Origin of the sequence: Chryseobacterium urinae, assembly GCF_030518295.1 — a bacterium.
Classification (GTDB): domain Bacteria; phylum Bacteroidota; class Bacteroidia; order Flavobacteriales; family Weeksellaceae; genus Chryseobacterium; species Chryseobacterium mucoviscidosis.
Window position 1 is genome coordinate 1 of the sequence record NZ_JAULSJ010000006.1, and the last position, 57,671, is coordinate 57,671.

Below are 57,671 nucleotides of genomic sequence, written 5' to 3' on the forward strand. Positions count from 1 at the left end.
TAAACAACTTCACAATTAAAGAACACAACATTTTGATAAATTTTAAGCTCATTTTTTGATCTTTTCATTTTAAATAAAAATTCATACAGATTCATCTTTTATTTTTGATTTCAATCAAACTTAAATATAAACTTAACGAGATTTTAACCAATCTCCGTTTAATTTTTTATAACAAAATAGCTTTTCAGTACTTATATTGATTTTTTGGTAATCCAAAATCATCAGCTTTAATTAAGGTTATACGATTAAACAATTTTCAACAAATCACACCAATCATTGAACAATAAAGTGTTTTAAAACTTTTTTCAAACAAATTTCACAACAAAAAGATTTAATTTAAATATTTATATATATTTGCGTGTAATCGATTACACATTGTTAAATTTATTTTAAAACTATTAAAACATTATTAATCATGAAAAAGCTCTTATCTTTTTTTATTCTGGCTTTCGGCTCTTTTCTGCTGAATGCACAGGTAACGATTACACAGGCTACAGGATGGCTGGAAACAGCTTACGTAAAATGGAATCCTGTAAGCGGAGCCGATAGCTACAGAGTATATTACACAGGCGGCGGTTTTACCAACAAAATAATTGATAATCAGTTAATCAGAAATTACGGTTCTTACTTTCGTGCAGATATTTTAGGATTAAGTCCCGGAAACTACACCATAAAAGTAGCTCCTGTTACAAATAATGTGGAAGGAACTGCCACAGTTTCAGGTTCGGTTACCGTTCTTCCTCATGACAGAAACGGTTTTGCACACAGCAGCGGAAGAATTCCCGGTGCTTACAATCTGGACGGAACTTTAAAAGCCAATGCCGTTGTTCTTTATATAACTCAAAATAATAAAAATACGGTTTCGCTTAATGTAACGGGAGCTACCGCGAATCCATGTGTTGGTTTGCAGACGATTCTGGATGGTTTTAAAAAGGGATATGACACACGTCCTCTCGCCATCAGATTTATAGGAAACATAACCGATCCCAGTTATCTGCTAAACGGAGATGCGGTTGTAGAAAATAAAAATATCGCTGCAAGTTCAATTACTCTGGAAGGTGTCGGTTCGGATGCCCTGATCAACGGATGGGGAATCAGAATTAAAAATGCCACCAATATTGAAGTCCGAAATCTTGGTTTTATGCTGACTGATGCTGCGGAAGGAGACAATCTGAGTTTACAGCAGGATAACAGTTATATCTGGGCGCACAATTGTGATCTTTTCTACGGAAAACCGGGAGGTGATGCAGATCAGGCAAAAGGAGACGGTGCGCTGGATGCAAAGAAATCTACCTACATTACTTTTTCCTACAACCATTTCTGGGATAACGGAAAGAGCTGTCTTCTGGGTTTAAGCGAAGGAACGACTTCGGGATTGTACATTACTTATCATCACAATTGGTTTGATCATTCAGATTCCAGACATCCGAGAGTGAGGTATTATTCTGCCCATGTTTACAACAATTATTACGATGGAAATTCTAAATACGGAGTGGGTTCTACATTAGGCTCTTCGGTTTTTGTAGAAGGAAATTATTTCAGAAATGCCAAATATCCCATCCTGATTTCCAAGCAGGGAACTGATGTTGCCAATGGTGCAACCGGAACTTTTTCAGGAGAAAACGGAGGCGTTGTAAAAGCTTTTAATAATTTTATGACGGGACAGACTGCTTTCATTCCTTACAATTCTTCCACAGCAGCAAGCCATTTTGATGCTTATGTGGCTTCCTCGAGAAGTGAAGTTTTAGGAACCAACATTAAAGCATTACAGGGAAACGGAACGTACAATAATTTCGATACGGACAATACTTTGTATGTTAACGCTCTGGTTCCGGATGCTCCAGCAACTGCAAAAGATAAAACGACACAATACTCCGGAAGAGTTTCCGGCGGAGATATTAACTGGACTTTCAATAACGCTGTTGATGATACTTCTGATGCCGTAAATACAGGATTGATGGCTTTGCTGCAAAATTATACGTCTTCGCTTGTATCGGTGCAGGGAGAAACTGCCGCTCCGGTAAGCTCACAGACTTTAACGATTGCCTCCAATAATGATCAGACCGTAGCTTCGGGAAGCGCAATAGCTCCGATGATATTTACATGGGGAGGAACAGCATCCGATGCTACGGTAACAGGACTTCCGGCTTCGGGAATCAGCTTTGTTAAAAATACTACGGCAAAAACAATTACTGTTTCCGGAACACCGACTGCGGATCTGGATTTTACGATAACCACAATCGGTTCTTCGGGAACTCCGGTCTCAGGAACAGGCAGTATTTCGATTACGCCAACAGGAACCAATCCGCAGGGAAATGAAATTCACAATTTCACAACATCCAATTTAACGAGTTCGTTCTATACCTTTACGTCTGCAAACATGAATTCTACGGATGGTTCTGCAACCTATAACGGATTAACTTTAACGAAGAGATTAAAGATAGAATCTGCAACGGGAATTACTTATACAACTACTGCTCCGTCCTCGCTTACGCTTGTATTCGATCCTTCTTTTGGAGGAACAATTAAGGTGGATAATGTTTCTTATACCGCTTCTTCAGGAATCGTGAACGTTTCAAATATTCCGGCAGGTTCGCATTCCATCACCAAAGGAAGTGTGGCAAATTTATTCTACATTAAAACAGAATATGCTTCTGCCACTATTTTAGCAACCCAAGAGAATAAAGTATCACAGAGATTAACCATTTATCCGAATCCTGTTGAAAATTCTTTCAGCATATCATCCACAGATGCCGTGGAATGGATCACTATCATTAACAACGGAGGCGAAATCTTAAAGACCATCAGAGGAAATGTAAAAAATGTAGATATCCGCGAACTTAACAGCGGTATTTACTTTGTTCAGATCAAAACCAATAAGGAAATGATTTATCAGAAGATCATTAAAAAATAAATAAAATCAGGTCATTAACATTTTGTTGAGCCGTCTCATTTCTGGGGCGGCTTTTTATTTTGAATGTAAAGGTTTATTTCTGAATTAATTCTGAAATGATGCAAGGCTTAATCTGCATTGAAAAAAACGATTAATTATTGAAGCATCTTAAGTAATTTTATTGATAAAAATGAAAGAAATTCAAGGCTAAAATATTCGGTATCCAAGAAAAAATACTGAATATTGAGTCTTTTGATGTCAAAATTCAGTCTTTTATATTCTTTGTTGAGTGTTTTTGCCTCACTGAAGAGTCTTTTAAGGTGAATTTTGATTCTTTCACTATCAAAAATCAGTCTTTTACACTCAATTTTCAGTATAAAAGACTGGTTTTACACTCAATTAAAAGGTTTTTATCTGTCTTGAAGTTCAATAAAAAAGCAATGAACCATATAATTCATTGCTTTTAAATTTATCTGTAAGGAATCTTTATCCAATTCTTTTCTTCACAAAAATCTCATACCCCAAATAAATTAAAGGAAGCGACATGATTCCCAGATACATTGAATTTTCAATCGCCGCCTGTGGCTGATTGGCAACGGCGTAAATAAGACCGAAAAACGCTCCTCCTAAATGGGCGGCGTGACCGATATTATCGTTGTGATTCGGATTCAGCATCATATAAACAGAATAGCTGAAATACACAAGACCAAATATATATCCCGGAATTCCGATAGGAATGAAAAACATATAGATTTCTAGATGCGGAATCAAGGCAATGGATGCGAACAAAATTCCCGAAACTCCTCCACTTGCTCCAATGGCGGAATACCAAGGCTGTCTTTGATAAACAAATAGCGAAAACATATTTCCCAGTAAAATTGATCCGAAATAAATGATCAGAAAACCTAAATTTCCAAATCCCTGAATAACAACCGGACCGAAAAAATACAGGGTAAGCATATTAAATACCAGATGCATAATATCGGCATGCAGAAACCCTGAAGAAAGCAAACGGATGTATTCTTTCCTGTTAAATATGGCGCCTACGCTGAATTTGTATTTCTCAAAGTTGGCACTTCCCATGGGAGCTGCAAAACTGATAACAGCGGTTATGATAATGATTGCTATTAAAATATTCATTTTTTCAACATTTAATTTTCTGTATTATCGTCATTCTGAAACAGGTTTCCAATGGTTCCGTCTTCATCAAATCCCGCTATTGGTTCGGGATCTTCATATACTTCCGGTTCTTCTTCCACAGGTTCAGGAATGTTGATATTGATGGATTTTACTTTGAATTTGGTAAACTGGTTTCCGATGGCTTTAATTCCCTTCACGGCAATAAATTCATCGATATTCACTTCTTCCGGCTCTCGTTCTTTGCCTTTGTCTTTTGCGAAAATAATTTCGGCAGTGGCTCCGTTGGCAACAATTACATTTTCAATGAACGATTTTGAATGCTCCGAAGGCATAAAAGTCTGTACATTCGGCGTATTTTCGAATAAAAACCGTTTGATGAAATAAATATCTTTTTCACCATCATAATAAATACAGGTTACCGGCTGATTCGGACGCCATTTTTCCAGCACCAGATATTCGTCATCGAAGCGGTTTCCGAGATCAAAGGAAACTAATTTTGCTTCTCCGTTGGTGTTGATGGTTAAGATTTTATCATCCCCTTTGAAGCTTCCCAGTAAAGTTCCTCTTCCGTCTGCATTCAGCCTTCTCACCGTATCATCAAACCAGATTCTTCGCGGTGCTAATGTAGAAACGCCTTCTTCTTTCAGATCCACTTTCTTCACGGAATATTTGGTTACCAGATTTCCTTTGGAATCACGGCCTTTAATCGCCAGTTCTGAGAAATCGATGTCCATTTTATTTTTTCTGATCCTCGGATTGGGTTTCAGAAGAACCGTCACCGTTTCTGCTTCACCGTTTGGATTTGCCGAAAAATAAAGCACTTCCGATCCTTTTTTATCCGAAGCCAGAGGATAATCCGTATTTCGGGTAACACCAGTTACGGAAAAACGTTTCATATAGTAAGGTCCTTCTCTTCCTTCGCGGTAGATCATATTGTAGACCGTCCTTTTATCGTTTTTCTTCCAGATCGCAACATGGAGAATATCTTTTCCGATGAACGTTTTTGCCTCCACTTTTACCACTTTCATGCTTCCGTCTTTTCGAAAGGTAATAATATCATCAATATCCGAACAGTCGAACAGATACTGGTCTTTTTTTAGTGACGTTCCGATAAATCCTTCCTCGAAATTGGCGTAGAACTTTTCGTTGGCAACTGCAACTTTTGTTGCATCAATGGTATCAAAAATTCTAAGTTCAGTTTTTCTCTGTCTGTCTTTACCGTATTTTTTCTGAATATTCAGGTAATAATCAATTGCATACTGAATAAGATTCGCAAGATGATGTTTCACCTGCTCGATCTTACCTTCCAGCGCAGCAATATTTTCTTTAAATTTATCTAAATCGAATCTTGAAATTCTCTTAATTCTGATTTCTGTCAGTTTTAAAATATCTTCTTCCGTTACGGCTCTTAAAAGATGTCCGGTATGAGGTTTCAGCCCTGCATCAATGGTTTTCAGAACATCTTCCCATGTTTTTACCTCTTCAATATCGTGGTAAATTCTGTTTTCGATGAAAATTCTTTCCAATGAAGAAAAATGCCAGCTTTCCTGAAGCTCATGAAGCTCGATCTCCAGTTCTTTTTTAAGCAAAGAAACAGTATGATCGGTGTTCATTTTCAGAATATCAGAAACATTCATGAACATCGGCTTATCGCCGACAATTACACAGGCATTCGGAGAAATGGTGACCTGACAATCGGTGAAAGCGTATAGAGCATCAATGGTTTTATCCGGAGAAACATCGTTGTGAAGATGAATCAGGATTTCAACTTTATCGGAAGTATTGTCTTCAATTTTTTTGATCTTGATCTTTCCTTTTTCATTGGCTTTAATAATGGAATCAATCAGATCGCTTGTGGTTTTAGAATACGGAAGCTCCGTAATAATAAGGGTATGCTTATCGTAAGGTGAAATTTTGGCTCTGGCTCTTACCTTTCCTCCACGGTGTCCGTCGTTGTATTCTGAAACATCCAGATAACCCGCCGTCATAAAATCAGGGAAAAGCTCAAACTTTTTACCTTTCAGATACGCCACAGAAGCATTGATAAGTTCATTAAAATTATGCGGAAGAATTTTGGTTGAAAGTCCAACTCCGATTCCTTCAACGCCCTGTGCTAAAAGCAACGGGAATTTTACGGGAAGATCGATCGGTTCATTATTTCTGCCGTCATACGATTTTGCCCATTCCGTTGTTTTTGGATTGAAAACCACTTCGAGAGCAAAAGGGGTTAATCGGGCTTCGATGTATCTCGCCGCTGCCGCAGAATCTCCAGTGTAGATGTTCCCCCAGTTTCCCTGTGTATCGATCAAAAGTTCTTTCTGACCGATTCCTACCATCGCATCCGTAATGGAAGCATCACCATGAGGGTGATATTTCATGGTGTTTCCAACGATATTGGCAACCTTGTTATAACGTCCGTCTTCCAGCTCCCGCATGGAATGCATGATCCTTCGCTGAACAGGCTTAAATCCGTCATAAACCGATGGAATTGCCCTGTCTAAAATTACATAAGAAGCATAATCCAAGAACCAGTCTTTGTACAGTCCTGAAACTTTTTTTAAGCTTTCGCCTTCATGCGAGTATTCTTCTGTCATTCTTTAATTTATTAACTCTTTTTCTCTTTATTGGCCTTAACGACCTTATTTAAGGAAACTTTTAAATCACTAATTTCTCTTTTGGTAAGATATGAAATTTCATACCTCAAAATGGTAGAACCGCTGTTTTTGCTTGAGATCGTAACATAAAGTCTTTTCATAAAGAAAAGATCTACAACCTCAAATTTTTGCAGTTTGTATTTCGGAAACTCATCACTTAACGGTTTTTGCAGAAAAGGAATAATGTTCCTGTTTCTGAAATGCAGAGCTTCTCCATCACTGTCATATTCAAAGATCTGCCTTCCGTTAAAATAAAAGAGTACTACCAAAATAATTGGAACAAAAATCAATAGTAATTCTTCTCTTCCCAAGATCCTAAACTTATACTCTTCTAAAATATAAGCTCCGATACCTCCGACTAAAAGCATAGCCAATAAAGTACTAATGAAGCTGTATACCGAAGTTTTATTGCGGTTACTAAGTCTCATATTAATATTTGTATTAGTGGATTATTTGTGTTTTTTTAAAATAAAGATTTTAATTAGCTTTCATCTATGATTTCACTCAATATTTCTTTTTTATTAATATCAGGATCTTCAACTACCAGATTTTCAAGGATAAAAGTTTGTCTGTCTGGTGTATTTTTTCCCATGTAGAATTCCAAAAGCTGATCAATCGTTTGGTCTTTTCCTACCACAACAGGTTCCAGACGGATGTCTTTGCCGATAAAATGTTTGAATTCGTCAGGAGAAATTTCTCCCAATCCTTTAAATCGGGTAATCTCCGGATTTTTTCCCAATTCATTTAACGCTTTTACTCTTTCCTGTTCTGTATAGCAATATCGTGTCTCTTTTTTATTTCTTACTCTGAATAAAGGGGTCTGAAGAATATAAAGGTGTCCGTTCTTAATCAGATCCGGGAAGAACTGAAGGAAAAACGTAATCATCAGCAGACGAATGTGCATTCCGTCGACATCGGCATCGGTGGCAATAATTACCTGATTGTACCGAAGATCTTCAAGACTTTCTTCAATGTTCAAAGCTGCCTGAAGAAGGTTAAATTCTTCGTTTTCATACACAACTTTCTTGGTTAAACCATAGCAGTTCAAGGGTTTTCCTTTCAGAGAAAATACTGCCTGTGTTTCCACATCTCTGGATTTTGTGATGGATCCGGATGCAGAATCTCCCTCGGTGATAAAGATTTGGGTTTCTCCCTTTCTTTCGTTCTTCTGATCGTTGTAATGCTGTCTGCAGTCACGAAGTTTTTTATTGTGAAGAGAAACTTTTTTGGCTCTTTCTCTCGCTAATTTCTGAATTCCGGAGAGTTCTTTTCTTTCTCTTTCTGAGATTAGAATCTTTCTCTGGATTGCTTCTGCAACTTCAGGATTTTTGTGTAAGAAATTATCCAACTTACTTTTCAGGAAGTCAATAACAAAAGTCCTTACGGTGGGGCCGTTCGGTCCGATGTCATTCGATCCTAATTTTGTTTTGGTCTGAGACTCGAAAACAGGCTCTTCCACATTAATGGAAACTGCGGCTACAATGGATTTTCTAACGTCGGAAGCATCAAAATTTTTATTAAAAAACTCACGGATTGTTTTTACGTAAGCTTCTCTGAAGGCATTTAAATGGGTTCCTCCCTGTGTTGTATTCTGTCCGTTAACGAATGAAAAGTACGTTTCTGTCTGAGATTTATCAGTGTGCGTAATGGCAACTTCAATATCATTGTCCTTCAGGTGAACAATGGGGTAAAGCGTTTCGTTTTCCAGCTCTTCGTCCAGCAAATCTTTCAAACCGTTTTCTGAGAAGAATGTTTCTCCGTTGAAAAGAATTTTCAAACCGGGATTCAGATAGGCATAATTGCGGAGCATTCTTTCGATATACTCTTTTCTGAATTTGAAGTGAAGGAAAATATCGGCATCCGGAATAAAGGAAATCTCGGTTCCGTTTCTGTCTGAAGAATCTTTTTCTTCAAAATTTTCTGTAATAATACCTCTGGAAAATTCTGCGGCTTTCATCCTCCCGTCTCTGAAAGAACGAACGCGAAAATAATCGGAAAGGGCGTTAACTGCCTTTGTACCCACCCCATTAAGACCTACGGATTTTTTAAAGGCTTTACTGTCGTATTTCCCTCCGGTATTCATTTTAGAAACCGCATCCACTACTTTTCCCAACGGAATTCCGCGTCCAAAATCACGGATCGTAACTTTTCCGTCATCTAATTTTATTTCAATTCTTTTACCGGCTCTCATCCTGAACTCATCAATAGAGTTATCCAGAATTTCTTTCAGTAAAATGTAGATACCATCATCGGCGGAAGAACCGTCTCCCAGCTTCCCGATATACATTCCAGGACGCAGGCGGATATGCTCCTGCCAATCGAGGGTTCTGATATTATCTTCGGAATAGATCGGATTTATTTCTTGTGACATATGTAATTTCAGCAAACATACAAAAGTACGAAATTGAAGAAAATTATCCGAATATTTTGGTTCATTTTTTTGTAAATATTCTTATAGGTATTGCATTATTAATAATGAAATTCTATATTTACATTATTCAATATCAAGTGAAAAACCAGCTTTATTTTATTTTTTTCGTTAAAATTAAAGCTGATTATGTTTCAAATTAACAATCTTAATAACATCAATAAAATATTATCTTATGATTGTCTCTCTATAATTACTTAGTAAAACTGAAACCAAAAACCAAACTCACATGAAAAATAAATTGAACGCCTGTATTATTGACGACTTAGATGAAGGCAAATACGTTTCCCAACTCCTGAAAAAGGAATTTCCTGAATTCGAAACTGATCTTCAGACGAGCTGTATTCTTTTCACTTCGGATTATTTTACAAAACATTCCACGGATATTTTATTCGTTGATATTCAGAATTTTAAAGAAAACGATATTGAAGTATTAGTGCAGTTTAAAGAAAATGATTTCCCGATTATTCTCATCACAGAATCTGAAAAATCTGCTATTCAGGCAATAAAAAGAGGATTTATCCATTACATCTTCAAACCTTTAAAAAATCTGGATTTCGTTCTCACCGTTAATAAAGCACTCGAAAAATTCAGAAAAAACAGAATCTATTCACTTTCAGGTTTCCAAAACAAAATCAATCTTCCTACCCTGCAAGGATTTAAGCGGGTAAATATTGACGAAATCATCCGTTGCGAAGCAGATTCTAATTACACTTCTATTTATCTTTCGGATAAAAGCAAAGTGCTAGTTTCCAAAACATTGTGTGATTTTGAGAAAAATCTTTCCGAATATAATTTTTTCAGAATTCATCACAAACACCTCATTAACCTCGAACATCTTAAAGAATATATCAAAGGAAAAGGCGGACAGGTCGTAATGGCAGACAATTCCGTCCTCGATGTTTCCATTCGCAGGAAAAACGAATTCCTTCATAAAATGGCTTAACGTAAGAAATAATATTATTTTCATCTTACCTGTGATGTTAGATTACAGGAAACATTCTGTTTTTCAATACTATAACAATATCATTCAGACATTTTAAAATAAACCATTCCCATTTTTTGAAAAGAAAAACACATTTACCTGCAAAAAAAACACACTTACTCAAAATCTGTCTGCATTTACTTAGTCACTTTAGTGTGAGATTTTTATATGTGATACTTTTAAGGTCTTAACTACATGTAGAAAATTTAATAGCTAAAAGGTGAAAACCAAAATGTATTCAATGAGTATTAATTCTTAAAGTTTTGTTGGTTTTTGATGTACAAAATCAACTTAGCATCATGGTAAGAATGTATTTTTTAATCTTCTGCTTTCTTTTAGGAAACGTAATACTTTTGGCACAAAATCCTCCCTGTTCAGACTTTAATGATCCTGTAAATCCTTACGGAAACTGGGCTCCCGCTGCTGCACCCAACGGAAATGTAAGTGTAGGTGTAGGTTCTCCGAATCCTCTGGACGGATCGCAGTTTCTTATTATAAAAGACAAGTCGGGAGGATCGTGGTACCAGAACTGGAAAGATTACCAAAAGCTGGGAAACTATTTTTTGGGACAGTGTATTTATTTTGATTTTTATCTGGACAATGACAGTGGTTACGGATTGCCTTATCATCCATACATCACACTTTCTGACGGAACCAACAGCGCTACATTTGTGGCAAGTGTGACAGTAACTCCGGGAAGCGGATGGGTTCATATAAAAGCTCCTATTCAGCTTTCCAGCGGCGGTGTTCTTCCAAGCAATTCGGACGGAGCATGGACGATGAGTCCTGTAAATGCGGCAATTTTTGATAACATCATCATGAATTCCCAGGTTCTTTCCATTACGCCGGATATTACATCTACACAACAGGAAGTGATGTATTTCGATAACATCTGTGTAAAGCCTTGCGAAGGATGCAACGAATGTAATTCTAACTTTAAAATCCAGATAACAACAAGCACATCAGGAAATTACACTACAGCTCAGATATTTCTTGAAAGCACCAATTCTCCAAGTTTGTATAAAGTAGACTGGGGCGACGGAACGACAGGAGATGTACTGACTTCGCACATCTACAACACTCCGGGAAGCTACACGGTTTGTGTTATACAGTTTGAAGGAGATCAACCTAAGTGCAAAACCTGTATTTCTATTTGTATTCCGAAACCTGCGGAAGGAGGAAACGCTAAAAACCCGGGCAATTTGAAATCTCCTTTAAAAGATGTTGCCGAAACAGCAAGAGCTGAATCGGGAACAGCCAGTCAGCCGGAGTACAATCTGGTTCCCAATCCCGCAAAAAACTATGTTGATGTACAGACTAATCTTTCCAAAAGAGGCACTGTAACCGTTAAAATAATGGATACTTCCGGAAAGATTCTGATTAATAATTCCGAAACGGTAGAAAGCGGAAGACAAAGTATTAAAATCAATACCGAAAAACTGATTCAGGGAACTTATATTGTTGAGATACAATCCGAGAACGTAAAATCTTCACAGAAACTGCTCATAACGAGGTAATGCAATTCATATCTTCAAAAAAAGCCATCCGAAATCGGATGGTTTTTCTTTTGAAGTACTTCTTTAAAGACATTTTAAGTATTTCATTCATGCTCAATAAAATATCTTTTTGCGTTTTGTGGTTAATTTAAGCCAATAAATCTCTCCTGATTGTAAAAAATAAATTAAATTCGATACAAGAAAAAAACAATCCTTAATGATACAACTTCCTTTGTCCAAACTTTCCAATGTAGGAACTACGATTTTCAGTCAGATGACGCAGCTTGCCAATGAAAATGAAGCCATCAATCTGTCGCAGGGTTTTCCCGATTTCATGCCGGATTCCGAATTGATGGATCATGTGGATCATTTCATTAAAAAAGGCTTTAATCAGTATGCTCCGATGGGCGGAATGATTGGTTTGAAGGAAGAAATTGCCGGAAAAATAGAAAATTCTCATCAGGCAGTGTATCATCCGGATTCTGAAATTACCGTTACTGCAGGCGGAACTCAGGCTATTTTCACTGCGATTGCGACTTTTGTAAAGAAAGAAGATGAGGTCATTATTTTTGAACCAGCTTACGACTGTTATGAACCTACCGTAGAACTCTTCGGCGGAATTGTGAAACGTTTCGAGATGAAAGCTCCCGATTATGAAATCGACTGGAATGTGGTAAAAAGTTTAGTTTCGGAAAAAACCAAAATGATCATCCTGAATAACCCGAACAATCCTTCCGGAAAGATTTTAAAGGAACATGACATTCAGGAATTAATTAAAATTGTGGAAGGAACTTCGATCCTGATTTTAAGTGATGAAGTGTATGAAAATATTGTTTTTGACGGAAAACAGCATTTAAGCATTTGCAAATATCCCGAACTGAAAAACAGAAGTCTTCTGGTTGCTTCATTCGGAAAACTGTTTCATGTGACCGGCTGGAAAATCGGCTATTGTGCGGCTCCGACATATCTGACGGACGAATTCAGAAAAATACACCAGTTTAATGTTTTCTCCGTGAATACACCGATGCAGCTTGCTTTGGCGGAGTATATGAAAAATCCGGATCATTACAATCAGCTGAATCAGTTCTTTCAGGAAAAAAGAGATTTTTTAAGACAGGGTTTAGCCAATACTTCTTTTGAATTACTGGATTGCGAAGGAACGTATTTTCAGGCTTTAAAATATGATAAGATTTCTGACAAAAATGATCTTGATTTTGCTCACGAACTCACGATTAATCATAAAGTGGCAAGTGTTCCTTTTTCTTCTTTTTATAAAAATAAGCTGAATGAAAATGTAATCCGTTTGTGTTTTGCGAAGAAGCAGGAAACTTTGGAGAGAGCTTTGGAGAATTTGTCTAAACTGTAATTTCGTTGATCATTGATTTAGCAAATAAGAAGACTTAAAAAAGCTAATTTAACTAATTTTAATTTGATTGTCCGTTTATTAACCTAAAGCTTCGACAGGCTCAGCTTGACATCGCTAAAAATCAAGCGTTTAGTATTAGAGGTGCCACACTGAGCTTGTCGAAGTACCTGTTATAAATAATTGATTTTCATATCAGTGCATAGTAATAGGTTGTTTAACGGATATTCAAAATTTTAAATTTAACCACAAAAGATGCAAAAGACTTTATTGAATTTATTTAGAGTATTTCAAAACTCTGCAAAGAGAAAAAATCTTTGATTTTTTAAACTTGTGTGCTCTTTTTTCCATTTAAGTAATAAAATCGCTTAAGTCTTTTGCATCTTTTGTGGTAAAAAATCTAAACACTATAAAAACATACCTCCGGAAGCTTCAATTCTCTGTCCGTTGATCCATCTTGCGTCTTCCGTACATAGGAAAGCCACTATTCCACCGATATCGTCGGGAACACCTGCTCTTCCTAAAGCGGTATTATTGGCAACCATAGTATTGATATTTTTATCATCCCTTGTTCTTCCGCCGCCGAAATCCGTTTCAATAGCACCGGGAGCCACAACATTGGATTTAATTTTTCTTGCACCCAATTCTTTTGCCTGATATTTCGCAAGCATATCAATCGCTGCCTTCATAGAACCATATACGGAAGATCCGGGTAATGCAAACCTTGCCAATCCTGAAGAAACGTTGATGATTCCACCACCTTCGTTCATAAAAGGCAAAAATTTCTGAGTCAGGAAAAATACTCCCTTGAAATGAATATCCACCATATCGTCCAACTGCTCTTCACTAACCTCCGGAATCGGGCAATATAAAGCTGTTCCTGCATTGTTGATGAGATAATCGATGTTTCGGCTGCCTGTATTTTCTTCAAGATGATCTCCGACCGTTTTCACAAAAGCATCAAAACTTTTCACCTCTTTTGTATCCAGTTGATAAGCAATTGCTTTCTGTCCTAAAGACTGAATTTCTTCTACTACTCTATCCGCTTCATCCCTGTTGCTTTTATAAGTTAAAATCACATCAAGACCTTTCTGGGCAATTTTAATAGCAGAATTTCTTCCTAATCCTCTGCTTCCCCCTGTAATCAGAGCAATTTTTCTTCTTGTTTCCATTATTTAATGATTTATTTTAATGAGACAAAGTTCAGATAATTTACGGTTCTGGCGTTTGCTTTATTCAAACTTAAATTTGCAAAATTCAAATCATGACCGGAATTCCAGTGGAGCGAGAGATGTTTTCTTTTTGAAAAAGTTAGAGAAGTGTGCAATCTCTTCAAATCCGAGAGCGTAGGAAATCTCAGAAACATTCCACTTGGTCTGTTTCAGAAGAATTTTTGCTTCCTGAATAACCCTTTCTGCAATAATTTCCGTAGTGGTTTTCCCTGTACTTTCTTTCAGTTTTTTATTTAAATAATTTACGTGAACCGCCAATCGGTCTGCATAATCTTTTGCCGTTTTCAGCTGCAGTCTCTGATCCGACGATTCTATGGGAAACTGCCTTTCCAACAGTTCGATAAATAAAGAAACAACACGCAGTGAAGCGTCATTTGACGTTGATAATTTTGAAGCCGGCTGCAACTTTTGTCCATAATGAATAAGCTCCAGAACATAATTTCGGATAAGATCATACTTAAAAATATAATCGGAATTAATTTCTTTTTTCATCTTATCAAACAGGAGTTCTATTTCGTCTGCCAAAGCATCATCAATTTCAAACAAAGGAACATTTCCCGGCTGAAAGATCGGTAGATCTTCAAGCGTATTGTGTGATTTGTCTTTAATAAAAAAATCTTCTGTAAAAACGCAGAAACTCCCCGACTGGAAAGGATCTTCGGGAATCCAGTGATAAGGAACTTTAGGAGTCGCAAATAAAAGTGCATTCCCTTTTATCTGAATAATTTTATCTGCATATTCCGCTCTGTTTCTGCCTCTTATTAAGCTTATCTTGTAATATTTCCTTCTGTTATAAGGCATTTCGGAGGTTGTTTTGATTTTTTCAATCGTTTTGGCGATATCAAAAACATTGAAATGACCAATTTCTTTATGAAGCCCTTTCGGAAAAATGGTTTCGAGATCCGTTCCGAGTTTCGCGGTCATTTCTCTGTAAAAATCATCCAGCGAAGTGTAAGAAGTATGCTGCATTTTTTCCATACCTAAGAATTTGTAAAATTCAAATGTACGGAATATTCTTTCTGAAATCCACAACAATAATTTTATAAATTTATCAAACCAAAGTGATTTATATTGAAATATTTTATAAATTAGTAATTACCAAATTAAAATTATGTCTTATATGAAAAATCAAAATCTATCAAATGGAAAAAAGCTTAATAATAAGCAGCTAAGATCCATCAAGGGTGGACTACAACAATGTGTTGATCCGGAAACAGGACTTTGTAAAGCTTATGGCAGACGTTGTGCAGAACCTGAATGTTTCGAACTTCCTTAATCCTTTAAAATCATCATTATGAAAAATCAAAAGTTACAAAACGGAAAGAAACTGAATAAAAAACAGTTAAAATCTATTACTGGCGGAAAAGAAATATGCACAGATCCTTTTACCAAAGAATGTCTTAAATATGGTATTGGCTGTGTAGAATTAAAATGCCAACTCATTGATTTATAAACTATTTAAATAAATAAAAACGCTTCGAAGCAATGCTCCGGAGCGTTTTTCAATATAACTAACTTTAATACTTTATTCTTATACGTTGAATCTGAAGTGCATGATATCACCGTCTTTTACGATGTATTCCTTTCCTTCTACAGAAAGTTTTCCGGCTTCTTTTACTTTTACCTCAGAACCGTAGTTTACATAATCATCATACTTGATTACTTCTGCACGGATGAACCCTTTTTCAAAGTCGGTATGAATTACACCTGCAGCCTGCGGAGCCGTCCAGCCTTTTCCGATTGTCCAAGCTCTAACTTCTTTTACTCCTGCTGTGAAATAAGTCTGTAATTTCAATAGATCATAAGCTTTTCTGATCAGTCGGTTCACTCCCGGTTCAGTAAGACCAAGTTCTTCAAGGAAAATTTCTCTTTCTTCAAAAGTTTCCAGTTCATTAATGTCTGCTTCAATCTGAGCGGCTAAAACAACTACTTCTGCGCCTTCATTTTTAGCCATTTCTTCAATTTTACCAATCCATTCGTTACCATGCTTGATGGAATTTTCATCCACGTTACAAACGTAAAGAACCGGCTTATTGGTTAACAGTTGAACATCTCCTATAATTGATTTCGTAAGATCGTCTGTTGCAAATTCTCTTGCATTTTTACCGTCTTCTAAAAATTTTTGAAGACTCTGAAGTGTTTCATAAGCCAGAACATCTTCTTTTTTACCGGATTTGATGAACTTTTTAGCTTTCTCAACTGCTTTTCCTACCGTTTCAAGATCTTTCAGCTGAAGTTCGATATCAATGATTTCTTTATCTCTTAACGGATTTACCGAACCTTCTACGTGAACAATATTTCCGTTATCAAAACATCTTAAAACGTGGATAATTGCTTCACACTCACGAATATTGGCAAGAAACTGGTTTCCTAAACCTTCTCCTTTACTTGCTCCTTTTACAAGTCCTGCAATATCTACGATCTCTACAACGGCAGGCAAAACTCTTTCAGGTTTTACCAATTTTTCCAGCTCAAACAATCTGTGATCCGGTACTGAAACAGTCCCCAAATTCGGTTCGATGGTACAGAAAGGATAGTTTGCCGACTGCGCTTTTGCATTGCTCAGACAGTTAAAAAGAGTTGATTTACCTACATTCGGTAAGCCTACGATTCCACATTTCATAACGAAATTTTTATTTTATTTATAATGCTATGTAACCTTTCGGTTTCATATTGTAAAATTCTATGGTTAAGATTAATATTCAAATTGGAGGTTATTCCGATCTGAACTTTCAGCGTGCAAAGATAGTGATTTTAAAGAGAGTTTCATAATAAAAAAATCTGCCATTTTCTGACAGATTTTTCAATAATTTAATTTCAAAAAAGATTGTTAAGGATTATCTCCCGTCGCTTCCTGCGCCAAAGGAACATCTCCCGGAGTTTCCTGTAAAGTTTTATCTAAGGTAAATAAAGATTCATCAGATGCTCTGTCTCCTCCCGCAATTTTTAATTTATCAATTAAATTCTGTGCCAGTGTTTCCTCTTCAATCTGCTCCTGTACAAACCACTGCATAAAGTTCCACGTTGCCCAGTCCTTTTCTTCAAGTGCCATATCTACAATTTTATAAATGGCAGTGGTGTTATCTACTTCATGTTTGAAAACTCCTTCAAAACAATCGGTAAGCGATTCCGGATCTGCCGGAGGAGCAGGAATTGCATCTACTTTTGGCTTTCCGCCTCTGTTTAATACATATTCCATGAATTTGATGGAGTGATTTCTTTCTTCCTGAGCGTGTCTGTACAGGAAATTCGCAATTCCCTGATATCCTTTATCGTCTGCCCAGATTCCGTATGATAAAAAGGTGTGTGAAGCGTGAATTTCTTTGTTCATCTGGTCGCTTAATGCTTTTTCAATGGAATCGGAAAGTCTTTTGGTATTCATAATAGATATTTTTTGTGATTATGAATCTATGGATACAAAAATGGTTCCGAGAAGTTTTTATTTTTAGCCAAAACATTTAAATACATTTACAAACCACTGAATTACAATATTTTAATCTAATAATTTATAGTTATTCTAAAATATGAAGCTGAAGTTTTCATATAAAAAGAAAACTTCCGATATAAAAACGGAAGTCTTCTCTAAAAAAATTATCTCTGTACTATTGTTTTATAAATGTTTTGGTAAGCGACTTTCCTTTTCCTGTTATTTTTATGAAATAAATCCCAGCCGGAAAATGACCTACATTGAATTTTTCATGGTAAACATCGTCGGAAGAATTGACTTTTCTTGATAATATCAGTGATCCTTTCGCATCAATAATTTCAATCTTCATTTCCTTTTCCTTTGATTTTAATTTTATATTTACCTCCTGATTCGAAGGATTGGGATAAATCATAAAATCATTCGTTATAATCTCCTTTTCTTCAGCAGATAAGCTTCCGTTGGCACATAGCGGAATTCTGTTGACCCCATCAATTCCCCAAGATGGCTGAACAGGAATACAAAGCCAGTTCAATACAGTCGGCAAGTGATCCGTTTCCCGGGTTGTCGATAAATAATTATAAATTTTAAAATTAGTAACCGTGTTCAGATTTCTGGCAGGAGATCCGGTAATCGTAACGGTGTTTACATTCGGACCAGAATCTGCCAGTGTATTTCCCGAAACCTCATCACATTTCCAGTTGGCAACCAATTGAGAATAATAAGGATGCGAAGCCGTAATATCCTGATTTGCCCAATTCACGATAACCTCGTTCGGAAGCGCAGATTTCCACACTCTGATGTCTCTGTAGGAAGCTGCAAGCGTTGGACTGTAGGTATTCGTCCCGTCCTGATTGATCGTAAACGGAAGTCCCGAATCAATATTTCCAATGGTGCTCATTTTTGCAAAAGTTACGGGAACACCATCTTCATACATTGTTACAAGTCCGTCTCTGTCGAAACTTACAGCAATGTGTTTCCATGTATTGAGTTCCATTTTTCCGCCCACAAGATCAATCCTGTTGGTTCCGTCACCAATATTCATTTTAAAAGTCTGTCCGGAATATCCTGAAATTACAAAACCTTTGTTCTTTCCGTTTGCCCAGTTTTTATTACTCATCATTACAGGATCACTGGTGTACGCAACATTGGGTTTCACCCAGAATTCAACTGTAAAATCCTGAGTTGCCCCAAAATTAAATGGAGCCTGATTCGCAGGTTTTGCATACGTTCCTGCAGGAAGATTGAGCTGATTGAACGTTTTAGAAGATTCTGAAATGGTTCTGCTGATTTGCTGAGGAGTAAAATTAGGATTAGAATAGATGGTAAAAATATTCCTTTCCGAAAGATTTCCGCCTCCATGCCCGTTATCTACCGCACCGTGATCCGTAGTTAAAACAACCAGCCAGTCTTCATTACTGTACGTTGATCGGCTTTTCATAGCATTAACAATTTCTCCGATGTACGTGTCGATGGTTTGTATGGCAGAAACATACTGCGGTACAGAAGACGAAAAACCATAAGAATGTCCGGCGTGATCCACATCATCAAAATCAATAAATAAAATGTCCGGATTATCGTTTTGCAGTGCATTTACAGCAGCATTTTTCACTGCAAGATCCGTTGTGAAATTAGTCTTCACATCGGCGTTCTGAACAATGGTATTGTTAACCGGAGCCCAATGAGCCAGAGAAATGGTTCTTAAATTGGGATTATACGCTTCTGCTCTCGTTAAAAAATCAGGGTAATTTGCATAATTCGGACTGGTAAAATTATTGTCCTGCACATTGTGTTTCGTATGCCAGACTCCTGTAAGCATGGTGCTCCAGCCGTTTCCGCTCAAAGTAATTGCGGCACAGAGTCCGTCTAAAGAATAAATTGACTGATCTGCCAGTGCATGAATGTTCGGAGTACCGGAAGACATCATAACATCCGCCCGACAACCGTCGATCCCGATGAAAAGAACTTTCTTCGTCTGAGCTCCGAGAAAACAGCTCATTACGACTGCCATTGAAAATAGTTTTGTTTTCATAATAATAAGTGGGTTTTGAATTTTAAGATTTTACAAACTTTAGGTTGATTGAGTAATTTAAAAAAGGGACGTTTGGAACTTTGGGAACTTTGTCAAAGTTTTAAACTTTGACAAAGTTGATTTCCTGGATTTCAGAAATTAAAAAAGAGGCTGAATTGGAATAAGCGTAATTTGAAAGAATTAGTAAAAAAATCGTTCAGCCTCAGAAATCGTGTTAAAAATATAGTCGGGATTGGATTTTTCAAGTTCAGCCTTGCTTTGCGCTCCGGAAAGAACAGCTACCGTAACTCCGCAGCCTGCATTTTTGCCTTCTTCGATATCAATGACGGAGTCACCTGCTTTTAAAACTTTTTCAGGTTCATGAATATTAAATTTTTTCATAGCCAGAAGAATCATTTCCGGACTTGGCCGGCTTGCTGAAACATCGTCGGCTGTAATTAAAGCATCAAAGTGGGCATTTTCTTTCCAGCCCAGTTTTTCTAAAAGCTGTAGGGCAATTTCGGAAGTATAGCCAGTATTTAAAACAATCTTTTTATCCTGAGTTCTCATCTTTATCAGGAAATTTTCAACGCCGTTAATGGGTTTTACCTCTAAATTCTGATAGGCTGTTTTCAGCTGATCCGAAAATCTTTCAAAAATGGCAACTGCGTCTTCTTCATTTCCGCCTATTTCTTTTAGCAGACTGCTGATCGCTTCCAGTTTTTCCATTCCGGCGCAGCTTAATAACACTTTTTCCAGAGAAACGTTGTATCCGTAATCATTCACGGATTTCATTAACGTTTTATATACCACATTATCTTCATCAATGGTGGTTCCAGCCATATCCAGAACCAGTAATTCTATGTTCTTCATTTAATTTTATGCGTAAATTTTATCTATATTAAATTTTGAAAAGCCTCCGCTTCCCGTCATTCCCTTTCCTCCGATTCCCGTTACAATATGAATGTTGGGAGACGGACTGTACTCGAAAATATCTTTTGTTTTGCACTGGGAATACACTCCAAACCATCTTCTCTGGATCTCGTAAGTCGGAAGATCTATGATTTTCTTTGCTTCACTAATCATGAATTCATCAATTTCCATATTTAGGTCAAATCCTAGATCATCTGCACTTTTCGCATCTGCATATTCATGGGAATCTCCTAAAATAACTGAACCGTCCAAAGCCTGTTTGAATAAAATATGGACTCCGTATTTTTTCTCAAAGGAATTCGGATCTTCCATTGATTTGATTTTTCTGAAAGACGGACATTCTTCAAAGGATTCATACCTTCTGACGGAAAGTCCGGTGAGAATATTTCCCTGAAGCGCATAAATTCCCTGTGGTTTTGTCTGAAGCATCTGCAGTTTGCTTACTTCAAGATCACTTTTGTTAAAAACTTCTGGAAATAAGGTTTTAAATTCATGTCCGCCGCAAATGATTATTTTTGAGGCGTTCAGTGCTGTTCCGGCTGCAGTGATGGCAATACATTCTCCGTCATTTTCATGGGTTTCAACAATGGTCGTGTTGTAGAAAATTTCCAGCTTCAGTTTTTCCTGTAGGAATCGGTGAAATTTTACAATCATTTCAGCAGAATCCACCGATAGTTCCTGAGGAAAAAACAATCCGCCTTTGCAGTAATCTGAACGAAGACCATCAAATTTGCTGATGCATTCGCTTTTTGAAAGAAGAACAGATTCATAATCATTATTTTTATTGATTTCATGCAGCTCATTAATTAGCTGAAGCTCTTCGTCATTGGATGCGATATAGACCGAACCGTTTTTTCTTACCGTTAAATCAGCCTGAAGCTGAAGTTCGTTATACATGGCTAAACTTTCTCTTCCGAAGTTCTGCCATTTGAGATCCATTCCGGAAGGTACGACCTGTCCGAAATTTCTTACTGTTGCTCCTTGAGGAACTGAATTTTTCTCCACTAAAGCTACTTTAAGTCCTTTTTTCAGCGCATGATACGCATGAAAGGTTCCTAAAATGCCTCCTCCTACAACGATTAAATCAAATTTTGTTGTCATTTTTACTATAATTTATATACTTTTCGAAGGATCGAAACTGATGTATGGTTTTTTATTGATTTCATTTTTTCCTGATTTTCTTCTGAATGCGACCAATGCGATGAAGGAAGAAACCAGCACAATGGCTACGATGATGTAGTTCAGCCGGATATAAAAATTCAGCCATGAAGTCTGCGGTGAGCCGAAATTTTTGTAAAGCAGAATCAGAACACTTCCCAGATACCCGAAAGAATCTACGAGATAGATCAGAAATCCTACATTTCCTTTGATATTGAAAGCGGCAATCATCCTGTCGAAATACATTCCGTTGAACGGGATATAGCAGAGGTACATTCCGAAACCTGAAAGAACCATCCATAAAAAAGGCGATATAATAGTGCTTTCAAATAAAAAGGTTGAAAAACCTACGGTTAAAATTCCCCCAAAAAGAAGATAATGATACCAGGCAAAAGCTTTTCTGTTGTTTTTGATCTTCACCATGAACCCTAAGATCAGAAGCACCATAACAGCAATCGGAATTTCCGTTAAGGTAAAGACAGAACTGCTGAATCTGATGTGCAGATTATCCCAGATCTCGCGGTTAAAATTATCTCTGAAATCCCTTAAAACCGTAAGACTTACATACAACAGTGTAATGCATACCATCGGAACCAGAAACTGCTGCATGATTTTTTTTCTTTCTGCTTTATGAAGCGGCTCTCTTTTGTTTTTTAACAGAATGTCTTCTTCCGTAGGTTGCGGAAGTTTTTCCAGCATCAGTCCGAATATGAGCAACGGAATGATGAATAACAATCCTGCCGAAAAGGGCATCCAGAATTCTGAAATACGGAAAGTATCCATTAAAAACTTTCCTGCGGATTTTGTAAATCCTGAAGAAACCACAAAGCTCGAACACAAAAACAAACCGATGATTTCCGTTGTCTTTCTTCCTTCAATATAAGAAAAAACGATTCCCCAGATCATCCCGAGCGGAATCCCGTTAATGAACATACAAAGAATATTGTATGGAGCGGGAATGACGGCAAAACCCAGCAAAGCAATTTCTGCAACTGCAATAAAGATGAATAAATAGAAGATCCTTTTTTCCGGCTTTAATTCTGAAATAAACTTAATTCCAAGAAATTTTGAGATAAAATATCCCATAACCTGCGCAATGATTATCAAAACTTTATAATCGATCCCGAAATAAGAAAGTCCTTCGAAGGAGGCGACTGTAAAGGGTTTCCGGAAACCATACATACAAAAGTACACTCCAAATGCCGCGAAAGCCGCTTTCAGGGTTACTGCTGTTTTTTTATCGACCGCTTTTACCATGGTGATCCGGTTAGAAATTAAGCTTTATTCCCAAGTTGCATCTTACTCCGTAATATTCAACCTGTTCTGGACGGGTTTCGTCTTTTCCGAAATGGTAGATCAGCGGTTTATTCAGAATGTTGTTCACGTCTGCATATAGCATGAGATGTTTGGTGAACTGATAGGAACCTCCGAAATCCAGACTGCTGTATTTGCCGTAGTAGGAATCATTGATATCATCTTCCGCATATTCCACAGCATATTTGCCTTTGTAATTGTACGCCAGTCTTGCGTTGAATCCTTTTTTCTCGAAAAACAACTGAACATTGTATAATTCTTTTGCCTGATAAGGAAGTTTTACTTTCCTTCCGCCTGGTTTTACCATTTCAGAATCCATGAAAGTGGCGTTAAGCTGTGTTCCGAAGTATTGCAGGAAACCGGGTAAAAAATCGAATCTTCTGTTGATGCCCAATTCGATTCCGCTTAGTGAAGCGGCTTTTCCGTTATTTGGTGCGGTGAACTGTACGCCGTTTATTCCGTTGTAGTTTCCGATGAAAGAATCCTGAAAAATAGGATCTGTAATGGATTTATAGAATACTCCCCCGCTCAGAATTCCTACGTTTGAAAAATAGTATTCTCCCATCAGATCAAAATTCAGTGAATAGGTCGGATTCAGATTCGGGTTTCCGCCTTTGAATTCGTTGTCTGCTTCGCTGTATGTTCCTCCCGGAGTTAAATCTCCGAAATTGGGTCTGGAAAATGTTCTCGTAGCGGCAAAACGCAGATTTATTTTATCATTTACAGTGTATTTAACATGCAGCATCGGCAAAACGGCAAGGTATTTTTTTGTGTTTTCAACAGGAATCAGGGCATTATTGATTACATTATATCCTTTTACTTGCGTATTGGTATTTGATAATCTGATCCCTCCTAAAATGGTAATCTTGTCATTCACTTTATACGTTCCCATTCCGTAAGCATCGGCGTGTTTTTCAAAGACATCGAAATTTCTTCCGAGTGCTTTATTGTATTCCAGAGCTTCCGAATCGGCTGTATTGATCTTTAAATTTCCCTGATTCTGAAACCAGAACTGATCCATTCCCGATGTCGACAGAACAGGACCGAACGTATTCCCGATGTGGGTGTTCATTTCGCTTAAATATTGAGTTCCATTCGCCTGAGTGGTGATGTACTGTCCAAAATCTGATAAAAGCGGTGCCGTTCCGTTATTCCAGTTGTAGAAAATATCCGAGAATCTGGCATTCCGTTCTTTATCCCTGTATTTGAAGCCGTATTTTAAGGTTAAACGATCTGAAGCATTGATCTCATGGTTAAAAGCAGCGACAATCTTATCCTTTTCTTCAACAAAGACTTTGTAAAATTCAAGATCGGTAAATCTCATTTTGGAGGCATCCATTTTAAAATTGGGATCGCTGTAAAAGCCAAATAACGCGTCCGGATCTTTGTAGTCCAATTTTCCGCCATCGGCTTTCCAGTAAGCTCTCGGACCTATTCCGTGATTGGCAATATAAGCAGGATCAATTACCACTCCGGATTGAGTGTACTTAATGACAAAATAGGAGTTGTTCTGCTTATCGGGAATGTTTCCGTATTTGAATTTATTGTCATAATACGATAGATCCCAGTCGATCTTCCCTTTGTTTAACTGATGAACTGCGCCTAAAGAAACCGAAGTTAATTCTGTAATCAGACGGTTATGGATGTTCTGCAATTCCACTCTTGCGGTGTTGTTGGCGGAACTGAATTTATCAAAACGGATTCTGTGTTTGTAGTGCGTTTCATCATCAGACAGCGTTCCGTACATTCCTTTGAGATAAAATGTGGTTTTTGGAGACAGCACATATTCAAATGCCGTGTTGAATCCTGTCGTTTTTCTCACTCCGTTGTAATCGCGAAGCTCTAACCTGAAAACACCTTCGTCCCCGCTTCTTCTGGCTTCAAAATTATCGGTAGACCAGTTTCGGATGAAGTGTGCAAAATTGAATAAATACCCGAATTTTTTATCCTTTGTTCTTCCGCCGTAAAGCAAACCGATGTTGTAGACTCCTTTATCAGATTTAGCATTGTAACCGCTTCCCAGCGTTGCTTTGAACTCGGTTTTCATGGGTGGTGTTTTCGTAATGAAATTCACACCGCCTCCGATTCCGTCGGCTTCCATATCGGGAGTGAAAGATTTATTTACATGAACATAAGAGATAAGTTCCGTCGGAAAAAAATCGAAAGCGGTTGCTCTGGATGTAGTTTCCTCTTCCGCTGTGGGAAGTCTGTTTCCGTTGATGGTTGTTGATGCCCAGAATGGCGGCAATCCCCTCAGAGAAACAAATCTTCCTTCTCCCTGATCTCTCTCTATGGAAACTCCCTGCACACGCTGAACGGTTTCCGCAGCATTTCGGTCGGGTAATTTTCCGATTCCGTCGGAAGCAATAACGTTGGAAATATTGATTGCGTTTTTCTGAAGATTTAAGGCTCTTGCTTCGCTGTTTTTCAGAGATCCCGTAACGATGACTTCGTCAATGTTTTTCTGTTTCTGAAGCATGGAGATCATTCCCAGATCCATAGTCTGCTGAGACTTTAGATATATTGTGATATTTTGATTTTCAAAACCAATATAAGAGATCTGCAGATCATAATGTCCCGGTTTCAGATCATTGACGGAAAACTTTCCTTCCAAATCGGTCATGATGATTTTGGAGGTTCCGGCAACCTTTACGGCAGCTCCCGGAAGCGGCTGATTATGGTCTGAAACAATTCCTGTGACGATCTGTTGCTGGGCAGAGATAAAGATACTGCAACAGGCAAAAAGAGGGAATAGAGATTTTTTTATTATCGGCTCCATTGTTTACATATATTAAATTTATATCGCAAAAAAAGTCAATAATTTTAATATATGTAATTATTTTATATTAAGTAATGTTTAATAAATGAAGCAGAATTGTTACCTCAGTTTTACCTGCAGAAAGTACCGTATTCTTCTTTCATAATGGAAAAACATGAGTGTTAATCAGTGTTTCAGAAGATAGAACACAATATGCAATGCATATTTGTTTAATAAAATTTTCAAAAAAACAACCGCCCAAAGATTAATTTAAAGTTAAATCAGAAGGTTTGATAAAAAACAGAAAGTTGCGTATTTGTAAACTTTTATGAAAAATAATAATTGAATATTTGTAAATAAACAATTAAAAAAGAGACGTAAAATTTATCCTGAGTAAAAATACAAAACCAGCATAATACAGCTTTCATTACTGATGCTCACCGGAACGTGCGGGAATTTTCCGTTAAAATAAAGAGAATCTCCTTCTTTTAATATCACTTCTTCATTATCGATCAGATATTTTACTTCTCCTTTCAGAATATACTTGAATTCCCATGCATCGGTAATTACTTTTTCTCTTTTGGCTTTGGGTTCAAGGGTGAGTAAAACCGCTTCAAAACCTAAAGAATGAAGGCTTTTGCTGAAGATATGCATGTATTTAAACCCTTCGGCTTCCACTTCTTTTTCAATAAGCTGCTGGTTTTCTTTGGGCAGGTAAATGAATTTTGCGTTTGATTTTTTCTCAACCCCTTCAAAAAAGTAACTTGCATCAATTTCCAGAGACTGGATTAAATCCAACAAAACGGGAAGCGAAGGAATCGTTCTTCCGTTTTCTATTCTGGAAACGAGTCCGTTGCTTACATTGGCTCTGAAAGCTAATTCGTTAATGGTTAAATTATTTTTTTTCCTGATATCTTTCAGTCTCTTTCCAATGCCTATTAAAAAATCATTCATATCATTTACAGTTAGCCAGATCCGGTTATTATATGCAGAAGCAAATTTACTATATTAAATGATATTTCTTCCCAACTATCCGGAATTTGGGGAAATTTAACCACGAAAGGCATAAAAGATAATGATAAAGCTCAGTTTCAAAATAATTAAAATCCTCAAAAGCATAAAAATCAAAGATTTTTAAAAACTGTTATTTTCTTTTATTCTTACGCTTGTTAACTTTTAAAAATGTATCAAAATCTTTTGTGACTTTGTGGTGAAAAAAAGTGCTTACATTTTCAACCAATAAAACTGTCATTTTTAAGAGACTCTTCATTGCATATTGCTTCGCAAAATTCCATTCTGAATGACAGGAAAATTTAACCACAAAAGGTACAAAAGATAATGATAAGGCTCAGTTTCAAAATAATTAAAGTATTCAAAAGCATAAAAATCAAAGATTTTTAAAAACTGTTGTGTGCTTTTATTCTTACGCTTGTTAACTTTTAAAAATGTATCAAAACCTTTTGTGACTTTGTGGTTAAAAAAAGCCTTCTTAATCTGCAGTACTGTCATTTTGAGCGAAACGAAGTGGAGTCGAAAAATCTAAAATAACTTCAGACTAAAGATTCTTCATTGCATATTGCTTCGCAAAATTCCATTCTGAATGACAGGAAAATTTAACCACAAAAGGCACAAAAGATAATGATAAGGCTCAGTTTCAAAATAATTAAAGTCCTCAAAAACATAAAAATCAAAGATTTTTAAAAACTGTTATGTTGTTTTATTCTTACGCTTGTTAACTTTTAAAAATGTATCAAAATCTTTTGTGACTTTGTGGTGAAAAAAAGTGCTTACATTTTCAATCAATAAAACTGTCATTTTTAAGAGATTCTTCATTGAATATTGCTTCGCAAAATTTCATTCAGAATGACAGGAAAATTTAACCACAAAAGGTACAAAAGATAATGATAAGGCTCAGTTTCAAAATAATTAAAGTATTCAAAAGCATAAAAATTAAAGATTTTTAAAAACTGTTGTGCTCTTTTTATTCTTATGCTTGTTAACTTTTAAAGATGCATCAAAATCTTTTGTGACTTTGTGGTTAAAATAAAAAAACAGCAGCCTGTTTAAGACTGCTGAATTTTATCTTTATTTGCTAAAATTATTTTATTTTCTTGGCGATATAATCGCTTTCGTTACCTAATCGGTCAATTGCTTTGATGGCAACTGCATTCAGCACTTTTCCTTCTTTATTTTTAGGAATTTCTCTGGAAAGCTGATCCAGAGTAAGGATTTCAGTTTCCCAGATTCCGTTGTACTGGGTAAAAAGCACCCATTGGAAAACTTCTTTTATATTTTTTACGCTCCAGCTTATCTGCGCAGAATTTCCGTTGTTATTGATGAACAAAGTCGGGGTCTGCAAAGGAATAGCTTTTATCCATGACGTTTTTGGAACCAACGCTTTTTCTTTATAGGGTCCGTTTTTCAGGGTCGGAAGCATGTTGGCATTTTTGGTTAAACCGGCAATGCTCCAGTGAATTTCCCCTGCATCTTTCCCTAAAACCTGCCGCGATATTTCGATCTGATTTTTAATTTCGGTCGGACGGTCTGAAGTTTTAATTTCTACCGTATTCAAGCCCGGCCAAAGATGTCGGTTCATTGTGTTTTCAGATTTCCACCAGTTCAATAAGCCTTCAAACGGCTGTCCTTTGGATTCTATCGGCCAGTACAACTGTGGCGAGAAATAATCTACCCAGCCTTTATTTAACCACAATTTGGCATCGGCATAAAGTTCATCATACTGAGAAGAACCAACCACACCTTCCGGATAACCGGGTTTCCAGATTCCGAACGGACTGATCCCGAATCGTACATAGTTCTTTTCTGTGTGGATTTCTTTGTAAATTCTTTCAACAAATTTATTCACATTATCTCTTCTCCAGTCGGCTCTTGTTAAGGTTCCTCCGTTGCTTACGTACGCATTCCAGGTTTTATTGTCGGGAAAATCTGCTCCTTTATTATAGGTTGCGTAAGGGTAAAAATAGTCATCAAAATGTACGGCATCAATATCATATCTTTTTACAATATCTTTTACTACGTTTGAAACGTGTCCCTGCGTTTTCGGATCTGCCGGATCAAACCAGTACATTCCGTTTTTCAGGCGGATGACGATGTCGGAAAGCTTATTCACCATAGATAAACTGTTGGGTGAGCCTCCGTTCGAATGATGAGCGCGGTACGGATTCAGCCACACATGGAGTTCCAGTCCTCTTTTGTGAGATTCTTCGATCCAGAACTGTAAAGGATCATAATTCGGATAAGGAGCGGCTCCGGTCTGTCCGGTCAGGAAATATGACCAAGGTTCCAGATTACTGGTGTACAAAGCATCTGCGGAAGGTCTTACCTGAAAAATAACGGCGTTGAAGTTATTGTCTTTCAGCATATCCAGCATGGAAATGGCTTCTGCCTTCTGCTGATCGACGGATAAATTATTTCTTGAAGGCCAGTTGATATTGGCAACACTAGCAATCCATGCTCCGCGAAATTCTCTTTTAATTTCCGGAAGATTGGTTCGGAAAGTATCATCTTTCGGAGGTATAGCCGAAGGATCTGTGCTTGTAATAGGAAGAGGAGGTTTTGTTATGGCAGGTTTCGTAGAATTTTTTACGGGTGTGGAAGCTTTCACTGCACTGTTCTGTGTGGAGCACGCAATAAATGATGTAAAAAATCCCGATAAAACGATTATTTTTAGGGTATTCATTCTCATAGTCTGCAAAACTACATTAATTTATTTTGTTGATTTTAAATTACAATAATAAAATGAATTATTTGAACTTTGATTTAAAATTACTGATGCTTTAGCGCAAAGTTTTTTTGACTATTGACTGCTTTTAAGTTTGCGAAGGCGTTTCACTCAGGTAAACTTTAAAAGACTTCCTTACTTACAAGTTTGTTTAAACTCATTTTAAAAAGTCGTTTAAAGTAAAATGGCGGAAAACTCTATAGAGTTTTTATCTGTGTAGAAAACATATTCACAAGGCGTTCTACGTTCCGTAGGAACGCTATCTTTAGAAAATTTATCGCAATATAGGTATCAATCCTATGGATTGATTGACGGATTTATTCTTGTTTCTACACAGATTCTGCTCCTAAAGGAGCAAATTTTTTTACTTTAAACAACTTCTAAATTTTACCGCAAAATACAAAAGACTTTATTGGATTTATTTAAAGTATTTCAAAAGTCTGCAAGAGAAAAATTTTTGATTTTTTAACTTATGTGCTATTTTTTTCGATTTAATTATTAAGCTTAAACAACTAAATATTACAATCTTTTGCATCTTTTGCGGTAAAAAAGTTTAGGCAAGTTTTATATTGAATTCTGACTAAAGCCAGAATTTTTACCGAATATTTAAACCGAGTAAAATCCTCTCCTATTTTGATTAATTTCTAAAAAGATTCTTCATTTCATAATGCTTCGCAAAATTCCATTCAGAATGACAGATTGAATTTTAAACATACTCTTATTTAAAACAAAAAAAAGCCCCGAAAAACCGGAGCTTTATTATTATAAAAACTGAATTAAGCTTTAGCCGCTCTTTCCACTTTTTTTCTGTCTTCTTCAGAAAGTAATTTCTTTCTCATACGGATGAAGTTCGGCGTTACCTCAATGGCTTCATCACCCTGAATATATTCCATACATTCTTCAAGAGAGAATAAGATCTTCGGAGCAACGCCTGTATCTTTATCTTTACCTGCTGCTCTCATGTTGTTCAGCTGCTTCGCTTCCACGATGTTTACTACAAGGTCACCCGGTTTATTCTGCTCACCGATGATCATTCCTGCGTAGATTTCCTCTCCCGGATCTACGAAGAACTTGCCTCTATCCTGTAGTTTGTTGATGGAATATTCTGTAGCCGGACCTTGTGTTTTGCTGATCAACACACCATTGTTTCTTCCCGGAATAGCTCCTTTGAAAGGCTTGTATTCTGTGAAACGGTGTGCCATAATCGCTTCTCCCGCAGTCGCTGTTAACATCTGAGAACGCAATCCGATCAGACCTCTTGAAGGAATCTCGAATTCCATGTGCTGCATTTCTCCTTTTGTTTCCATGATATGAAGGTCACCTTTTCTCTGAGTAGCTAAGTCGATTACTCTTGAAGCATATTCTTCAGGAACGTCTACTACCAAAGATTCGTAAGGTTCGCAGCTTACTCCGTCGATTTCTCTAAGGATAACCTGTGGTTGACCGATCGTCATTTCGTACCCTTCTCTTCTCATGGTTTCAATAAGAACTGATAAGTGAAGAATACCTCTACCGAAAACAAGGAACGTGTTTGCATCGTCGGTCTGCTGAACTCTTAATGCTAAGTTTTTCTCTAATTCTTTGGTTAATCTTTCTTTTAAGTGGTTAGACGTTACATATTTACCGTCTTTCCCGAAGAAAGGTGAATTGTTGATGGAAAACGTCATGTTCAGCGTAGGCTCATCAATTGCTGTTCTTTCCAAAGGCTCAGGGTTTTCAAGATCTACGAAAGAATCTCCGATCTGGAAAGCGTCGAAACCTACCACAGCACAGATATCTCCTGCCTGAACTTCAGTTACTTTTTTCTTTCCTAATCCTTCGAAAACGTATAGTTCTTTTACTTTTCCTTTAGCTACTTTTCCGTCTGCCTGTGCAAGACCGATCCACTGAGATTCTTTAATTTCGCCTCTCGTTACTTTTCCGATCGCGATTCTTCCTAAGAAAGAAGAATAATCCAGAGAAGTAATCTGCATCTGAAGATTACCTTCTGTAACTTTCGGCGCAGGAACATACTGTAAAATACCATCCAGTAAAGGTAAAATATCTTCAGTCTGCTCTAATGAAGTGTTGAACCATCCCTGTTTAGAAGAACCGTAGAACGTTGGGAAATCCAACTGCTCTTCAGTTGCATCCAGGTTGAAGAAAAGATCGAATACCTGATCGTGAACCTCATCCGGACGGCAGTTTGGCTTATCTACTTTATTGATTACCACCAAAGGTCTTAAACCAAGTTCCAAAGCTTTCTGAAGTACGAATCTTGTCTGTGGCATCGGTCCTTCGAACGCATCCACCAACAAAATTACTCCGTCTGCCATTTTCAGTACTCTTTCTACCTCTCCTCCGAAATCGGCGTGACCCGGTGTATCAATTACGTTAATTTTCGTGTCTTTATAAGTAACAGAAATATTCTTGGATAAGATGGTGATCCCTCTTTCTCTTTCAAGATCATTGTTATCCATAATTAACTCCCCACTCTCCTGATTTTCTCTGAAAATATTGGTTGCGTGGATGATCTTATCAACCAAGGTAGTCTTACCGTGGTCAACGTGTGCGATAATCGCAATATTTCTAATGTTTTGCATATAAGATTTTTACGGGTGCAAAAATAGTGATTTTTAATGAAATATGCATCAATAACTTTTGTTAATTAACAAATTCATAATGAGTGCATTAAACGGAGCGAGTTTCTTAAACTATTATCATTAAAGCATTTATTGAATATTTATATCCTTAGAATTTTGAATAATTGATTAAATTTTTAACCATCAATCCTATGAATATTTTTCAAAAAAGTAAATGAAAACAGCCTGTATTAAAACAATGAGTCCAAATTTTAATAAAAACGAAGTCTTGGAAATTTTGTGTCTGAAGAAGATCATTGCCAGTAAAGCTCCGACAGTTCCACCCAAAAAAGAAATCGCCAAAAGTGCATTTTCGGAAATTCTCCGCCGGTGTTTTTCTGCTTTTCTCTTGTCGGCTCCATAAATAATAAAGGTAAAAAGATTGATGGCTGTTAAAAAATAAAACATTGGCAAATCTAAAATAAAAAAGAGTGTTAATAAACACTCCTTTAAATATTTTTTATATACATAAAGTATATTCGCAAGGATCCTGCGGAGGAGCTTCTCCACAAATAATATCAAAAGTACCGCAGTTACTTGATGATCCTCCACCCCATCCCCATTGAACAACGCATGTATTTGGATCTTTACATCTTACCATACCTTTAATGATACCTCCCTGAATAGATTTCATCGCATTTCTAGAAACCTTTTTTAGATTTTTCATGATATATTTTTTATAGTTTGAGAGATAAAAATATAAAAAAACATTAGATCTGCAAAATATTTCAACACTTATTGAATAAAAAATATCCTTAGCAGATTTATTCTAAATAATTGTAAAGAATCCTCTGTAAAATCTTATATTAATTTACATTTGTATGATTAATTAAATTAAATGACAGTACAGGATTTAGCAGGAAGTTATTCTATTCAGGGAAGCAATCAGGAAGAGTCTGCGGAAGTTTCTTATTATGGGATTCTCACCTTATCCCTCGACGAAAACCAACGCATCATTGCTGAGTGGATGATTGGGGATCATATGCAGCAAGGCACCGGTTTTTATAAAGACGGAATTCTGGTCATCAACTTCCGCTACGAAGGGGAAAATCTCAAAATTTACAAGGGTGTGGCGGTTTACCGCTGTATCAGCAAAGATATTCTGGATGGTTTCTGGTCTGAAAAATATGGTGATCCGAGATTTCTGGGAAGTGAATACTGTGTGAGGATTTTTGGATCGGAGGTGTTGAATTAATTCCTTAATAATTTAAAAAGTCCGGCAATTACCGGACCTGATTATTATGCCTTCTTTTGATTATTACTCATTTGTTTCCCTCTGTTTCCCTGATTCTGATCATATTGGCTGTTCGTACCATTTGTTCCTTTGTTAGGATTTTTCAAGTTAGCACTGTTTTGTGCAGGAGTGATTTTCTTTTTCATTTTTTATTTTAAGTTAGTTAAAATTACATTTACTATTTCCTGAGGTGTCACTGTATTATTTATATTAACAACCAGATCATAGTGTGATTCTAAAGTATAATCTACATCATACGCATTTTCAAACTGTTTTTTAAAAGTTGTGTTCCTCTCATTAACTGTTTCAAAAGTTTCATTATACCTATTTTCTTTTTTCAGTCTCCCGACAGCATCTTCCTCAGAGATTTTAAGAAAAACATGAAAAGCATTGTTAATAAATTTAAATCCTAAACGATAATCAATAATTAAATGTTCTTTTTTTATTGCATTCATCAGCGAATTCCCTGTCAATTTCTTTATCAGTTTCCGGATTTTCAGTACATCTTCGCTGAAATTCAAAAATATTCAATCCTTCATTTTCTGCTCTCTCCCGGATTAAATTTCCTAAAGAAATAAACTGATACCCTAATTGTTCTGCCAGTAATTTTCCTACTGTACTTTTTCCAGAAGCCACTTCACCGGATAGCGTAATTTTTGTTTTCATATAATTTTAAATTAATCCCATTGATATAAACCACCTCTGTCTAAAAAGTTTTTATAGCTGTAATCCATCTCATCATAAGCTCTTTTAGCTCCTGCTTCCAATACTGGTCTGCTGTATTCCTGAAAGCCTTTTTTATTGGTAAAAAACCTTCCCGCAGGATCTATCATCACATAGCTGTCTTTCATTTCAGAATTATCTTCAGAAACCAATATTTCATGATCTTTCAAAAACTGATGGTTCGCTATAAAATGATCGAACTGCTGTTGACTGATAATAAATTCTTCAATGTGTTCATCATTCTCCCCTTTCATCGGCAGAACCTGAAATACCTTCCAGCGTTTTGGCTGAGCATAAAGAATCAGATCCATTAAAGACTCATTGTAATTCTGACGATGGACAACTGTGTTGACCTTTAATTGAAAACCATACCCCTTAATTTCATCTATAAGCGATTTATAGGCTTCCGCAGTTAACGGATCTTTTCCTTTAAAAGCTCTTCCCGATTTAATATTGGTTTCATCATTCAGACTATCAATACTCAAGATGATCCAGTCCAGATTCTTCTGGTTTTTCTTAAAAAACGTTTCATTCAGCTTGGTTCCGTTGGTCACCAGCATTGTTGTCATCCCTGATTCTTTTGCAGTGGCAATAAGATCTGAAATCCATGGACATATTGTAGGCTCCCCTCCTGCAAAGGTTATTTTTTTTAAACCCATTCCGGCAATCTGCTTTATCAGTTCCAGAGATTGTTCTTTAGGCAAATGTCCTTTAGGAAGTATTTTTTTAGCCTCCTGAAATGTTGCAAAGCAGAACCTGCATTTCATATTACAGGGTTCCCAGAGATGATAATTAACGGAAGGAATTATTCCTTCAAAAGATGTTTCCATTGTTTGTTTTAATAATTGTTTATTGTACAGGAGTACCAACAAAAAAACATCCGGAAAATAAAAAAATGCGTTTCCGGAAAACATAACCGGAAACGCAGGAACAAAAGCTTTTTTTTGAGGAATAAGAGCGTTTAGCCCAAAAGTTTTTTTATGTCATTCTGATAATTTTCTGACACAGGCAGGTAATGACATTTTGTCTTGTTTTTTTCATCAAATACAATAATTTCTACATGTTCATCTTTTTTATGATAACACTGAATGTATTTTTTATTGACTCTGAAAGATTTATGAATCGTTATAAACTGACTTTTCATCAGTCCTTTATCTTCCATTTTCGAAAAGGAAAAATCAATAAGATTCTCCGTTTTCCGGTTAATAAAATGAATCTGCTTGTTGTTGGATTCGGAGCCGGAAGACTTATCTGCGCTTAAATAGACAATATCATCAATCAGAATCCTGTTTCTTTTTGTTTTATTAAAATCCAGATAAACGTACTGAAGACTAGAAAACAAGTAAACTTCCTGTAAGAACCTTTTAAAACTTTTAACAAATTTTTCTTCCGTAAAAGGCTTGGTAATATGATCTACACAAATCCCGGAATCGCGTTTGAGATTCTCAATATCTCCGATGTATTCTCTGGTATTGGCACTTGCAAAGAACACCGGAATCCCGATTTCCTGCGCCACTTCCATTCCCGTCATGCTGTCGCTGCCCAGATCCAGATCCGCCAGCAAAATATCCGGTTTTACCGTTTTCAGTTCCTCAAAGAAATGAGCTGAACTGCTGCTTTTTAAAACAATCTGAACATTGGGAACATGCTGAAGATACAGTTCCAATTTTTCCATTTGTTTGGGGTTGTCTTCGAGAATGGCGATGTGGTAGGTTGGGAACATAGGTAGAACTGAATGTATTTATTGTATTATTTATCAATTTTTTCTTTACTTAATCGGTAGACAAATTCCCATTTTATAGATATTCTGATATGCTTTTATTTCAGAAATTTGTAATTCAGTTTCTTTATTCAGAGTTGGATAGATAATTAAACAATCTATTATATCTGAATTTTTAACTTTATCCGAAAAGTGATGATAAACTTTTTTCAAGCGCGCATAACCTGCAACCTGTCTCATATCCTGATGTTCTTTGCTGTTTTCATAATGCAACTTATATTTAGCATCTATAATAATTGGTATTTCATTACCTTTTTCAGGATTATTATAAAAACCTATAAAATCCACTTCGTTTCCAAACGTCTTCCAATGGTATTTAATCTTTCTGTAAGCTTCGTTTTCCAACAATCTTTTATAGGCATATAACTCAAACAAACGGCTCATATCAATCCAATAAGGCGGTGTTTTTTTCCTGGCTGTAGTATTAGATTTTGTGATTGAGTAGGAAAAGTTTTTTAAAATGAGTTCTCCCAAATGGATTGCTTCTTTGTATTCTTTGTAAAATTTATTATGCTTTACGCTTTTTATTTCTTTGATATTTTCCAGCGGACTAATCAATTCGAATGCAGAAGAGATATAGTTTATAGTGTTCCGGATTTCTGAATTAACGGATGATAACAGTTCTTTATTTGTTGATAAGTAATTATTTACAAATTCTAAAACCTTTTTTAAAAACCTGTTTTCAATACTATTAAAGCCAAACTCCTGATATTTGCAAAAAGTATTTGTCTCTCTATTTTTAAGATGGTTTAATTTAATCGTTTTAGGAATTAAAATTTTACCTTTTATTCTGCTGTTTAAATTTTCTTCTACTGTGTAATACGATTTCTTCAGTCCTTTCTTAACGATTTTTTTCATTAAAAGTATGAACTGTACGACCAAAAAAGGTGATAAATAATCATTGTCCAAATGCTCGACTTCTATTTCGGGAGCATCCCAATCAATATCCAGAAGCTCCGATATTTCTTTGGTTGCATCAGGAAGCTTTATTATTTCTGAAAGCATTTTTACCACATCGACTTCCGGTAATGAATTTACTTCTTCTTTACTTTCAATTTTTGCTTTTGCTGTATGATCAACATCTATATCATCTAAATTTTCCTGAATACTTTCCAAAAGTTTATTATTTACTTTTGGAGAAACAAAAATATGATGGTTATTGGCAACCGTTCCAACTCCAATATAGTAATTGGCTTTTATCTTGCACTTCTCAACATCGTTTTCTTTTATATTCTCATACTGAAATACAGAACATCTGTTATCTTTCTTGAAGTAGAGACTCTTCTCAATTTCAAGGAAGTCTTCAGTATGCTCCCAATGTTCGTAAAGCCTTATAAGTTTAGGCAAAGCGCTGTTCAATGTCTTTGATTTTTGCGATTGCAGATTCATTAAAAACTCCATCCCTAAGATATTCATTAAGAATAGGAATAACCTCATACTTCATCTTCATTTTGAAATAATTTTCTTTTTCTTCTTCTGATATCTTTTTCCTGTCTGCAATGAAATAACTATGACCTAAAGCCACGTCTTTCGAAGAAAAATCATTAGAAAGGAAATCTGAATCTTCCGCATTTTCAAAATTGATTACCTCATCTTCTCCAACTTTAATAAATAATTTTGCAACTTCTACGAAGCCCAGAGTATTAAAAAATATATCTTCAGTATCTTTCAGCTTTTCAGGTAAAACATCTACAAATGCAAACCTTCTTCTGATGGCGTAATCGATATGTCCTACACTTCGGTCTGCGGTGTTCATGGTTCCGATAATGTAGAGATTCGGCGGAAGAACTAATTTTTGAGAGCCATCTACTTCATACATACTTTCTACTTCTTCTCCACGGTATTCTAACGCGTAAATTAATTCGCCAAGAACCGAAGATAAGTTTGCACGGTTGATCTCGTCAATGATAAGGATGTATGGCTTTTTATCTATTTTTTTAGTCTCGTTTGTGACACTATACTGCAAATTATTTTCATCAAGATATTTTTTAAACTTTTCTACCAGATTTTTATATAGATAGTACATTCCACTTCTTGCAGATTTAGACAACAACTCATTGTCTCTGATCTTACTTGTCATTTCGGATAAATACAATCCTACATAACCATTAATAATATCTGAATCCTTAACCAGAACAGAATCGTTTTCGTTACTGTAACGATTCACTCTCAGGGAATTATCTTCAACAAAAGTAATCTTTGGCTTTGTTTCTTCTTTAATCAACACCTCATTATCGGTCTCAATTTCTTTCTGTATGCTTTCTTTAAACTTAATATAATGTGTATTTACCCAATTTTCTTTTGAAACCTGTTCCGGGATTTTTTTTGAATCTAAATAATTTTTTAACGCTGCATCAGCAAACTCCCCCAAAATTTTATTGACATTCTTATACTCAATTTTATCACCTTTTGATTCTGCTACAATTCCTCGTACAAAGTCTTCATAGGTGTAGCTTGGATGAAACTGGATGATTTTGAACTGTTCATTGCCTTTTAAATCATCAGTTGGATTTAATCCTAACATTTCCTTTGCAATCAGTTTTGCTTCTCTGGTTTTCCCCGTTCCCGGAGGTCCTTGTAATATGATTTGTTTTTTAAAATTTAAAAATTTGATGAAGTCATTCATAATGTTAATTTTCATTAGATGTTCCGGTGGTAATTTCGAATTTTCAAATATGATTTTATAGGCTTTAAACTGCTTATTCCGCAAATCATAAAGTATTTTTAAATAGTCTAAACCTTGAACTATATAATTATTCGAATCTTTTGCAACTGGAATCTCATAACCATACAATATAAATTCACCATAATTTAGATTTTTTAGTTTTTCTTCATTGTCTTCCAAAAATTTGTAATCTTGTAGATTGTAATCTATCATTTTTCGAAAAGAATAAAAAGATTCTTTAAACGGGCGTACATTTTTTATTGGATCATTATTATTTTGGGAACCTTGTAAATTAAAGCCTAATCCATATCTTATACTTGTTTGAGACAAGTGCATGTGATATTGAATTTCTTTTTCTGCTCCCAAATTTATTGTCCAGTATGTATCTCTTACATTTCCAAATAACAGATCTTGATTCACGATTTTACTATGTCCAGCAAAGTTTTTTCTGGTTTCTCTAAATTTTGAAATAAAATCTTTGCTTCTGCCAATATTATTGATATCCTTGTGTACAAGATTTACAAAATCTTGAAATGTGGAGAAAAGAACTGGTGAATTATAATACCTTAAAAATTTAGTAAAATGAGTTAATAGTATATATTTTGGTACATCATTACCATTGCTTTTACTATAATCCGAAAAAAGCGTATCATCTTTTTTTAGGTTTTTTTCCAATACAACAATACTATTCTCAACATCTACAACCTCGAAAGGATTACTATTATATGACTTTTTATAATTATCAATTAATATATTAATTTTTTGATCAAAATTATTAATTCCAAAATAAGTTTTGTAACTTATTGTATTAGGTAAAACTGTGCGCAAATAGAATTCTTTAAAATCTACTAAATAATTCATTTTTATTTACTTGTATATTATTTTTAACTACTATTCTAAAACTCTATCTCACACCTTCACCTGCCCGTTCATCAGCATGGGCAATAGCCAATCTCGTAATGAAGAGAGTTCTTGGTTTTGTTTTGAATTATTTTTTATTTTCTTATTAGTTTAAATGAAATTGTTGGTTGGGCTAAGGAGAATAATTTCCATCCTTCATTTTTTATTTCGTCTTGCCATTGTTTCCGGAGGATTTCACTTTTATTTTATTTACTCTGTATATAATGATATTTTTATTTTAGAACGATTTTATTTTGCAAATTATCAAAACGGTAATTTATTATACTACCATTAATAAATAATTCAATTGCTTCATTCAAAACATCTATAGGTACTACAAACCACTCTCTTGGTATAAACCTTTTTCCACTAGCATCATATAAATCAATATCTAAACAAACAGATGCAAATAATCGATGCAGCAAATTTTCAAAATTTTGTATATTAATATTATAGCAACTGTATTTTGCAACGATTGCTACATTATCATATAAATACGTAGCTTCCTTTGTTGCATTTTTAATTCTGGTTTCTACTGGAACTGTTGAAAAACCAATCTTGTAAAGATTCTTTATATTTTTAATTTCAGGATTTTGTGACTTAGATTTTAAAATATAAATCCAGCCACTTTCTATATCTTCTTCTTTTACCATCCCTGCATTTACAGCTAAATCTTTTTCAATATCATCAAGTGGCTGAGTAATTAGTTTTCCATTTTTCTGAATCGCTTTTCCTAATGAACGAAAAAGCAGATTAGAAACTGTTCCGTTTTCAAAAATAGTTGTGGTAGGTCCATCTAAACGTATTCTATCACCAGTCTTATTCTCTTTAAGAGTTTTTTCTGCATCGGATGATTCCAAATAAACTAAAAGACCATCTACCAAATAGAAATTACCTTGTTTAAGATTAGTTTCAGCATCATTAAAAGGAAGCATTTTTCGTCTTCCAGATTTTAAATCACGATGTACATTCTGGAACATTACCTCATATTTAGCAAAGTCATCATCCGACAATGATTTTCTTTGTGCGATTGATTCTGCTTTTGCTCTTTTATCAATTTGGGGTGTATGCTTAAATTCAAAAATAGAATTGTCTCCATCCGAGTCAAGCAATCCCAATTCATCATCGTTTAAAATTTCATCAATTGATGGCGTTTCATATTCTACTTTCCCAAGCAAATTAAACCTATCAAATGGTTTTACCATCTTTTTTTTACTATCATTATTTCTAAATTCCTTAAGTCTCGCCAACAAAGAATATTCAGCGATGGAAGAATTGGAGGGTTCCCTTTTGTTTTTTTCAAAGAAACTATTGATTTCTTCGAACGATTCTATAAGACGGTCTTCATCTGTTTTGATGACAGACTTTTTCTCACTGGAATCTAATAAACCAAAGTCATCTTCATTAAATATATCATCTAAAGTCTTAGCCATTTTGCATTCTTTTTCTTTTAGCATCCTGAATAAACAGAAGAGCCTGAGCCAGTCTCTGCTCAATTGGATTAGTGGACTGAATATTTGGTTTTTCGCCAGTTTCTTTCACCCAAGCATTTATTTTAGGCCATAGAATAATAGCTTCCTGCTCTGTCATTTCGATCTTTGTGATATTGATAGTATCTTGAATTGCACGCAAAACTGAAGTAGTAACACTTTTAGAAAGAATTTCAAATGCTTTCTGGAACGGGTTTACACGGTCAATTAATTCAATATTAATATCGTCAATATTTACAAAGCTTCCTGCCATTTTGATAAATTTCTTTGAGCCTTGTTCTTCAACGGTACTATTCTTTATTACCGAATCTACCACCACATATTGCCTAACCGCTTCTACATCATCTTCTGATAAATCTGGGTACACCTCTCTGATTATTTTCGGAATGAGAACCGTGTTGATAACTTCAGGTTCTAAATTTCCCGGTAATGCTTTTAGCATTGTATCATCTTGTAAAATGCGTGCTTTCAAATCGTTTAAATCAGTTTCAATGATGTCTTTTGCACGTTGGGAAGTTGGTGTTTTAAATCCTCGTATTTTGATGGTTGGCTTCCCATTTTCCTCTTCTTCATCTTCCAAATCATCCTCATCATTATCCATTGGCTTAAATTTGAAGTTCGGAGCAAGAACTTGTTCCATAAGTAATGATGCTGTAATGGCTTTCAGCATATTATTCACCGCTAGTTTTACATCGTCATCTACCGCATCAGGTTGAGCAATCAAATTGGTAAACTGAGCGTGTTTTTTATTGCTGCTATCACGAGTTGCTCTACCAATAATTTGAATAATTTCAGTTAACGAACCTCTGTAACCTATGGTAAGTGCGTGTTGGCAAAAAGGCCAGTCAAAGCCTTCTTTAGCCATCCCTAATGCGATAATCATATCTATATCATCGGGTGAGCTTACACCACGCAAATAAGCTACAATCTTATCTCTATCTTTTGGATTATCGTTTACCAAATCTGCAATTTTCAGAATCCTTCCACTTCGCTTGCTTTTAACAAACAACACTCCTGTTTCAGAATCCTGATAGTCTAATTCACCAATACAGTCAATAACGTGAGTTACTTCATCATTTTTTTGTTTAGATGACTCTGCCGAATTTACACTTGGGATATGGATAATCGTTTTTAAATCTTCATCCAGAATTTCTTCTAATGCCGACATATTACGCTCCGGCTGCACTTTGTAATATCTTCCTTGGTAAAAATGATAACCGATACCTAAAGATTTCAAATATTCGTAGCCATTCAATTGGTCGTAATAGTTATACGTAACTTTTACAAATTTTTCTTCATCTTCCGGTAATAGAACAGGAACACTGTCTCCTCGGAAGTACGAACCCGTCATTGCCACAATATGAGCCGTAGAATTAGCCATTATATTGCGCATCACATTTCCTAATTTATTATCGCCATCTGCCGAAACGTGGTGAAACTCATCAATAGTTATCAAACAATCATTCAGTTCTTTTTCATCTAACTCCTCAAATGCAAAACGCAAAGTGGCGTGAGTACAAATTAAAACTTTTTCATCACTTTGCAAAAACTGATGAAATGCTTTTACTTTACCAGCATCGCTTCCCGGTGTACAAAGATTGTATTTTTGATTGGGTTCCCAATTGGCATAAAACCCATATTTCTTTAATTCTGTAGGACTGAACGAATTTCCAATGGAGCGTTCGGGAACAGCAACAATGGCTTTTTTAATGCCTTGATGGATTAATTTATCCAAAGCAATAAACATCAAAGCGCGAGATTTTCCTGAAGCTGGTGGTGCTTTTAGCAAAAGGTATTTTGCCGTTCTCGCTTCATACGCATTTGCCTGCATTTCACGCATCCCCATTTCGTTGGTCTTTTTGCTTTGCCCTGTTTGTGCATACTCCACTTTTACCAAGTTGATGGGTTTTATATAATTGGTATGGTTATCTTTTTCCATTTTCTTCTTTACAATTATTGATTTTCTTAATCATCTAAGCCTTCGACAAGCTCAAACGTACAATACTGCCTTAAGATCAATCTGATTTTTTCTTTCTTGTTTTTTTCTGCTTAGCAAAAAGCGTATCTTTTTTGGTCATTTCATCATAACGTTTAAACAAGTGTTCTAAACGCTCTGCATCAGACGTAAAAGGATTTCCCATTCTGTAGATTTCTTCTATGGCTCTATCCAGATTTTGGTGTGCCTGGTTCAAATCTTTAGGCATTGTTTCGGGGTTGTAAAGCCAAGCCATTGTTTTTTCTGGAAACTTTGCACGTTCATCTAAAATGGCAAATACATATTCATTAATAGTCAGTTTTTGTTTTTCAGTGATGTCAGGAAATGGAAAGGTATTGTAGCAAAGTTTAGCTGAATATCTATATCGTGTTTCCAATTTTCCACCAACTGCATCTATCCAAACCATATGAATTTTGGAATGGAGAATACCGAAAAGCCAAGGTTGTGCATCATAAACAGCCAATGCAGAATTTAATATAATCGTTTCTTTAGATAAAAAACCTAAGGGAATATATTCTCTACGTTCTGATGAAGTAGATGGAACAATAATAGCATCATTAACAGCCGTTTTTCTATCTCTAAATTGATGCGCCCTCGCTGCTAATTTATTTGTTCCCGTATCTTTACTATTTACTCTGTGAGTTCTACTAATTTCAATTCTATTTTTAAAAAATTCATAATTTAAAGCTTCTTCTAATTCTTCATCCTCAATCCACAAACAATATCTATTAATACCATTAATAAATTCGGTCGAACCAACTAACCTACGAACAAATTTTTCACTTAAAGGAAATTCAGAAATTAAATCATTCTTTTCCTCTTCACTAAAAATCAGCCCACCACCGTCATTAGGCATATTGCCAAAATTCATTCTTTTAAATCCTGAGATTGATGTCATTCGTTCTGGAATTATAATATTTGAGGCATCTAGTAGGTAAGCATTTATATTTTTAGCAGGTTTAGAGACTCCATCAGAAAAAATATATTTCTGTTTATTAATTATATTTCTTAGTCCAACAATAATTACTGTTACTCCTGCATTACCAATGGCATTATTCGTCCATTTAAATGATGTATGGGCAAATGAAATTTCTATATTATTTCTTAAAATCTTATCCCATAATAAAGCAATCTGTTGTCCTTGCGAAATAGAATTCGTTGAAACAAAGGCTAATTGAGCGTTGAAGCTATCAATATACTTAGAGCCCTTATAAAACCAAATTGAAATATAATCTAAGTCTTTGTATTTTGCAAATGAACTAAATATAAAATCCATATCGGATTTTTGCTCTTCATCTTGAATTCTAGCTCCCAAGTACGGCGGATTCCCAATAATATAAATTTCATCGCCCTCATTTTTAGGGCAAACTTGTTCCCAATTTATGCGGGCTGCATTTCCTGCTACGATATTTCCAGCCTGTTTCAATGGTAAAATAGGTTCAGACTTCCCAAAGCCCTCTAATTTTTCATCAAAATAGAGGTTCATCTGATGTTCTGCCAACCAAAGAGAAAGAATCGCCATTTCGTGGGCAAAATCTTTAATTTCTATTCCGTAGAATTGTGAGAGTTTGATATTGCTCACAAAGCTTTGTCCTCCAAATAAACTGGCATTTTCTAAAGCAATAAGTTGTAAAATAATTTTAACTTCAAGATTCCTAATTTCTTTGTAGGTAATAATGAGAAAATTTCCGCTTCCGCAAGCTGGGTCAAAGAATTTAATTTTAGAAATTCTGTCAATCAACTTTCTTAAGCCTTTTGGATTCTCCATATTTTTTTCAAACTCCTCTTCGAGCTCGTCTAAAAATAAAGGCTTAATCAGTTTCAAAATATTCTCCACAGAAGTATAATGCATTCCCAAATTGCTTCTTTGTTCAGGGTCTGCAACCGCCTGTATCATTGAACCAAAAATATCTGGATTGATTTCGCTCCAGTTCAGTTCGCCAGAGTCTATAAGAATGTTTCTGGCTTTTTTACTGAACTTCGGGCTTATAATTTCATCTTTAAAAAGTCCACCATTTACATACGGAAATGGATTAAGGTATTCAGGAAAATCGCCAGTTTTGCTGTTTAATTTTTTAAATAAAGTATTTAAAAATTGATCAACATCAGAACCATCTTCATTGGTGTTATTAACCAAAGTTTCAGTAAAAATATTTTCTAGCTCAAAAATGCCAGTATCCTCGGCAAAAAAACAAAATAATAATCGGGAAAGAAATAAATTGAGATGATGACTACCATTTGCTAACCAATCCGGATTGTCATTTACTAATATTTCATATAATCGCCCTAGCTGATAAGCGGCATCTCTATCTGCTTTGTTATTAGTAGAAACTTTGTAAATTTCTGCACCAGAAAGGGGCAAGAAAAAATCTATATGATCCGATAGTTCACCAAAAGAAAATCTTTTATTTAGTTTTAGTTTTACATCCACCGCCACAATGGTTTCATAATCTGTCACCAAAATGAAACGAGGATTATGTTTCAGAATTTTATCATCTTTAGATGCTTCATCAATTGCATCTAAAAGATTCTCCCCAACTTCCTCCCTAAAGAATATTTTATTTTTAAAAAGTAATTCTCCTTCTTTTTTTGAAAGATTAGAATCACCTTTTCTTAATCTGGTAATTGCATTTTTTGAAATACCAAAAGCCATCAGAAAATCATAAATGAAATTTTCTTTTTCCACATTAGTCGCAATAGTTGCCAGTTTATCTTTTATTTCCTTTGGTTTCATCGGTTTTAAAATTCAGACATCAAATATAATTAAAAAACAAATTCTATCCTTTACGGTAAACCATAAACAATAAAAAAATACCCTTAAGAGTGAATTCTTTTTGTATTTCAGATTCCTTTGATATCATACAGTGTTAAAAATTTTAATGAAATAAATTAGCTTGATAAGTACATCTGGTGGCTTCGGCTCCGCTCAGCCACCAGATTACAGGCACAGCTCTCTATTAATAATCTTTCCAGAAATATTTTTAACATCCAATAGCTTAGAAAATACAAACACAAAAGGTGGCTGAGCGGAGCCGAAGCCACCGCATTCAAATAAAATACTATCTTTAGAAAAAAATACAAATGATAAAAGGATGGATGTATATTCTTCTCTGCTCAGACGGCAGTTATTACACCGGCAGCACCAACGATCTGGAACGCCGGCTTTCGCAGCATCAAAAAGGAGAAGGTGCTCATCACACTAAAAAACGGCTTCCTGTAAAGCTTATTTATTTTGAAGAATTTGAACGTATTGATCTGGCTTTCTACCGCGAAAAACAAATTCAGGGATGGAGCCGCAGAAAAAAAGAGGCAGAATGCATGAATGAAACCCACAGTAAGTTTTTTATAAAAGATGAATAGGTGGCTTCGGCTCCGCTCAGCCACCAATACAGAAAACAACCCACGATCCAACACCCCCAAAAAATCAAATCAAAGAACACGGTGGCTGAGCGGAGCCGAAGCCACCATTACAAAAAACCAACCACAGCCCAAAAATCACATCAAAAACTCGGTGGCTGAGCGTAGCCAAAACCACCATTACAAAAAACCAACCACAGCCCAATAACACCCAGAAACCCCATCAAAAAATCCCGGTGGCTGAGCGGAGCCGAAGCCACGATAAAAAATCCCCACCCTTTCGGATGGAGATTCAAATTAAATTAAGGTATAAGCCCCAAGATACGCGCTGTTACACGCAAGCGTTTCTTTCGCATTTCTGAAAAAAATCCAGACCTGAATTTCCTTTCCTGTGTAGGAAACAGGCATCGTCACATCGGCAGTCAATGCTCCCCTTTCGGCAACGGATTCGAAAATTTCAAACGTTCCCAGTTCTTCGCAATAACACACCACATTGGCTTTGTCGGCGGCATCTGCATTTCCCTGTGCGGAATTGTCTTCCCAGCTCAGTGCAATAACATTTCCGGTCTGCGGAATAGCGGTGACGTTCTGGAAACCTGCCAGATCCCCTTTCGTAATCAGCACTTTGTTGTATACCAGTTCGGGAACATCTCCATTCATTTGTAATGCTTCGCTGATCGTATAGGAAACTGCCATATTTACCCTTGATTTTGAACCGCTACCTGCCCCGAAATACTTCGTCTGGATATTTTTGAGCGGCTGCAGAAAGCTGATCACCATGCTGAACCTGGTCTGCTGAAGAAGCTGTTTATCGGTGGGCTGTTTCGAGCTTGGTTTGGGAATACTTCTGATAATGTCCTGTCCGCGCCAGTTTGCGCCTACAATTGTTCCCACTTTTCCTGAAAATCCTCCAAGGATTCCTTTTGTTATTCGTGCCATTTTGTGCATTTTTATTGGTTAACAGAACGAAGGTATTACAGAATTTTCCAATTTCAGGCACCTGTGAAAAAGATGACCGGTTCTGACTGCTTTTGACCGGTTTTGACCGGTTTGAAAACCCATTTCTTCGGATCATGTTCGGGTCTTCTTCGGATCGGCTTCGGAAAAATGGGATTTTTTCCGAAGAAAGACCGAACAACAGTCGAAGGATTTCGGGAGAATTTTGATTACCGTATTTCTACTAATTTCTAACCGTACGCTTCGGCTCCGCTCAGCGTACTTCAGTACAACTTAATTTTAAACAAATCGTTGTAAACCAAACTCTCCACCGTGGCTGAGCGGAGCCGAAGCGTACATCATTGCTATATCATTTTAAACAAATCATTGTAAGCCAAACTCTCCATCGTGGGCTGAGCGGAGCCGAAGCGCACATCAATGCAATTTCATTTAAACACATCATTGTAAACCAAACATTCACCGTGAGCTGAGCGGAGTCGAAGCGCACATCATCCTGAATAACCATCCCCAAAATTGTTTACAATCGCAAGGACGCAAGATTTCTAACATGCTCTATCTATTAAGGCGCAAAGATTTTATCTCCGATAAAATGTAATACGGATATTTTTCGCTTCGGCTCCGCTCAGCGTACTTCAGTTCAACTTTATTTAAACAAATCATTGTAAACCACACCCGAAGCCGTGCGCTGAGCGGAGCCGAAGCGCGCATCAACCTGAATAACCATCCCAAAATTGTTTAAACCCACAAAGACGCAAGATTTTTAACATGCTCTATCTATCAAGGCGCAAAGATTTTATCTCCGATAAAATGTAATACGGATATTTTTCGCTTCGGCTTCGCTCAGCGTACTTCAGTACAACTTAATTTTAAACAAATCATTGTAAATCACCCACCACCGTGGGCTGAGCGAAGTCGAAGCACACATCACGGCTACTCCATTTAAACAATCATTGTAGTAAAAAGAAATCCTTGGGCTGCTTAACATACTTAAAAAGTAGCTTAAGAAGTAACTTTTTATATCTGCGTAATCTGCACAATTTGCGTGAAGTAATTGAAGATGAAAATCAAAACAACAGATTATTGTGATAAGAAAGATCCTTCGGCTGCTTCGCGCTCAGGATGACAGCACAGAAAATTGTTGATTTTAGAGTATGCTATTGAATTGAAAGCGTTAGACAATTATTTATTGAAATCTTTAGCTGTTTGATATACTTGGAAAGTAATTTAAGAACTTACATTTTATATCTGCACAATCTACGTGAAGTAATTGCACGACAATCAAAACAACAGATTATTGTGATAAGAAAAAGAGATCCTTCGACTGCTTCGCGCTCAGGATGACAACGCAGAAAGTCATTGATTTTAGAGTATGGTATTGAATTGAAAGTGTTAGACAATTATTTATTGTAATAAAAGAGATCCTGCGGTGTTTCGCGCTCAGGATAACAGAAGAGTGACCGTCGATCCGCATCATTCCGCAGAAACCGGTTTTAATCCCGCCAACGAAAGACATAAAAATACCCTCATTTTTTGAGGGCTGTATTGAAAAACGATTTCGGATAGTATATTTTCTTTCCGATTTTTATATGCGGAATATTCTGTGATTTCCGGATTCTGAATAAAGTACTGTCGCTGATATTCAGCAGCCTTTTTACATCGGCACTGTCATAATACTGGGAATCGGCTATCTGCTTTTTCCTGAGAGTGTCAAGAATTTCAGAAAAAATGTCCAGAACGGTATGCATCAGCTCTTCATCATACAACGGTGGATTGTTGGGTTTCTTTTTCATCCTGTGCTTTTTTAAAAGAAATAATGTTATTAATTTTTATTTCAAACGTTGAGGAAATATAAAATATTGTTTCATTTTTCTAATAGATAGGGAAGCTGAAAAAACGATAAAATACAATCATTCATTTCTTCGATAAAATTTATGAATTTTTTTTGTTAAAATATTGGTTATCCGGAATCAGAGGGATGAAATCCTATGTAAAGAGGAATGATATTTACCGAAAAAAAATTAATATTTTCATCATAGTTGTCAACATTCCGAATCTTCCGGTTGCAATCATATCAGAACTTAACAGTTTTTGGATCCGAAACGATCTTCAGCATCAAAAATTTATTTATATTCGCAGTCCTTAAAATTATTGACCATGAGAAAAAAAATTACTCTATTCTTATTCGGAGTTCCTTTTTTTGGTTTTGCCCAGTCTGTGATCGGGAATATGAACTCGGGAGCGGTTTCTGCGGATAACTTTACGCATTCGGTGGGAGAAATTTATGTGATTCCTACAGATCCTGACAAAGCGAATTCCGGAACAATGGGAATGTTTTACCAGTCTGTTTTACAGGTTTTGGGTGTTTCAGAACTTGAAAAAGACCATGTGAAAATCTATCCCAATCCTACTGTTGATTTCATTTATGTTAAACTGAATTCAAAATCAAAAATCGAAGGTGCGGAAATCTATGATCTTTCGGGAAAGCTTGTTTTCAAAACTAAATTAGATTCTGAACAACTGGATCTCAGACCGCTTCAACAGGGAGTTTATATGATCGTTTTCAAAAACTCCGACATCAAACCTATCAAAATTATCAAAAAACCTTAAAAAAACTATTTGAACATGAAAAAGCTTTATGCAACTATAGGATTATTTTTAGCAAGTTTAGTAAGCGCACAGGTTCCGCAGGCTTTCAGCTATCAGACGATTGCTTTCAATGCGGCAGGAGCTCCGATTGCTAACGGAAACGTTTCTTTGAGAATCAGCATTCTGGATAATGCAGCCAACGGAACGGTTTTATATACAGAAACACAAAACAAAACGACCAACGCCAAAGGTCTGGTAAATCTGAATATCGGACAGGGAACGGCTACGACAGGAAATTTCGGAGCAATCAACTGGGGAACCAACGCCAAATTTGTAAAAGTGGAAATGGATCCTGCAGGAGGCTCTAACTATACGAATGTCGGGGTAAATCAGTTGATGAGTGTGCCTTATGCAATGGTGGCAGATAAAGTAAATATGAACTCTAATGGTTCATCCTTAAATGATGATATTGTAGAAAATAAATTTTCAAATTTTGGATTTATTGACTCCTATGATGCCAAAGCATATGTTTTCAACAGTAAAACAGGAACTTGGGTTGCTCAGACATTTAATACCTATGCAAGCCCAACTTTGGTTACGTCCAATGGTAACTTTGCATTTATTGATGCATATAGCGCAAAATCTTATGCTTTTAGTAATAAAACAGGAACTTGGATAGCCCAGACATTTAATGCTTCTGCTAGTCCTACTTTAATTACATCCAATGGTAACTTCGCATTCATGGATATGTATGATGCCAAAGCTTACGTTTTCAACTCAAAGACAGGAATTTGGACTGTACAAGCATTCAATCCTTCTGCCAGTCCAAGTTTAGTTTCATCCAATGGTAATTTTGCCTTTATGGATATGTATGATACCAAAGCCTATGCTTTCAATACTAAAACAGGAACCTGGATCACACAGGCATTTAATTCTTCAGCCAATCCAAGTTTAACAAAATCTAACGGTAACTTTGCATTTGTAGATAGCTATAGCAGTAAAGCGTATGTATTTAATAGTAAGACAGGAACCTGGATCTCGCAGACATTTAATTCTTCTGCCAATCCAAGTTTAATATTGTCAGAATCAAACTGAAAATTAAAAAAGAGGCTCTCGCCTCTTTTTTTATGCAAATGTTTAAATAAAACAATCATAATCACTAAATTTGTGAGTCTTAAAAAATCAAATAATAAATTACAGTATAATGTCAGACAAATCAAAAATCTATTACACGCTTACGGATGAGGCTCCTATGTTGGCTACACACTCGTTTTTACCGATTGTGAAAGCTTTTACAAAATCTGCAAATATTGAGATCGCCGTTCCGGATATTTCTTTGGCAGGAAGAATTTTAGCCAACTTCCCGGAATTTTTGAAGGATGATCAAAAGATCGGTGATGCTTTGGCTGAATTGGGTCAGTTAGCGACTCAACCGGATGCCAACATTATCAAGTTACCGAATATTTCAGCTTCTGCTCCTCAATTGGATGAAGCAATTGCAGAACTGCAGTCTAAAGGTTTTGCAGTGCCTAATTATCCTGCTGAGCCTAAAAATGATGAAGAGAAAGCAATTAAAGCAAAATATGCCAAAGTTTTAGGAAGTGCCGTAAACCCTGTATTAAGAGAAGGAAATTCTGACAGACGTGCTCCAAAAGCCGTTAAAAACTATGCAAAAGCAAACCCTCACAGAATGGGCGACTGGGCTTCTGACAGCAAAACAGACGTTGCTCACATGAACGGAGGAGATTTCTACGGAACTGAAACCTCAACAACGGTAGAAAATGCTACAAAATTTAAGATCGTTTTCAAAGGAAACGACGGTTCTGAAACGCAATTGAAAGATTTTGCCAACCTTCAGGCAGGAGAAGTAATTGATTCTTCCGTAATGAATCTCAATGCTCTAAAAGCTTTTGTACAGGAAGCTATTGAAGAAGCTAAAAACAGAAACGTTCTTCTTTCGGCGCACCTTAAAGCAACCATGATGAAGATTTCCGATCCGATTATTTTCGGAGCGATTGTAGAAACGTTCTTCAAAGAGGTTTTCACGAAATATGCAGAGACATTCAAGTCTTTAGATGTTAATCCAAACAACGGTCTGGCTGATCTTTTTGAAAAAATCAAAGGAAATGCACAGGAAGCGGATATTAAAGCAGATATTGAAGCGGCTCTGGCAAACGGACCGAGAGTGGCGATGGTAAATTCAGACAAAGGGATTACCAATTTCCACGTTCCTTCCGATATCATCGTTGATGCTTCTATGGCTGCATTGGTAAGAGGCGGCGGAAAAATGTGGAGCAAAGACGGAAAAGAAGAAGATACGGTTTGTATTATTCCGGACCGTTCTTACGCAGGTTTCTATCAGTCTGTTATTGATGATATGAAAGCACATGGGAAATTAGATCCTACCACAATGGGTTCTGTTCCGAATGTAGGTTTAATGGCTCAAAAAGCTGAAGAATACGGATCTCACGACAAAACGTTCCAGGCTTCAGCAGAAGGAACCATTGAAGTCCAGGACGAAAACGGAAACGTTCTTCTTTCTCAGAAAGTAGAAAAAGGAGATATTTTCAGAATGTGCCAGACGAAAGATGCTCCGATTCAGGACTGGGTAAAATTAGCAGTAAACAGATCCAGATTATCTGATACTCCGGCTATATTCTGGTTAGATAAAGGAAGAGCACACGACAGAGAAATCATCAAAAAAGTTGAAAAATACTTAGCTGATCACGACACCAACGGATTAGACATCAGAATCATGGATGTAAAAGATGCCATGACGGAAACATTAAAAAGAGCAAGAGAAGGAAAAGATACCATTTCTGTATCCGGAAACGTATTGAGAGATTATTTAACTGACCTTTTCCCAATTCTTGAACTTGGGACTTCTGCTAAAATGCTTTCTATTGTTCCATTAATGAACGGAGGTGGTCTTTTTGAAACCGGTGCGGGAGGTTCTGCTCCTAAACACGTTGAGCAGTTCATCGAAGAAGGTTATTTAAGATGGGATTCTTTAGGTGAATTCCTTGCTTTACAGGCTTCTTTAGAGCATTTGGCACAAACTCAGGGGAATACAAAATCTCAGGTGTTAGCGGACGCACTGGATGAAGCTAATGCTAAATTCTTAGCTACCGACAAGTCTCCTGCAAGAAAAGTAGGACAAATCGATAACAGAGGTTCTCACTTTTATCTGGCAATGTACTGGGCGGAAGCTTTAGCAAACCAGACTGCTGATGCAGAATTAGCGACACAATTCGCTCCGATTGCAGAAGCAATGAAGGAAAACGAAGAAGTAATCAACGCAGAATTAATTGGTGCTCAGGGAAAACCTCAGGATATTGATGGTTACTACAAAACAGATACGTACAAAACGTATGCTGCTATGAGACCAAGTACGGTTTTAAATGAAATCATCGACGGAATTTAATTTCATTTTTGCTTAAAATATTTTTTAGCCATAGCCGACTGTAGTTCGGTTATGGCTAATTTTTTATAGTCTGTAAAATCAGCCTAACTTAATCGAACCCTTTTCGTCGAATCCGCCTACGCCTTTCCTGCAACGGATTTCAAAAATTATTATCTTCGTGATGAAGGACAACCTGACTAAATTAAAAGCTCAATACGATCTCGTTGTGAATTGCTTTCAAAAATTATTATCTTCGTGATGAAGAACAACTCGCGAATAAAACTAGATCGTCACATTCTCGTTGTGAATTGCTTTCAAAAATTATTATCTTCGTGATGAAGAACAACCGATACCGCACCTACTGTTAACGGTTGGTAGTTGTGAATTGCTTTCAAAAATTATTATCTTCGTGATGAAGAACAACACTTACTATGTTGTTACAGTTACGATTGTAGTTGTGAATTGCTTTCAAAAATTATTATCTTCGTGATGAAGAACAACATCAACACATTATTCGATATGGACGGAAGTGTTGTGAATTGCTTTCAAAAATTATTATCTTCGTGATGAAGAACAACTCCCGCCTTATCTACCACCACGCCGACGAAGTTGTGAATTGCTTTCAAAAATTATTATCTTCGTGATGAAGAACAACTTTACGGGAAGGCGAGTTTATAGAACTCGAGTTGTGAATTGCTTTCAAAAATTATTATCTTCGTGATGAAGAACAACTTTTCCACTATACCCCAGTTTTGTACTATAGTTGTGAATTGCTTTCAAAAATTATTATCTTCGTGATGAAGAACAACATTTGCATAATTCTTCACGTCCTGACCAACTGTTGTGAATTGCTTTCAAAAATTATTATCTTCGTGATGAAGAACAACTCAATATTTTAACTGGAATAATGAGATATTGTTGTGAATTGCTTTCAAAAATTATTATCTTCGTGATGAAGAACAACGCCAGTTCGGTTAATAATTTCATCGAAGCGGTTGTGAATTGCTTTCAAAAATTATTATCTTCGTGATGAAGAACAACGTTTGTTAGGGTTGACAGATAAACAAATAGGTTGTGAATTGCTTTCAAAAATTATTATCTTCGTGATGAAGAACAACAATGCTAAATAAAATAGGAGCAAGCAATGAGTTGTGAATTGCTTTCAAAAATTATTATCTTCGTGATGAAGAACAACACTCTTCAAATTTTATAAAAATAATGGAAGGTTGTGAATTGCTTTCAAAAATTATTATCTTCGTGATGAAGAACAACAATATGTTTTATTCAGAATCAATGCAGGATGTTGTGAATTGCTTTCAAAAATTATTATCTTCGTGATGAAGAACAACAAGTTTCCTGTTTTTTGCGAAGTCTTTTCAGTTGTGAATTGCTTTCAAAAATTATTATCTTCGTGATGAAGAACAACGTAATCTACTTTTATTGGATTAAAGCACATGTTGTGAATTGCTTTCAAAAATTATTATCTTCGTGATGAAGAACAACTTATTAATCGTATTCTGTGTAAAGGTACTGGTTGTGAATTGCTTTCAAAAATTATTATCTTCGTGATGAAGAACAACTTTACCTAGCGGATGTAACGCTAAGATAATGTTGTGAATTGCTTTCAAAAATTATTATCTTCGTGATGAAGAACAACAAGTCTTTTAAGATCACAGATTTTATGAAAGTTGTGAATTGCTTTCAAAAATTATTATCTTCGTGATGAAGAACAACTAACTCGCCATCTGGCGTAATTAGATGGGGGTTGTGAATTGCTTTCAAAAATTATTATCTTCGTGATGAAGAACAACAGATATAATTTCCTGATCTGCTGTTTTGTAGTTGTGAATTGCTTTCAAAAATTATTATCTTCGTGATGAAGAACAACCTCTATATTCATTAGGAGCCCCTTTAGGATGTTGTGAATTGCTTTCAAAAATTATTATCTTCGTGATGAAGAACAACCTTTGGTTTTTTTGGTCACTGGCTGCGTAAGTTGTGAATTGCTTTCAAAAATTATTATCTTCGTGATGAAGAACAACAAACTATATACTTATGTGGCGCCATTTGTGGTTGTGAATTGCTTTCAAAAATTATTATCTTCGTGATGAAGAACAACTTTAACATCATAGTAATCATACATTGCGTAGTTGTGAATTGCTTTCAAAAATTATTATCTTCGTGATGAAGAACAACATGTGGAGAAATACTCCACTGTATCTTTATGTTGTGAATTGCTTTCAAAAATTATTATCTTCGTGATGAAGAACAACCTGAGTATTTCCATTACCAAAGTAATAGTGGTTGTGAATTGCTTTCAAAAATTATTATCTTCGTGATGAAGAACAACTAAATTGAAAGTATAAATTCAGAACTTTGTGTTGTGAATTGCTTTCAAAAATTATTATCTTCGTGATGAAGAACAACGTCGCCATCATTCTACCTTTATCAAAAATTGTTGTGAATTGCTTTCAAAAATTATTATCTTCGTGATGAAGAACAACATGCCGAGAGATGGAAACTGAAGGTGATGGGTTGTGAATTGCTTTCAAAAATTATTATCTTCGTGATGAAGAACAACATTAGCTAAATAGGGTATCCCTGATGGGATGTTGTGAATTGCTTTCAAAAATTATTATCTTCGTGATGAAGAACAACCTCTAGCTCTAATCTAATAGGCACTTTAGGGTTGTGAATTGCTTTCAAAAATTATTATCTTCGTGATGAAGAACAACGTGGATGCATTACGCTGTAGTTTTAAACGGGTTGTGAATTGCTTTCAAAAATTATTATCTTCGTGATGAAGAACAACTATCCTAGAGTACCACAACATATAAAGACTGTTGTGAATTGCTTTCAAAAATTATTATCTTCGTGATGAAGAACAACTCTATTCCTATTATCTCTGCAATTTTGCGGGTTGTGAATTGCTTTCAAAAATTATTATCTTCGTGATGAAGAACAACGATTTGGACTAGAGTAGATACATACGGAGGGTTGTGAATTGCTTTCAAAAATTATTATCTTCGTGATGAAGAACAACTCTATATTCCTACTATGCTCATCCGTGAAAGTTGTGAATTGCTTTCAAAAATTATTATCTTCGTGATGAAGAACAACTCTACTGGATTTTGAGGAGATAGAAATAGAGTTGTGAATTGCTTTCAAAAATTATTATCTTCGTGATGAAGAACAACGATTTATAATGCATGCCTCTTTATACATAGGTTGTGAATTGCTTTCAAAAATTATTATCTTCGTGATGAAGAACAACCAACGACTACCACTCGTTTTGATGGTCAGGGTTGTGAATTGCTTTCAAAAATTATTATCTTCGTGATGAAGAACAACAACAGGCAAAAACCCAAAGCTTTATAAGGTGTTGTGAATTGCTTTCAAAAATTATTATCTTCGTGATGAAGAACAACCTAACAGCCCTAACGACCTAGGTCTATTTAGTTGTGAATTGCTTTCAAAAATTATTATCTTCGTGATGAAGAACAACTTTTGAAATTCCAGCAGAGCAAACTATAATGTTGTGAATTGCTTTCAAAAATTATTATCTTCGTGATGAAGAACAACTAAAACCAGCACCATATCATACTTTACCCCGTTGTGAATTGCTTTCAAAAATTATTATCTTCGTGATGAAGAACAACCGGCTGCTCCCATATTTTGTTATGTTAGTTGTTGTGAATTGCTTTCAAAAATTATTATCTTCGTGATGAAGAACAACAGTATCTATATTTTTAATATACGTATCTTCGTTGTGAATTGCTTTCAAAAATTATTATCTTCGTGATGAAGAACAACCATACCAGTTGTAAGCGTTTTCATATAAGAGTTGTGAATTGCTTTCAAAAATTATTATCTTCGTGATGAAGAACAACTGTGCTAGTATTTGTTTGCTTTGGATTTAGGTTGTGAATTGCTTTCAAAAATTATTATCTTCGTGATGAAGAACAACTAAAGCATTCTGATATTCACTATTCGAGGTGTTGTGAATTGCTTTCAAAAATTATTATCTTCGTGATGAAGAACAACTGGGAACTCTTCAGAATCAGCCGACTTCTAGTTGTGAATTGCTTTCAAAAATTATTATCTTCGTGATGAAGAACAACCCTGTTGTAAGGGTTCTCATGTGTTTTCATGTTGTGAATTGCTTTCAAAAATTATTATCTTCGTGATGAAGAACAACGTCATATAAGCATTTTGAGCATCTGTCATTGTTGTGAATTGCTTTCAAAAATTATTATCTTCGTGATGAAGAACAACTATCAAAAGGAATTGTACCATCTTTTACATGTTGTGAATTGCTTTCAAAAATTATTATCTTCGTGATGAAGAACAACTCAAATTACTTAATAAGTTTAATTTATTAAGTTGTGAATTGCTTTCAAAAATTATTATCTTCGTGATGAAGAACAACGA

41 protein-coding genes and 1 CRISPR repeat array (1 of these 42 running past the window's edge) are annotated in these 57,671 nt (G+C 35.9%); of the genes, 11 read left to right on the forward strand and 30 right to left on the reverse strand.

The genetic code is table 11. The features are described from left to right. Nucleotides 1-415: 415 nt before the first annotated feature. Entirely contained in the window at nt 416-2,914 is a 2,499-nt protein-coding gene (locus QWT87_RS05020; protein WP_302714304.1) for a pectate lyase family protein, read from the forward strand. Nucleotides 2,915-3,379: 465 nt separating this feature from the next. Here the strand turns inward: QWT87_RS05020 and QWT87_RS05025 are convergent, their stop codons facing one another. The 4 genes from QWT87_RS05025 to QWT87_RS05040 are packed head-to-tail and all read right to left on the reverse strand — an operon-like array spanning nt 3,380 to nt 9,058. After that, nucleotides 3,380-4,033 carry a rhomboid family intramembrane serine protease gene (locus tag QWT87_RS05025; protein WP_302714306.1) on the reverse strand — a complete coding sequence of 218 codons (654 nt, stop codon included), beginning with the start codon at nt 4,031-4,033 and terminating at the stop codon, nt 3,380-3,382. A gap of 11 nt (nt 4,034-4,044) precedes the next feature. Beyond that, nucleotides 4,045-6,627, reverse strand: coding sequence for a DNA gyrase/topoisomerase IV subunit A (locus QWT87_RS05030; RefSeq protein WP_302714308.1), 2,583 nt, complete (start codon nt 6,625-6,627; stop codon nt 4,045-4,047). A gap of 11 nt (nt 6,628-6,638) precedes the next feature. After that, complete coding sequence (locus QWT87_RS05035) at nt 6,639-7,115, reverse strand: hypothetical protein (RefSeq protein ID WP_185204759.1); 477 nt, start codon at nt 7,113-7,115, stop codon at nt 6,639-6,641. A 53-nt stretch (nt 7,116-7,168) separates the two neighbouring features. Continuing rightward, nucleotides 7,169-9,058: a DNA topoisomerase IV subunit B gene (locus tag QWT87_RS05040; protein ID WP_302714311.1), complete on the reverse strand. Its 1,890-nt coding sequence runs from the start codon at nt 9,056-9,058 to the stop codon at nt 7,169-7,171. 286 nt (nt 9,059-9,344) lie between these two features. Between QWT87_RS05040 and QWT87_RS05045 the strand changes: the two genes are divergently transcribed. The 3 genes from QWT87_RS05045 (at nt 9,345) to QWT87_RS05055 (ending at nt 12,962) form a co-directional block, all read left to right on the forward strand. Then, complete coding sequence (locus QWT87_RS05045; RefSeq protein ID WP_302714313.1) at nt 9,345-10,061, forward strand: LytR/AlgR family response regulator transcription factor; 717 nt, start codon at nt 9,345-9,347, stop codon at nt 10,059-10,061. 347 nt (nt 10,062-10,408) lie between these two features. Next, entirely contained in the window at nt 10,409-11,617 is a 1,209-nt protein-coding gene (locus QWT87_RS05050) for a T9SS type A sorting domain-containing protein (RefSeq protein ID WP_302714316.1), read from the forward strand. Between the two features lie 196 nt (nt 11,618-11,813). Further along, nucleotides 11,814-12,962, forward strand: coding sequence for a methionine aminotransferase (locus QWT87_RS05055; protein WP_302714319.1), 1,149 nt, complete (start codon nt 11,814-11,816; stop codon nt 12,960-12,962). Nucleotides 12,963-13,366: 404 nt separating this feature from the next. Here the strand turns inward: QWT87_RS05055 and QWT87_RS05060 are convergent, their stop codons facing one another. Then, the gene (locus QWT87_RS05060) at nt 13,367-14,131 is read right to left on the reverse strand and encodes an SDR family NAD(P)-dependent oxidoreductase (RefSeq protein ID WP_302714321.1); all 765 of its coding nucleotides are present in this window, start codon (nt 14,129-14,131) and stop codon (nt 13,367-13,369) included. 90 nt (nt 14,132-14,221) lie between these two features. After that, nucleotides 14,222-15,160: a helix-turn-helix domain-containing protein gene (locus QWT87_RS05065; protein ID WP_407933583.1), complete on the reverse strand. Its 939-nt coding sequence runs from the start codon at nt 15,158-15,160 to the stop codon at nt 14,222-14,224. Between the two features lie 151 nt (nt 15,161-15,311). Here QWT87_RS05065 and QWT87_RS05070 point away from each other — a divergent pair, with 151 nt between their 5' ends. Continuing rightward, complete coding sequence (locus QWT87_RS05070) at nt 15,312-15,467, forward strand: hypothetical protein (protein WP_123956691.1); 156 nt, start codon at nt 15,312-15,314, stop codon at nt 15,465-15,467. Nucleotides 15,468-15,485: 18 nt separating this feature from the next. Continuing rightward, entirely contained in the window at nt 15,486-15,644 is a 159-nt protein-coding gene (locus QWT87_RS05075) for a bacteriocin (protein WP_123956693.1), read from the forward strand. Nucleotides 15,645-15,722: 78 nt separating this feature from the next. Here the strand turns inward: QWT87_RS05075 and ychF are convergent, their stop codons facing one another. The 12 genes from ychF to QWT87_RS05135 form a co-directional block, all read right to left on the reverse strand. Beyond that, nucleotides 15,723-16,814 (reverse strand): redox-regulated ATPase YchF, encoded by a 1,092-nt coding sequence (gene ychF, locus QWT87_RS05080; RefSeq protein WP_185204766.1) that lies wholly within the window; start codon nt 16,812-16,814, stop codon nt 15,723-15,725. A gap of 207 nt (nt 16,815-17,021) precedes the next feature. After that, on the reverse strand, nt 17,022-17,573 hold the full coding sequence (locus QWT87_RS05085; protein ID WP_116098571.1) for a ferritin: 552 nt from the start codon (nt 17,571-17,573) through the stop codon (nt 17,022-17,024). Nucleotides 17,574-17,793: 220 nt separating this feature from the next. Then, nucleotides 17,794-19,647: an alkaline phosphatase family protein gene (locus QWT87_RS05090; RefSeq protein WP_302714332.1), complete on the reverse strand. Its 1,854-nt coding sequence runs from the start codon at nt 19,645-19,647 to the stop codon at nt 17,794-17,796. 180 nt (nt 19,648-19,827) lie between these two features. Continuing rightward, a complete protein-coding gene (locus QWT87_RS05095) occupies nt 19,828-20,499 on the reverse strand; it encodes an HAD-IA family hydrolase (protein ID WP_302714334.1) in 672 nt (223 codons plus the stop codon). A gap of 6 nt (nt 20,500-20,505) precedes the next feature. Next, entirely contained in the window at nt 20,506-21,660 is a 1,155-nt protein-coding gene (locus tag QWT87_RS05100; RefSeq protein ID WP_302714336.1) for a TIGR03364 family FAD-dependent oxidoreductase, read from the reverse strand. Nucleotides 21,661-21,672: 12 nt separating this feature from the next. Next, nucleotides 21,673-22,974, reverse strand: a complete 1,302-nt coding sequence (locus QWT87_RS05105) for a DUF5690 family protein (RefSeq protein WP_302714338.1) — start codon at nt 22,972-22,974, stop codon at nt 21,673-21,675. A gap of 10 nt (nt 22,975-22,984) precedes the next feature. After that, nucleotides 22,985-25,810, reverse strand: a complete 2,826-nt coding sequence (locus QWT87_RS05110; protein WP_302714340.1) for a TonB-dependent receptor — start codon at nt 25,808-25,810, stop codon at nt 22,985-22,987. 363 nt (nt 25,811-26,173) lie between these two features. Then, nucleotides 26,174-26,743, reverse strand: a complete 570-nt coding sequence (locus QWT87_RS05115; protein ID WP_302714343.1) for a helix-turn-helix domain-containing protein — start codon at nt 26,741-26,743, stop codon at nt 26,174-26,176. A 1,144-nt stretch (nt 26,744-27,887) separates the two neighbouring features. Then, complete coding sequence (locus QWT87_RS05120) at nt 27,888-29,492, reverse strand: glycoside hydrolase family 10 protein (RefSeq protein ID WP_407933582.1); 1,605 nt, start codon at nt 29,490-29,492, stop codon at nt 27,888-27,890. Nucleotides 29,493-30,304: 812 nt separating this feature from the next. Further along, the gene (gene typA, locus QWT87_RS05125) at nt 30,305-32,110 is read right to left on the reverse strand and encodes a translational GTPase TypA (protein ID WP_302714346.1); all 1,806 of its coding nucleotides are present in this window, start codon (nt 32,108-32,110) and stop codon (nt 30,305-30,307) included. Between the two features lie 189 nt (nt 32,111-32,299). After that, on the reverse strand, nt 32,300-32,557 hold the full coding sequence (locus QWT87_RS05130; RefSeq protein ID WP_288457741.1) for a DUF1294 domain-containing protein: 258 nt from the start codon (nt 32,555-32,557) through the stop codon (nt 32,300-32,302). A 52-nt stretch (nt 32,558-32,609) separates the two neighbouring features. Next, complete coding sequence (locus QWT87_RS05135; RefSeq protein ID WP_087710641.1) at nt 32,610-32,816, reverse strand: bacteriocin-like protein; 207 nt, start codon at nt 32,814-32,816, stop codon at nt 32,610-32,612. Nucleotides 32,817-32,987: 171 nt separating this feature from the next. Between QWT87_RS05135 and QWT87_RS05140 the strand changes: the two genes are divergently transcribed. Further along, complete coding sequence (locus tag QWT87_RS05140; protein WP_302714351.1) at nt 32,988-33,344, forward strand: hypothetical protein; 357 nt, start codon at nt 32,988-32,990, stop codon at nt 33,342-33,344. 44 nt (nt 33,345-33,388) lie between these two features. On the opposite strand, the gene QWT87_RS05145 is transcribed toward QWT87_RS05140, so the two are convergent. From QWT87_RS05145 to QWT87_RS05190, 10 genes are all read right to left on the reverse strand, one after another. After that, nucleotides 33,389-33,529, reverse strand: coding sequence for a hypothetical protein (locus tag QWT87_RS05145; RefSeq protein WP_288457738.1), 141 nt, complete (start codon nt 33,527-33,529; stop codon nt 33,389-33,391). Between the two features lie 3 nt (nt 33,530-33,532). Next, on the reverse strand, nt 33,533-33,838 hold the full coding sequence (locus tag QWT87_RS05150; protein ID WP_302714353.1) for a cytidylate kinase family protein: 306 nt from the start codon (nt 33,836-33,838) through the stop codon (nt 33,533-33,535). Beyond that, entirely contained in the window at nt 33,804-34,049 is a 246-nt protein-coding gene (locus QWT87_RS05155) for an AAA family ATPase (protein ID WP_302714355.1), read from the reverse strand. The genes QWT87_RS05150 and QWT87_RS05155 overlap by 35 nt, the downstream gene beginning before the upstream one ends. Nucleotides 34,050-34,060: 11 nt before the next feature. After that, a complete protein-coding gene (locus QWT87_RS05160; RefSeq protein ID WP_302714357.1) occupies nt 34,061-34,936 on the reverse strand; it encodes a viperin family antiviral radical SAM protein in 876 nt (291 codons plus the stop codon). Between the two features lie 131 nt (nt 34,937-35,067). After that, complete coding sequence (locus tag QWT87_RS05165) at nt 35,068-35,829, reverse strand: LytR/AlgR family response regulator transcription factor (RefSeq protein WP_302714360.1); 762 nt, start codon at nt 35,827-35,829, stop codon at nt 35,068-35,070. 45 nt (nt 35,830-35,874) lie between these two features. Then, nucleotides 35,875-37,245 carry a 5-methylcytosine restriction system specificity protein McrC gene (locus QWT87_RS05170; protein WP_302714362.1) on the reverse strand — a complete coding sequence of 457 codons (1,371 nt, stop codon included), beginning with the start codon at nt 37,243-37,245 and terminating at the stop codon, nt 35,875-35,877. Beyond that, nucleotides 37,226-39,412: an AAA family ATPase gene (locus QWT87_RS05175; RefSeq protein WP_302714364.1), complete on the reverse strand. Its 2,187-nt coding sequence runs from the start codon at nt 39,410-39,412 to the stop codon at nt 37,226-37,228. The genes QWT87_RS05170 and QWT87_RS05175 overlap by 20 nt, the downstream gene beginning before the upstream one ends. 272 nt (nt 39,413-39,684) lie before the next feature. Continuing rightward, on the reverse strand, nt 39,685-40,884 hold the full coding sequence (locus QWT87_RS05180; protein ID WP_302714366.1) for a GIY-YIG nuclease family protein: 1,200 nt from the start codon (nt 40,882-40,884) through the stop codon (nt 39,685-39,687). Beyond that, the gene (locus QWT87_RS05185) at nt 40,877-42,880 is read right to left on the reverse strand and encodes a DEAD/DEAH box helicase (protein WP_302714368.1); all 2,004 of its coding nucleotides are present in this window, start codon (nt 42,878-42,880) and stop codon (nt 40,877-40,879) included. Before QWT87_RS05185 ends, QWT87_RS05180 begins: the two co-directional genes overlap by 8 nt. Nucleotides 42,881-42,956: 76 nt before the next feature. Continuing rightward, nucleotides 42,957-45,671 carry a class I SAM-dependent DNA methyltransferase gene (locus QWT87_RS05190; protein ID WP_302714370.1) on the reverse strand — a complete coding sequence of 905 codons (2,715 nt, stop codon included), beginning with the start codon at nt 45,669-45,671 and terminating at the stop codon, nt 42,957-42,959. 347 nt (nt 45,672-46,018) lie between these two features. Between QWT87_RS05190 and QWT87_RS05195 the strand changes: the two genes are divergently transcribed. Beyond that, nucleotides 46,019-46,297, forward strand: coding sequence for a GIY-YIG nuclease family protein (locus QWT87_RS05195; RefSeq protein WP_302714372.1), 279 nt, complete (start codon nt 46,019-46,021; stop codon nt 46,295-46,297). Nucleotides 46,298-46,591: 294 nt separating this feature from the next. Here the strand turns inward: QWT87_RS05195 and QWT87_RS05200 are convergent, their stop codons facing one another. Both QWT87_RS05200 and QWT87_RS05205 read right to left on the reverse strand, forming a co-directional pair. Beyond that, nucleotides 46,592-47,233 (reverse strand): DUF6266 family protein, encoded by a 642-nt coding sequence (locus QWT87_RS05200; protein WP_302714374.1) that lies wholly within the window; start codon nt 47,231-47,233, stop codon nt 46,592-46,594. Nucleotides 47,234-48,774: 1,541 nt separating this feature from the next. Next, nucleotides 48,775-49,041: a helix-turn-helix domain-containing protein gene (locus QWT87_RS05205; protein WP_302714376.1), complete on the reverse strand. Its 267-nt coding sequence runs from the start codon at nt 49,039-49,041 to the stop codon at nt 48,775-48,777. 364 nt (nt 49,042-49,405) lie between these two features. Here QWT87_RS05205 and QWT87_RS05210 point away from each other — a divergent pair, with 364 nt between their 5' ends. From QWT87_RS05210 to QWT87_RS05220, 3 genes are all read left to right on the forward strand, one after another. Then, complete coding sequence (locus QWT87_RS05210) at nt 49,406-49,858, forward strand: T9SS type A sorting domain-containing protein (protein ID WP_302714378.1); 453 nt, start codon at nt 49,406-49,408, stop codon at nt 49,856-49,858. Between the two features lie 15 nt (nt 49,859-49,873). Continuing rightward, nucleotides 49,874-50,932, forward strand: a complete 1,059-nt coding sequence (locus QWT87_RS05215; protein WP_185204791.1) for an NHL repeat-containing protein — start codon at nt 49,874-49,876, stop codon at nt 50,930-50,932. A 109-nt stretch (nt 50,933-51,041) separates the two neighbouring features. After that, the gene (locus QWT87_RS05220) at nt 51,042-53,261 is read left to right on the forward strand and encodes an NADP-dependent isocitrate dehydrogenase (protein ID WP_185204792.1); all 2,220 of its coding nucleotides are present in this window, start codon (nt 51,042-51,044) and stop codon (nt 53,259-53,261) included. A gap of 202 nt (nt 53,262-53,463) precedes the next feature. Then, a CRISPR array of direct repeats spans nt 53,464-57,671; the repeat unit is 47 nt; unit sequence GTTGTGAATTGCTTTCAAAAATTATTATCTTCGTGATGAAGAACAAC; it runs 1,461 nt beyond the window's last position.

What these genes read in the sequence shown, in the direction of transcription:
- QWT87_RS05020 (WP_302714304.1), top strand. Translation starts at nt 416, where the DNA reads ATGAAAAAGCTCTTATCTTTTTTTATTCTGGCTTTCGGCTCTTTTCTG.
- QWT87_RS05025 (WP_302714306.1), bottom strand. Translation starts at nt 4,033, where the DNA reads ATGAATATTTTAATAGCAATCATTATCATAACCGCTGTTATCAGTTTT.
- QWT87_RS05030 (WP_302714308.1), bottom strand. Translation starts at nt 6,627, where the DNA reads ATGACAGAAGAATACTCGCATGAAGGCGAAAGCTTAAAAAAAGTTTCA.
- QWT87_RS05035 (WP_185204759.1), bottom strand. Translation starts at nt 7,115, where the DNA reads ATGAGACTTAGTAACCGCAATAAAACTTCGGTATACAGCTTCATTAGT.
- QWT87_RS05040 (WP_302714311.1), bottom strand. Translation starts at nt 9,058, where the DNA reads ATGTCACAAGAAATAAATCCGATCTATTCCGAAGATAATATCAGAACC.
- QWT87_RS05045 (WP_302714313.1), top strand. Translation starts at nt 9,345, where the DNA reads ATGAAAAATAAATTGAACGCCTGTATTATTGACGACTTAGATGAAGGC.
- QWT87_RS05050 (WP_302714316.1), top strand. Translation starts at nt 10,409, where the DNA reads ATGTATTTTTTAATCTTCTGCTTTCTTTTAGGAAACGTAATACTTTTG.
- QWT87_RS05055 (WP_302714319.1), top strand. Translation starts at nt 11,814, where the DNA reads ATGATACAACTTCCTTTGTCCAAACTTTCCAATGTAGGAACTACGATT.
- QWT87_RS05060 (WP_302714321.1), bottom strand. Translation starts at nt 14,131, where the DNA reads ATGGAAACAAGAAGAAAAATTGCTCTGATTACAGGGGGAAGCAGAGGA.
- QWT87_RS05065 (WP_407933583.1), bottom strand. Translation starts at nt 15,160, where the DNA reads ATGCAGCATACTTCTTACACTTCGCTGGATGATTTTTACAGAGAAATG.
- QWT87_RS05070 (WP_123956691.1), top strand. Translation starts at nt 15,312, where the DNA reads ATGAAAAATCAAAATCTATCAAATGGAAAAAAGCTTAATAATAAGCAG.
- QWT87_RS05075 (WP_123956693.1), top strand. Translation starts at nt 15,486, where the DNA reads ATGAAAAATCAAAAGTTACAAAACGGAAAGAAACTGAATAAAAAACAG.
- ychF (WP_185204766.1), bottom strand. Translation starts at nt 16,814, where the DNA reads ATGAAATGTGGAATCGTAGGCTTACCGAATGTAGGTAAATCAACTCTT.
- QWT87_RS05085 (WP_116098571.1), bottom strand. Translation starts at nt 17,573, where the DNA reads ATGAATACCAAAAGACTTTCCGATTCCATTGAAAAAGCATTAAGCGAC.
- QWT87_RS05090 (WP_302714332.1), bottom strand. Translation starts at nt 19,647, where the DNA reads ATGAAAACAAAACTATTTTCAATGGCAGTCGTAATGAGCTGTTTTCTC.
- QWT87_RS05095 (WP_302714334.1), bottom strand. Translation starts at nt 20,499, where the DNA reads ATGAAGAACATAGAATTACTGGTTCTGGATATGGCTGGAACCACCATT.
- QWT87_RS05100 (WP_302714336.1), bottom strand. Translation starts at nt 21,660, where the DNA reads ATGACAACAAAATTTGATTTAATCGTTGTAGGAGGAGGCATTTTAGGA.
- QWT87_RS05105 (WP_302714338.1), bottom strand. Translation starts at nt 22,974, where the DNA reads ATGGTAAAAGCGGTCGATAAAAAAACAGCAGTAACCCTGAAAGCGGCT.
- QWT87_RS05110 (WP_302714340.1), bottom strand. Translation starts at nt 25,810, where the DNA reads ATGGAGCCGATAATAAAAAAATCTCTATTCCCTCTTTTTGCCTGTTGC.
- QWT87_RS05115 (WP_302714343.1), bottom strand. Translation starts at nt 26,743, where the DNA reads ATGAATGATTTTTTAATAGGCATTGGAAAGAGACTGAAAGATATCAGG.
- QWT87_RS05120 (WP_407933582.1), bottom strand. Translation starts at nt 29,492, where the DNA reads ATGAGAATGAATACCCTAAAAATAATCGTTTTATCGGGATTTTTTACA.
- typA (WP_302714346.1), bottom strand. Translation starts at nt 32,110, where the DNA reads ATGCAAAACATTAGAAATATTGCGATTATCGCACACGTTGACCACGGT.
- QWT87_RS05130 (WP_288457741.1), bottom strand. Translation starts at nt 32,557, where the DNA reads ATGTTTTATTTTTTAACAGCCATCAATCTTTTTACCTTTATTATTTAT.
- QWT87_RS05135 (WP_087710641.1), bottom strand. Translation starts at nt 32,816, where the DNA reads ATGAAAAATCTAAAAAAGGTTTCTAGAAATGCGATGAAATCTATTCAG.
- QWT87_RS05140 (WP_302714351.1), top strand. Translation starts at nt 32,988, where the DNA reads ATGACAGTACAGGATTTAGCAGGAAGTTATTCTATTCAGGGAAGCAAT.
- QWT87_RS05145 (WP_288457738.1), bottom strand. Translation starts at nt 33,529, where the DNA reads ATGAAAAAGAAAATCACTCCTGCACAAAACAGTGCTAACTTGAAAAAT.
- QWT87_RS05150 (WP_302714353.1), bottom strand. Translation starts at nt 33,838, where the DNA reads ATGAATGCAATAAAAAAAGAACATTTAATTATTGATTATCGTTTAGGA.
- QWT87_RS05155 (WP_302714355.1), bottom strand. Translation starts at nt 34,049, where the DNA reads ATGAAAACAAAAATTACGCTATCCGGTGAAGTGGCTTCTGGAAAAAGT.
- QWT87_RS05160 (WP_302714357.1), bottom strand. Translation starts at nt 34,936, where the DNA reads ATGGAAACATCTTTTGAAGGAATAATTCCTTCCGTTAATTATCATCTC.
- QWT87_RS05165 (WP_302714360.1), bottom strand. Translation starts at nt 35,829, where the DNA reads ATGTTCCCAACCTACCACATCGCCATTCTCGAAGACAACCCCAAACAA.
- QWT87_RS05175 (WP_302714364.1), bottom strand. Translation starts at nt 39,412, where the DNA reads ATGAATTATTTAGTAGATTTTAAAGAATTCTATTTGCGCACAGTTTTA.
- QWT87_RS05180 (WP_302714366.1), bottom strand. Translation starts at nt 40,884, where the DNA reads ATGGCTAAGACTTTAGATGATATATTTAATGAAGATGACTTTGGTTTA.
- QWT87_RS05185 (WP_302714368.1), bottom strand. Translation starts at nt 42,880, where the DNA reads ATGGAAAAAGATAACCATACCAATTATATAAAACCCATCAACTTGGTA.
- QWT87_RS05190 (WP_302714370.1), bottom strand. Translation starts at nt 45,671, where the DNA reads ATGAAACCAAAGGAAATAAAAGATAAACTGGCAACTATTGCGACTAAT.
- QWT87_RS05195 (WP_302714372.1), top strand. Translation starts at nt 46,019, where the DNA reads ATGATAAAAGGATGGATGTATATTCTTCTCTGCTCAGACGGCAGTTAT.
- QWT87_RS05200 (WP_302714374.1), bottom strand. Translation starts at nt 47,233, where the DNA reads ATGGCACGAATAACAAAAGGAATCCTTGGAGGATTTTCAGGAAAAGTG.
- QWT87_RS05205 (WP_302714376.1), bottom strand. Translation starts at nt 49,041, where the DNA reads ATGAAAAAGAAACCCAACAATCCACCGTTGTATGATGAAGAGCTGATG.
- QWT87_RS05210 (WP_302714378.1), top strand. Translation starts at nt 49,406, where the DNA reads ATGAGAAAAAAAATTACTCTATTCTTATTCGGAGTTCCTTTTTTTGGT.
- QWT87_RS05215 (WP_185204791.1), top strand. Translation starts at nt 49,874, where the DNA reads ATGAAAAAGCTTTATGCAACTATAGGATTATTTTTAGCAAGTTTAGTA.
- QWT87_RS05220 (WP_185204792.1), top strand. Translation starts at nt 51,042, where the DNA reads ATGTCAGACAAATCAAAAATCTATTACACGCTTACGGATGAGGCTCCT.